This is a genomic window from Bacillus thermotolerans (genome assembly GCF_000812025.2).
In the GTDB taxonomy this organism is placed as follows: domain Bacteria; phylum Bacillota; class Bacilli; order Bacillales; family Domibacillaceae; genus Quasibacillus; species Quasibacillus thermotolerans.
This window is the reverse complement of sequence record NZ_JWJE02000018.1, coordinates 1-57,671: the sequence shown is the minus strand read 5'-3', so window position 1 is coordinate 57,671 and position 57,671 is coordinate 1. Positions and strand designations below refer to the sequence as shown.

Here is a 57,671-nt window from a genome sequence, read left to right as displayed (position 1 = left end):
GGTGACCCTTCCGCCAATTTCTTCAAGCAAGCCTGATAGCATATGAATATCGGAAATATCAGGCAATCCGTCAATCGTCACTGGAGACTCCGCTAAAATTGTAGCCGGAACTAAAGCCACTGCACTGTTTTTTGCTCCGTCTACTTTGATGGTTCCTTTTAATGGCCGGCCTCCTACAATTTTTAGCTTTTCCATTTTTGATCCCTTCTTTCACGCACTGGCTAAGCATTGAAAAGAATGACTCGTCTGCTCACAGTTTTACAATTAATTATAGTTTAACCCAATTCATGAAAAACATGTAAATAAAGTGTTGTTTTCCAGAAATGCTCATTACTTCAAATACCTCTGCCTCGATGCACAGGGTGCTGGTGAGAGCATCAAAACAGAATGTCACGGTTTCGCCTGATCTGCTCCTCGGGTCAAATAACCTCAATCAATGAAGCCAAGGAACGGCTTCTTTGATTGAGAACATTCGCCGGTCGAAGCAGATCAGGCGCCTCCACTTTTCTTTTTTGTCTAGCTTTGCCTCCTTGGGGCTCGAGGTCATATGTCCGTCTGGCTGTGCGGCAAACAGCGCCGCTTCGCCAGCCGGTCATATGCTTGTCGCCCCAGAGCAGTCGGCGCCGCTTTTCTCGTTGTCTAGCTGCTGCGCCTTGCTCCTCGGGTCAAATAACCTCAATCAATGAAGCCAAGGAGCGGCTTCTTTGATTGAGAACATTCGCCGGTCGAAGCAGATCAGGCGCCTCCACTTTTCTTTTTTGTCTAGCTTTGCCTCCTTGGGGCTCGAGGTCATATGTCCGTCTGGCTGTGCGGCAAACAGCGCCGCTTCGCCAGCCGGTCATATGCTTGTCGCCCCAGAGCAGTCGGCGCCGCTTTTCTCGTTGTCTAGCTGCTGCGCCTTGCTCCTCGGGTCAAATAACCTCAATCAATGAAGCCAAGGAGCGGCTTCTTTGATTGAGAACATTCGCCGGTCGGAGCAGATCAGTCGGCTCCACTTTTCTTTTTTGTCTAGCTTTGCCTCCTTGGGGCTCGAGGTCATATGTCCGTCTGGCTGTGCGGCAAACAGCGCCGCTTCGCCAGCCGGTCATATGCTTGTCGCCCCAGAGCAGTCGGCGCCGCTTTTCTCGTTGTCTAGCTGCTGCGCCTTGCTCCTCGGGTCAAATAACCTCAATCAATGAAGCCAAGGAGCGGCTTCTTTGATTGAGAACATTCGCCGGTCGGAGCAGATCAGTCGGCTCCGCTTTTCTTTTTACTTCTGGCGTTTTTCCCAGTCGGCTAGGAAGGCGTCGATGCCTTTATCAGTGAGCGGGTGGTGGAACATTTGCTTCAGTACTTTGAAAGGTACAGTTGAGATATGGGCTCCGCGCAGGGCTGCATCTGTTACGTGCTGCGGGTGGCGGATGGAAGCAGCGATGATTTCTGTTTCGATGCCGTGGATTGCGAAGATAGAGGCAATGTCTTCAATTAGCTCTGCTCCATTATGTCCAAGGTCATCCAAACGGCCGATGAATGGAGACACATAAGAAGCTCCTGCTCTTGCAGCTAATAATGCCTGATTTGCACTGAAAATAAGGGTGACGTTTGTTTTGATTCCTTCGCTGGCAAGTGTAGAAACAGCTTTCATTCCCTCCGGCGTCATTGGTACCTTCACTGTAATGTTTGGCGCAATCTTTGCCAGTTCGCGTCCTTCTTTAATCATCCCTTCTGCTTCTAGGGAAATGACCTCTGCACTGACAGATTCGCTTACTAAATCTGTGATTTCTTTTAATCGGTCATGAAAAGGAACAGACTCTTTCGCTACAAGGGACGGGTTCGTCGTTACCCCAGACAGAATTCCCCAAGAATGTGCTTCTCTAATTTCTTCCATATTTGCTGTATCAATAAATAATTTCATGAAAAATATCCTCCTTATGTATAAACTGCTTGTGTGATCTTTTTAATGTGAGGAAACCGCCCTACTTCGATAAGGCGGTTTTCTTCTTAGCGGCCAGCAAGATTTACGCTTTGCCGGCTGAACCGAATTCACGCATTTTTCCTTTTACGGTTTCTTTAATCGTTTCACGTGCCGGTCCTAAGTATTTGCGCGGGTCATAGAGGTCAGGCTTTTCTGCAAGCACCTCGCGAACCGTCTTAGCTGAAGCGATTTGATTCTCTGTGTTTACATTGATTTTCGCTGTTCCAAGGGAAATGGCACGCTGAATGTCCTTCGTTGGGATACCCGTGCCCCCGTGAAGAACCAGTGGTACACCTGTTAAGTTCATGACTTCTTCCATTCTGTCAAAGCCCAGGTTCGGCTCGCCTTTGTATGGTCCATGTACAGATCCAAGAGCTGGCGCAAAACAATCGACACCTGTCTCACGGACTAACTGGTCACACTCAGAAGGAATTGCATAAGCGGCTTCTGCATCCATCACAACTAAATCATCCTCTTGGCCTCCGATGCGGCCAAGCTCTGCTTCGACAGATACACCATGAATGTGAGCAAGCTCTACCACTTTCTTCGTTAACGCGATATTCTCTTCAAGCGGGTGATGAGAACCGTCAATCATTACAGACGTAAAGCCTGCTTGAATCGCTTTTGCACACATCTCGAAGCTGGAACCGTGATCTAAATGAATCGCAACGGGCACCGTTACGTTGTATTCTTCCATTAATGCTTCAACCATAGCGACAACTGTTTTAAAGCCGCCCATGTAGCGTCCGGCTCCTTCAGATACACCTAGAATAACCGGTGACTTCTCTTCTTCTGCCGCCTGCAAAATGGCTTGCGTGAACTCCAAGTTATTTAAGTTAAATTGACCAACCGCATACTTTTCGTTTTTTGCTTTGTTCAGCATTTCCGTCATGGATACTAAAGGCATAATGATTTCCTCCTCGGTAGACTAATATCAATACCTATTGTACACTTCGAATAAATTTACATTTGTATCATACCAAAATAACCGGCCCTTTACCAATGGGAAAGAGGCCGGCTGCTTTTTCTCTTTATAAGAGGAACATGCAAAGAACCATCCAGGTATCAGGAGATTAAATGCTCCTTCACTGTGGTACGGATGTCATCAATATCGAACGGCTTGGCAAAATGCGTAAGCGCTCCGAGTTCCTTTGCTTTTTGAATCATGTCCAGCTCTCCATAAGCCGTCATGATGATGACGCGAATGCTGCTGTCCTTCTCTTTCATGCGCTTTAATATTTCAATTCCGTCCATTCCTGGAATCTTCATATCCAGAAGCACTAGATCGGGCGAATGATTATCAACAATTTCTAACGCCTGAATGCCATTCGCTGCCTGAAACGTTTCATATCCCTCTTTTTGAAGTACTTCATTTAATAAAATCCGTATACCGAACTGATCGTCTACGATTAATATTTTCTGCAATGGTTTCTCCCCCCTAGAATTCAGCTCATCTCAGACCTATCAATATATATAATGTATATACTTCTTGCTATTATAGACAAATTCCTGCTTTGTCCGATAAATTCCTATTTTTGCTCAATCTCCGAGAGCCTTGTATAATGAAGGCACACGCAAGGAGGGAAAAGTTTAATGTTAAAAATGTTCACTACTCAGCTTCATGGGTTATTTCAGCGGATCGCTGATAAAGAATCCTTTTCTATTGAAGACGGAGCCCGTTTGCTTACCCAGGCCATTGTGGGTGAAGGAACGATTTACATACAGGCCTTTAATGAAATGGATGCTGTAGCAGCTGAAGCCACATCAGGGGCAGAAAAGCTTACCAGCAGCCAAACCTATACAGTCAACACACCTGTGACAGAAAGCGACCGGGTTCTCCTGATCAGCCGCTTTGCGAACGACCCTGAAGCACTTGAAGCTGCGGCTTCATGGCGTGAAGCAGATATTCCATTTGTGGCTATTGCCGGTTCTCTCCCAAAAGAAGAAAACCGTTTGGCTGAGCTTGCAGATGTATTTATTGATACACACCTTGTGAAAGGACTGCTCCCCGATGACACAGGCGGCCGTACCGGCTTTCCTTCCAGCCTGGCTGCGCTTTATATTTATTTTGCCCTTAAGTTGACGATCGATGAAATTCTCGAAGATCAGGAAATATAACCTGACTTTCAGCACAAAAAAAGCCTTTAAGACGTGTGTGTCTTAAAGGCTTTTTATCTCGTCTTACTTCTCTTCTAATGAAGCCCCCACAAAAGCTCTGAAAAGCGGTTGTGGACGAGTCGGACGAGAAGTAAATTCAGGGTGGAATTGAGCAGCAACGAACCAAGGATGGTCCTTCAATTCAACGATCTCTACAAGACGGCCGTCTGGGCTCGTTCCAGAGAAGATGAAGCCTGCTTTTTCCATGACTTCACGGTATTCGTTGTTGAATTCATAACGATGGCGATGACGCTCATAGACAACTTCATCTTGGTAGGCTTCGTAAGCTTTCGTACCTTCCTGCAGCTTACATGGGTACAAGCCAAGACGAAGTGTACCGCCAAGATCTTCTACGTCCTTTTGCTCTGGCAGTAAATCGATGACCGGATATGGTGTTTCCGGGTCAATTTCGGACGAGTTGGCATTCTCTAATCCTGCCACGTTTTTCGCATATTCAATGGAAGCTAATTGCATGCCAAGACAAATACCTAGAAGAGGCACATTGTTCTCGCGTGCATATTTCAGCGCTTCAATTTTGCCAGCAATTCCGCGGTCACCGAAGCCGCCTGGAACTAGAATGCCGTCTGCATCACTTAAGCGCTCCGCTACATTCTCTGCAGTCAATTCAGCGGAATTAACCCAGTCAATGTTGATGTCTGCATCAAACGCATAGCCGGCGTGACGCAGTGCCTCTACGACGGAAATATAGGCATCTTGAAGCTCGACATATTTACCAACGAGAGCGATTTTTACACTCTTCGATAGGTTACGTACTTTTTCTACAAGGGCTTTCCAATCATCCATTTCAGCTTCATGGCACTGCAGTTTTAAATGGCGGCAAACAAGGTCGTCCATTTTTTGCTCCTGCAAGTAAAGAGGCACTTCATAAAGCGTGTCTGCATCCATCGCCTCAATGACAGCTTCTGGAGCAATATCACAGAAAAGAGCAAGCTTGTCTTTCATTTCTTGTGACACCGGCATTTCGGTACGAACAACGATGATGTTTGGCTGAATACCAAGGCTGCGCAGTTCTTTTACGCTGTGCTGCGTTGGTTTAGTTTTCATTTCTCCCGCAGCTTTTAAATAAGGGATTAATGTACAGTGGATGTACATGACATTATCTGCACCAACATCGCTCTTGATTTGGCGAATCGCTTCTAAGAACGGAAGGGATTCAATGTCACCGACTGTTCCGCCGATTTCCGTGATGACCACGTCCGCCTTTGTTTCTTTCCCGGAAAGGAATACACGTTCTTTGATTTCATTCGTAATGTGCGGAATCACCTGCACCGTGCCGCCTAAATATTCACCGCGGCGCTCTTTGCGTAAAACAGAAGAATAAATCTTTCCAGTTGTAACGTTGCTGTACTTATTTAAATTAATATCGATAAAACGCTCATAGTGACCTAGGTCCAAATCCGTTTCTGCCCCATCATCTGTTACGAAAACTTCACCGTGCTGATAAGGACTCATTGTGCCCGGGTCTACGTTAATGTATGGATCAAACTTTTGAATTGTCACCTTCAAGCCTCTGTTCTTTAGCAATCGGCCAAGAGAGGCAGCTGTGATTCCTTTTCCTAAAGAAGAAACAACCCCGCCTGTTACAAAGATATATTTAGTCAACTTTGAAAAGCCCCCTTCAATCTATTGTGTGTCTTAATTATTTATTAGCGAATGAATTCATTTTATCAGGGGAAAAAGTAAAAACGCCCCATTTACTTAAAAGTAAAGGGAGCGTTGTGTACGTCATTTCGTCTCTTTTAAAGAGCCCAAATAAAATACTACAACTTCGATAGGAGAGAGTCAAGAAAAGATTAAAATTCTTTATTTTAAATCTTCTTTCTCATCATCAAGGTTGTAATCATCCTCTGTGGTAAGCTCTTCTTCTTCAAAATCCTCGTCCTCTTCATCCAGATCATCTAAATCCTCGTCCAGGTCCTCGATATCTTCCTCAAGGTCCTCCAAGTCATCTAGATCCTCATCTAGGTCGAGATCCTCTTCATCATGCTCGTCTATTTCTTCAATATCATCTTCCACTTCTTCTTTTACTACCTTCTTCGCCTTCTTCTTCCGCGTCTTTGTACCAGCTGTTGCTTCTTCCTCCAGCTGTTCGACTGGATACCAGGCTCTCAGTCCCCACCGGTTTTCGCCAAGAGAGTAAAAGCGGCCATCAATATTTAAGTCTGTATAAAACTGGCCAACATTTGCTCTTAACTGCTCATCACTCAAGCTCTGGTATTCTTTGATTTTGTCTACCATCTCTTGAAAAGATATAGGCTGCTTGCTTCCTTCCAGGATCGCGTAGGCTATTTCAATCATGGACATTTCCTGTAATTCTTCTTTTGACAATTGGTTTAAATCCACATCCGCACTTCCCTTCTCTATTTACACACTCTCGCAGAGTAAAAAAGGCCATATTCCTCATTATAAATAAACACGTTCTCATTATGCCATAATTATGTAATGATTTCTGCTTTTTTTTCGGGTGGTTCTTCCTCTGTAAGAAATTCTTCCGGTTCGTCAAATCGGGATCGCCGCTTTTTTGCTCTTGGTTTCATCTCCCTGTAGGCCAGGTAGAATAAAAATACTGAAAAAGAGAGAAAAGGAATAGCTCCTAACTGAACTTGATACAACCATGAGGCAGCAATGACACAGACCACTATCCATGCAATTTGTCTTACTCGCTTCATTGCCTCACGCCCTCTCTTTTATCTCTCTCTATTGTATACCGATATGTGAATATTACAAAAGAAAACTTCTTCAATTCCTCTCCAATAATTGTAAATGGCTTTTATTAAGTAAACTACCCTTTTTGTGTAAAATTTAACCGTAAGGGGCGAAAAAAGCCGCAAGAAAAACCTTTTCTTTGCGGCTTCTTCCTTACATATTCCTTCTGTACTGACCACCCACCTCGTACAGTGCATTAGTGATTTGGCCAAGGCTCGCCGACCGAACCGTTTCCATCAATTCGGCAAAAATGTTCCCGCCGCTGACAGCTGTTTCTTTCAATCGTTTCAGCGCTTCCTGTGCTTGCTGTTCGTTCTCTTGCTGGAAGCGGCGAAGCTCACTGATTTGATGCTCCTTCTCTTCCTTTGTTGCCCGAGCCAGCTCCATGCTATCCAGCTCCTCTTCGGAAGGCGGGTTCGGATTTAAATACGTGTTCACTCCGATGATCGGCAGCTCTCCCGTATGCTTCAGCATTTCATAATGCATGGATTCCTCCTGAATTCTTCCTCTTTGATACTGGGTTTCCATAGCACCGAGCACGCCTCCCCGATCATTAATCCGCTCGAACTCCTCCAGCACGGCCTCTTCAACAAGGTCGGTAAGCTCCTCTACTATAAAGGAACCTTGCAGCGGATTTTCATTTTTGGATAGGCCGTGCTCCTTTGTGATAATCAGCTGAATAGCCATAGCTCGCCGTACAGACTCCTCTGTTGGTGTCGTGATAGCTTCATCGTATGCATTCGTGTGAAGTGAGTTGCAATTATCCTGCAGTGCCATCAGCGCTTGAAGCGTGGTGCGGATATCATTAAAGTCAATCTCTTGTGCATGCAGAGAGCGGCCGGATGTTTGAATATGATACTTCAGCTTTTGCGACCGCTCGTTCGCTCCATACTTCTCACGCATGGCAACCGCCCAAATGCGGCGGGCGACACGGCCAATCACTGTATATTCCGGATCAAGTCCGTTAGAGAAAAAGAAAGACAGATTTGGGGCAAATTCGTCAATCGGCATGCCGCGGCTTAAATAATATTCTACGTACGTAAAGCCGTTTGCCAGCGTAAACGCCAGCTGCGAGATTGGGTTCGCACCCGCTTCTGCAATGTGATAGCCTGAAATAGAAACAGAATAATAGTTACGAACCGAATGGTCAATAAAGTATTGCTGAATATCGCCCATCATGCGAAGCGCAAATTCAGTCGAGAAGATACACGTGTTTTGCCCTTGATCCTCCTTCAGAATGTCCGCCTGCACAGTGCCCCGAACAGTTTTCAAGGTTTGTTTCCGCACTTCTGTGAATTCTTCCACAGTTAAGGTGCGGCCGAGCTCTTCTTCTTTCTTCTTCACCTGCTGATCAATAGCCGTATTCATAAACATAGCCAGAATAATAGGCGCAGGCCCGTTAATCGTCATAGATACCGACGTAGAAGGATGACAGAGATCAAAGCCAGCATACAGCTTTTTCATATCCTCAAGCGTACATATACTAACGCCGCTCTCCCCTACCTTGCCATAAATATCAGGACGGTGATCCGGGTCTTCCCCGTACAAAGTAACGGAATCAAAAGCGGTACTCAAGCGCTTGGCCTCATCATCCTTAGATAAATAGTGGAAACGGCGGTTCGTCCGCTCAGGTGTTCCTTCGCCGGCAAATTGACGTTTCGGATCTTCCCCTTTCCGCTTGAACGGGAATACTCCAGCTGTGTAAGGAAAAGAGCCCGGCACATTTTCTTTATATACCCAGCGCAAAATCTCTCCGTAATCCACAAATTTAGGCAGCATAACCTTCGGAATATCTAGACCGGATAAACTTTTGGAAGTCAGCTCGGTCACAATCTCTTTGCCCCGAATCGTTGTGACATACTGAGAACCAGCATACTTTTCTTTGAGCTCTGCCCAGCCAGCCAGCACACGCTTCGATTCTGCTGAAAGCCGCTCCTCCACAGAAGCTTTCAGCTGTTCAAGCGAAGCAACCACTGCTTGCTCTGCTCCGGTCGCTCTTGCTTCTTCAAGCGCTCCCTCTAGCTGAAAGAAGCGGCGGGCAATCTGTACCTGTTCATCCGCTTTCTCGTGATAGCGGCGGACAGTATCAGCGATCTCTCTTAAATAATAGCGGCGGTCGTTCGGAATGATGACATTTTGTTTTTCAACATCTACTTCCTTCGAAAAGGAGACCTTCCAGTTGGTCCCAGCTTTTTCATTGATTTTTTCAATTAAGGCTGCGAACAATGCATTGGTGCCCTGGTCATTAAACTGGCTCGCAATCGTTCCGTATACCGGCATTTGATCAAGTGGAACATCAAACAGCTGACGGCTCCGCTGATATTGCTTTTGCACTTGGCGCTTGGCGTCCTCGGATCCTTTCTTTTCAAATTTATTAATCACAACGAGATCTGCGTAATCCAGCATGTCAATTTTCTCAAGCTGGGATGGTGCCCCGAACTCGCTGGTCATGACATATAGTGACAAGTCTGCAATCTCTATAATTTCAGCGTCCCCTTGGCCAATGCCGCTCGTTTCTACAATAATAAGGTCATAGCCAGCAGCTTGCACGACAGCAATAGCATCCTTCAAAGCAAGAGATACTTCAGATCGGGAATTACGTGTAGCAAAGCTTCTCATAAATACGCGGTCAGGGAAGATGGCGTTCATCCGAATGCGGTCGCCAAGAAGAGCCCCGCCTGTCTTCTGCTTCGTCGGATCCACAGACAGCACAGCTATTTTCTTATCAGGAAGCTCATTAAGAAAACGACGGATCAGCTCATCTGTCAGCGAGCTCTTCCCTGCGCCGCCTGTACCTGTAATACCGACGACTGGCACCTGTCTGCCCAGCGTCCGCACCTGCTCAAAGAGCGAAGCGGCCGCTTCCTTGGCTTTCTCGTCAGCCTCCACCTGGTTTTCTGCTAGAGAGATTAGCTTGGCTACTGTGTTCGCCTTGCCTGAAATTAACGCCTCTTGTTCTTCTTTCCATTGGAAGGCTTCGGAAACCGTCGGGAAATCACATTCCTTGATCATTAAATCAATCATCCCCTGCAGCCCTAGGAGACGGCCATCTTCAGGCGAGAAAATACGAGCAATCCCATAATCATGCAATTCCTTTATTTCCCGAGGAATAATGACGCCTCCTCCGCCTCCGTAAATACGAATGTGGGGAGCGCCTTTTTCCTTCAATAAATCATACATATACTTAAAGTATTCTACGTGACCACCCTGGTAAGACGAGATGGCGATCCCTTGCACATCCTCCTGAATGGCAGCCTGCACTACTTCCTCTACAGAGCGATTGTGACCTAAATGGATCACTTCAGCGCCGCTTGACTGCAAAATGCGGCGCATGATGTTAATGGAAGCATCGTGCCCATCAAAGAGACTAGAAGCTGTTACAAACCGAACATGGTGTACGGGTTTATAAACCTCTACAGTCTGACTCATAGCGAACCTCCTTATTATTCTGCTTTGTAGCCGTTCATTCCTGAAAACAACAGATCCGTCTGCAGATCAATATACTCATCAAGCGTAAAGGTCTTCTGTAATGTCCAGCGCCGGAAGCCCCACATTTGTCCTTGCACAAAAATATTTTGAGCAAGCATGTGAATCGCTCGGCTGCTCATTTGAAGCTCTTTATTCTCAACGCAGCGGCGGATCAGCTTTTCAAACATACTGACCATATCCATCTCTTTTTTCAGCACATATGGCAGCGCATCCTTTGAAAGCGACTTGGCTTCCTGATACATAACAAGCACCTCATCCTGCAGGTCATTCATGACGTTAAAATAATAGGCAATGCCAAGCTTTAAGCTTTCAAGAGTCCCTTCCTCGAGGTCTATCCGCTGCAAGCGGTCCTTTACCTGATCGTAAATGCTGTCACACACCAGATACAGAATATCTTCCTTCGTCCGAATATATTCGTAGAGTGTACCGATGCTAAAACCTGCTTCTTTAGCAATCTCTCTTGTTGTCGTTCGGTGATAGCCCTTCTCTTTAAAGAGAGTGACCGCCGCCTTGATCATTTCAGCCCGCCTTTTTTCAATCAATTGTTCATCCTTCACAGAGGCATGCACTGTTTTCCTTGTACCATTCAATTCGATCACCCGCCTTTTGTAGAAGGACACGTCGGCTCATCTGTTTACTTTGTCAGCATTCTAGAGATGACTAGCCGCTGTATTTCCTGTGTCCCTTCATAGATTTGTGTAATTTTTGCATCCCGCATATAGCGCTCTACCGGATACTCCTTCGTATAACCATAACCGCCAAAGACCTGGACAGCTTCAGTCGTCACCTTCATCGCTGTGTCACCTGCCATCAGCTTTGCCATTGCCGAGGCTTTGCCGTACGGAAGCTGATTGGATTCTAGCCAAGCTGCCTGGTATGTAAGCAGGCGGGATGCTTCTATAGCCGTAGCCATATCGGCCAGCTTGAACGAAATCCCCTGATTGGCAGCAATCGGCTTGCCAAACTGCTTTCTCTCCTTTGCATACTCGACCGACGCATCAAGCGCACCTTGAGCGATGCCTACAGCCTGGGCAGCGATGCCATTACGGCCGCCGTCAAGTGTCTTCATCGCTATTTTAAAGCCTTCTCCTTCTGACCCGAGCACATTTTCCTTCGGTACCCGGCAGTCCTCAAACACAATTTCCGTTGTGGTCGAAGAGCGGATGCCCAGCTTATCTTCCTTCTTGCCGACTGAAAAGCCAGGAAAGTCCTTCTCAATGATAAAAGCTGTTGTGCCATGCTGCTTGGAGGATGGATCCGTTAAGGCAAAGACGATATAGATGTCGGCTACTCCACCGTTTGTGATAAAAATTTTTGACCCGTTTAAAATATACTCATCGCCTTCTAAGCGAGCCGTAGTCTTCATGCTGCCTGCATCCGACCCCGAACCAGGTTCTGTCAGTCCGTACGCTCCGATCTTCTTTCCCTGTGCCATCGGCTTTAAATACTTCTGCTTTTGCTCTTCTGTGCCAAATGTGTAAACCGGCCAGCCAGCGAGTGATGTATGGGCAGATAGCGTGACTCCCGTCGAGGCACAGACACGCGACAGTTCTTCTACCGCAATACAATAGGCTAAGTAATCGCTGCCAATGCCGCCGTATTCTTCGGGCCACGGAATGCCTGTCAGGCCGAGGTCTGCCATCTTGTCAAAAATCCCCCGATCAAACCGGGATTCTTCATCGCGCTCTGCAGCTGTTGGTTCTACCTCGTTTTTTGCAAAGTCGCGCACCATTTTACGGATCATTTCATGTTCTTCTGTTAACTGAAAGTTCATCTTATTCTCCCCTTTATCGCAGTAGATGCTTACTGATTACTATCCTTTGTATCTCGCTTGTTCCCTCATAAATTTCCGTTATTTTGGCATCGCGGAAAAACCGCTCCACCGCGTATTCTTTCGTGTATCCGTAGCCGCCATGAATTTGGACAGCTTCAATGGCTGTATCCACAGCTGTTTTCGATGCATGCAGCTTAGCCATCGATGCTTCCTTTCCGCACGATTTGCCCTGTGTGCGAAGGTCAGCTGCCCGATAGACAAGCAGCCTGGCCGCTTCTATATTTGCCGCCATATCAGCCAGCTTAAAGGCGATCGCCTGCTGGCTGGCAATCGGCTGGCCAAATTGCTTTCGCTCTTTTGCATATTGCACAGACTCCTTAAAAGCAGCCTCTGCAATGCCAAGTGCCTGAGCTGCAATCCCAATGCGTCCCGCGTCCAGATTAGCCATCGCGATCTTGAAGCCTTCTCCCTCCCTGCCAAGCAGCTGGGATGCTGGAATGTTCATATCTTCAAAGGCTAGCTGTACAGTACGCGAACCGTGCAGCCCCATTTTATTTTCATCTTTTCCTATAACTAGCCCTGGGGTCCCTTTTTCCACAATAAAGGCAGAGATTCCCTTGCTTCCTGCCGACGGATCAGTGGAGGCAAACACGATATACGTGTCAGCTGCCCCTCCGTTCGTAATGAATACCTTCGACCCGTTGATCGTATAACTGTCTCCCTGTTTCACGGCCCTTGTCTTTAAGCCAGCCGCATCGGAGCCGGCACCTGGCTCTGTTAAGCAAAATGCTCCTAAGTACTCTCCGCTGGCCAGCTTCGGAATATATTTTTTCTTCTGTTCATCGGTACCGAAATATAGAATTGGATTCGTCCCAACAGATGTGTGTACAGATAAAATGACGCCCAGCACCGCGCTGACCTTTGACAGCTCATGTATAGTCAGAATGTAAGAAGTGAAATCCATATTGCTGCCCCCATACTCCTCGGGGATGGTCATGCCCATCAGGCCGAGTTCTGACATTCTCTTAAGGAGTTCATGCGGAAACTCTCCCTTTTCCATTCGCTCAATAAATGGTGCTGCTTCCTTCTCTGCAAAGTCCCTCACCATTTGCTGTACCATCTGCTGCTCTTGTGAAAATCGCAATTCCATCTCGATCCCTCCTGCTGTTTAATTAAATGCTTTCATCGTATATGTAGAAACCGCGTCCTGATTTCTTGCCGAGCCATCCTGCCTTTACATATTTTCGGAGCAGCGGACATGGCCGGTACTTATCATCTCCAAAGCCATCATGCAATGTTTCCATGATGTACAGGCACGTATCCAAGCCAATAAAGTCAGCAAGAGTGAGCGGTCCCATCGGGTGATTCATCCCAAGCTTCATTACCTCATCAATGGCTTCCTTTGTTGCCACCCCTTCATACAGCGTATATATTGCTTCATTTATCATCGGCATAAGTACCCGGTTAGAGACAAAGCCTGGAGAATCATTGACCTCCACCGGAACTTTAGAGAGCGCATGGGTTAAATCTTCAATGGTTTGGTATACTTCATCAGCAGTTGCTAATCCGCGGATGATCTCTACTAACTTCATAACAGGGACTGGATTCATAAAGTGCATGCCAATCACCTTTTCCGGCCGGTTAGTCGCTGCAGCAATTTCTGTAATTGGCAAGGAGGAGGTATTTGTTGCCAAAATTGCATGCTCTGGAACAATCGCATCCAGGTTAGAGAAGATTTTGCATTTCACGTTGATATTTTCAACAGCTGCCTCAATCACAAGGTCTGCCTCTTTTGCATCCTGCAGATCTGAGGATGGGAGGAGGCGACTGATCACAGCATCCTTCTCCTCGTTTGTCATCCGTTCTTTCTTTACTTGTCGAGAGAGATTTTTATCGATGCCTTCTATGCCCTTTCTTACAATCTCCGGCTTTAAGTCATTGAAAATCACTTCATAGCCCGCTTGTGCACACACCTGAGCAATTCCTGATCCCATTTGTCCAGCACCAATTACCATAATTTTTTTGATTGTCATTTCTTTCCCTCCTTGTGTGTATCCATCCTTAAAAGAATGGGCAGGTATTTCTGCTTCACCATATGCTTGCCGGCACCTGCCTGTGTCTTTCGAGTTTGCTTTATATGTATGGGCTGGAGCACCCGAAACCTCCCCAGCGTCAGAATGCCGGCTTTAGTAAACTACACTTCAATCATGACGGCGTCTCCCTGGCCGCCTCCGCTGCATATCGCGGCGATACCAATACCGCCCCCTCTTCTTCTGAGCTCGTAGGCGAGTGTCAAAATAATTCTTGCGCCGCTGGCTCCGATTGGATGCCCAAGCGCAATGGCTCCTCCGTTGACATTTACTTTCTCCGCATCAACGCCTGCAATCTGGCCGCTGGCAAGCGCAACCGCTGCAAATGCTTCATTAATTTCAAATAGATCGATATCCTGCAGTGATTTACCGGTTTTCTTCAAGAGCTTGTTAATCACAAGACCCGGTGTTTGTGGGAATTTACTTGCTTCTACTGCTACCTCGGCGTGGGCAAGAATCGTTGCCAGCGGCTGCTTCCCTTCCTTCTCCGCCCGCTCTGCGCTCATTAACAGAAGAGCGCCGGCGCCATCGTTAATACCCGGTGCATTGCCGGCCGTAATGGTGCCATTCTTGTCGAAAGCTGGACGAAGTTTTGCCAATGTCTCTCTGCTTGTGTCTTTGCGGGGTGCTTCATCCTTCTCTACTATCACCGGCTCTCCTTTACGCTGAGGCACCTCTACTGCTACAATTTCTTCAGCCATGCGTCCTTCTTCCATAGCGGCGACTGCTTTTTGATGACTTCTCACTGCCCACTCATCCTGCTCTTCTCTGGACAAGTTGAACTCTTCCGCCGTTTCGTTTCCATAGGTCCCCATGTGAACCCCTGTAAAGCTGCATGACAGGCCATCATGGATCATCAAGTCCACAACGGACGCATCGCCCATTCTAAGGCCCCATCTTCCTTTCGGGAGAGCATACGGAACGTTTGACATGGATTCCATCCCGCCAGCTACGATGATCTCCCCGTCACCTGCCCTGATAATCTGGTCTGCGAGCGTGACACTGCGCATCCCTGAAGCGCATACTTTGTTAATTGTTTCTGTCTTTACTTCCCAAGGAATGCCTGCTTCTCTCGCTGCTTGCCGTGAAGGAATTTGCCCCTGTCCGGCTTGAAGAACATTTCCAAAAATCACTTCCTCCACCTGCTCGGGCTGTACTCCTGACCGTCTTAACGCCTCTTTAATGGCTGCTCCGCCAAGCTGTGAGGCCGTTAATGCACTCAGGCTGCCGCCAAACTTTCCGATAGGTGTACGTGCTCCTTCAACAATCACTGTCTTCGTCACACTTTTCTCCTCCTCTTTTTCAAAACTCGTCTTGCTTCCTTCTGACTGAACGTTCGCTCAATGGCTCGCCAAACAATTAGACAGCTTCTTAGCTATATAGAAAACTGCCGGGCAAGCTGAAGAGAAAAAGAGAGGAACTCCTCTCTTTTTCTCTATTCATTTTTTAAAGATTATCAGCTTCTGCAGAAGCCATTTCAGCTACCGCTTCCTTCTCTGGCTCTTTTACGCTGTCTTTTTCTGTCGGCTCCCCTTCCGGTGGACCATCTGCCTTGCGTATACCAATAACGGATTTCTCCAGAAGCTCCGCTACATCATAAGTAGAAATCGTGTCCTCTACTTCCTTCGCTTTCGTTCCGTCCGTGAGCATAGTTAAACAGTACGGACAGCCTGAGCTGATCACAGACGGATTCACGGCTAAAGCCTGCTCGGTCCGTGCCACGTTAATGCGATGCCCTGTGTCCTCTTCCATCCACATCAGACCGCCGCCTGCCCCGCAGCACATACCATCCTGACGGTTCCGCTCCATTTCAGCCAGCTTCACACCTGGAATTGCTTTTAAGATCTCCCTCGGCGGATCATACACATCGTTATAGCGGCCAAGGTAGCATGAGTCATGGAAGGTAATCGTTTCATTCACTGGATATTGCGGCACAAGCCGCCCTTCCTTAACAAGCTGGTCCAGCAGCTCTGTATGGTGATAAACTTCTGCTTTAAAGCCTAAATCCGGGTATTCATTTTTAAAAATGTTATAAGCATGCGGATCAATCGTTACAATTTTCTGAACGTTGTTTTTCTCAAATTCTGCAATGTTGGCAGTCGCCAGCTCCTGGAACAAGAATTCATTGCCGAGACGGCGCGGCGTGTCGCCGGAATTCTTCTCTTTGTTGCCGAGAATAGCAAACTTCACTCCCGCTTCATTCAACAGTCTGGCAAAGGAAAGAGCAATTTTTTGGCTGCGGTTATCAAACGCACCCATAGAGCCGACCCAAAGCAAGTACTCGAATTCTTCTCCTGCTTTCTTCAGTTCTTTTACTGTCGGTACATGAACATCTTCACGAAGGCTGCGCCAGTTTTCTTTTTCCTTTCGATTTAACCCCCATGGATTGCCCTGGCGTTCAATGCTTTGCATCGCACGCTGAGCTTCCGGGTCCATTTTCCCCTCCGTTAAAACAAGATATCGACGAAGGTCAATGATTTTATCGACGTGTTCGTTCATCACTGGACACTGATCCTCACAGTTACGGCAAGTCGTGCAAGCCCAGATTTCCTCTTCCGTAATGACATCACCAATTAGGCTAGGATTATAGAGGTCAGCTGCTGTTTCTTCCTGAGCCAGTGCCAGCTGGTTTCCTTTTGTATCAGAAAAGGCGAAGGCTGGTACCCAAGGCTGCTTAGATGTCACAGCCGCACCTGTGTGCGTAAGATGATCGCGAAGCTTCACAATTAAATCCATCGGCGACAGCATTTTTCCTGTTCCAGTAGCTGGACACATATTCGTACAGCGACCGCATTCTACACAGGCATAAAAGTCGATCATCTGCAGCTGATTAAATTCCCGGATGTTCCCCACCCCAAATGATTCCTTCGTTTCATCTTCAAAATCAATCGGCTTTAACGTGCCTGGACGGTCCAGTCGGTGAAAATACACATTAGCGGGTCCGAAAATCAAATGCGCATGCTTTGACTGCGGCACGTACACAAGGAAGGCCAGCAGCACAAGCAGGTGAACCCACCAGGAAACATAGAAGAAAGCAACCGCTGCATTTGTGCCTATCCATGAAAAGCTCACAGCAACAGCAGAGGCAACCGGTTCAAACCATGTCCAGCTGACATCGCTTCCCTGGTGCCAAACGAGCTCCATCCCGTTTCCGACTAACACAGAAACCATTAATAATCCGATAAAGATAAGAACGAGTCCATTCTTCCAACCGCGCTTCAAGCGGACAAGTTTTTCTACGTAGCGGCGATGGAAGGCCCATACAACAGCCACTAGAATCATCAATGTCACAAGCTCCTGGAAAAATTTAAAGCCCTCATACAGCGGCCCGAGCGGCAAGTGAGCTCCAGGCACAATGCCTTTGATAATGAAATCGATAGCACCAAGCTGTACAAGAATAAAGCCATAGAAGAACATGACATGAATAGCCCCGCTCTTCTTGTCTTTCAGCAGCTTCTTCTGCCCGAATACATACACCCAAATTTTCTCTAGCCGCTTCTTGACATCATTATCGAACTCTTGCTTCTGGCCTAGCTGAATATACTCGTAGCGTGTCTTTAATACGTAAGCGAATAAGTACACTCCGTAAGCGATTACAAGAACAGCGGCAAGCAAGTTAACCCACAACAAAGCGTTCATTCCCCGTTGCACTCCCCTCTTTCATGAATAAAGTTTACACTTTTCAGAATATTTATATTAGTTATATTATATTATGAACGAGCGTTCAGTCAACCATTAGTTTGTAATATAAAAAATATTCTATTTAGTTAGACTCTTTTTCCAAAAGAAAAGTCCTGCGATCCCCTTTGTTCTCGCAGGACTTTTTTCTTTTACATTTTTTCCGGGGCAGATACGCCAATTAACTGCAAAGCATTTTTCAGTGTAACCTGAACCGCTTGAATTAGTGCTAAGCGGGCCTCTGATAGCGGCTTGTTCTCCGCATCTAACACTTTTTCTGCATTATAAAAGCTATGGAAGGCAGCAGACAGCTCCTGAACATAATTCGTCATTCGGTGAGGAATGCGCTTTTCAGCTGCTTCCGCAATCGCTTGCGGGAAGTCACCGATTTTCTTTAACAGCTCAAATTCTTTCTCTGCTTTTAAAGGAGACAGGTCCGCCTGCTCGTTTACCGTTAAGTCTTGCTCTTCACCCTGGCGCAAAATGCTGCAAATGCGAGCATGAGCATATTGAGCATAGTACACCGGGTTTTCATTGGACTCGGACACGGCTAAGTCAAGGTCGAAGTCCATATGCGTATCCGAGCTTCTCATCGCAAAGAAGTAGCGGACAGCATCTAACCCTACTTCTTCCACAAGATCCCGCATCGTTACGGCTTTTCCTGTCCGTTTACTCATCTTCATTTTTTCACCGTTCTTATACAGGTGAACCAGTTGAATAATTTCTACTTCTAGCTGGTCAGGGTTGTAGCCAAGCGCTTCAACTGCCGCTTTCATCCGCGGAATATAGCCGTGATGGTCGGCCCCCCAAACATTGATGACCTTCTCAAATCCACGGTCAAATTTATCCTTATGATAGGCTAAATCTGGTGTTAAGTATGTGTAGCTGCCGTCATTCTTAATCAATACCCGGTCTTTGTCATCACCGAAAGCTGTAGAGCGGAACCAAACGGCCCCGTCCTCTTCATAAATATGACCCTTTTCACGCAGGGCAGCGAGCGCTTCATCGATTTTGCCGTTTTGGTAAAGAGAGGTTTCTGAATACCAAACATCGAACTTCACGCGGAAATCCTCCAAGTCCTTCTTCAGCTTCTCCATTTCATACTTCAAGCCGTACTCTCTAAACGTGTTAAAGCGTTCCTTCTCCTCCATATTCACAAATTTATCGCCGAATTCGTCCGCCAGCTTTTGACCAATCCCAACAATGTCTTGTCCATGATACCCGTCCTCCGGCATCTCCTTGTCATGGCCAAGCGCTTGGAAGTAACGAGCTTCTACCGATAAAGCCAGGTTATTAATTTGATTGCCGGCATCATTAATATAATATTCTCTCGTTACATCATAGCCTGCCTTGTCCAGTATGTTGCATAAGGAGTCACCGACTGAGGCACCGCGGGCATGCCCTAGATGCAGGTCTCCTGTCGGGTTAGCTGATACGAATTCCACTTGGACCTTTTCGTTATTTCCAGCATTTGTCCGGCCATAATCATCTCCTTCTCGGAGAACAACTGGAATCAAATCAGTCAAATAGCTGTTATCCATATAGAAGTTAATAAAGCCGGGACCAGCAATTTCAATCTTTTCAATTGAGGCTTTGGACGAATCAAAATGCGCGATGATATCATCCGCAATCGCACGCGGCGCTTTTTTGGCAATGCGAGCCAGCTGCATCGCCATGTTCGTTGAATAATCACCGTGCGCCTTCTCTTTCGGCACCTCTAATACGACAGCAGGCACCTCGGCCTCCTCTGCCAAGCCCGCCTTTAATACGGCCGCCTTGATCTCCGCCTTTAATGCCTCCTGAACCTTCTCTGCCACATTCATTTATTATTACCTCCTCATGAGTCTTTCGCGCTTTAAAGCAGCGGGGGTCTGTCCCCCACTACACTAAAGCAATAAAGCGTTGTGTTTATTTTTCGTTGAATTGAATTTCTAGGGAGTATTTGCCTACCGTTTGCTCTTGCACATGCAGGCTGTAGTCAATTTGAAACGTTCCCTTTAATGTCGATTCTCCGTATGTATGGCTGTGGGAAAGCTTCTTTGTTTCGGTTGTAATGGGTACGGAGCCTTGAGGAGTCGTGAAGGCACCGCCTAGTGCTTCCTCCCTGTGAAAAGGCAGGTTAATGTTCACTGCTCCGCTGCGTGAAATGGCAGCACGATCTTTAGAGAACTCAATCGTTGTATGGATAGAGCCTTCTTCCTGACGCTCTTCATATTCAAGAACATACAGCTGACCCTGCTCATAGAACTTTCCGGAAAGCATCATCTCATAAATGTCCTTTTGTCCTTCTTGCTCAACGCTCGATACTAAATGAATACTAACAGGAATATGTGCTTGCGTTTGTTTGATCAAGCTATTCACATCCTTTTAAAAATTCTTGTTATAACTTATTAAGTATAAAAATGTTTATATAAAATTGCAATGCGAAGTTCCTTTCATCGCCTGCTCTCTCTAAAAAGGGTAGGCTTCTCTTCTTGAATTCATACTTTCTGTCTTTCTTGAAGATTAAAGTGCCGGCACTTGTGGTACATCAATAAAAAAAGGATTGGAGCTGTTAATTATGGAACAAGAGAAGCATATTTATTATGTGGATCCTGCCAGTAGAGAAATGCTGCCGACATCAGATGCAAAAGGAAACTTCCGAATCGCTGTGACAGAGGAGGAAGCAGACTTTATTAGACAGATTCTTTCAGAAAACTACTCAGCCGAAGTAAGTACATTTGCCCGCGCCCATGTCCCATACCTTGATTATTCCATCGACCCCCAAGACGACCAGTACGACCGCTCACTCATTGCGATCTATGGCTTAATCTATAAATTTGGCGACGAGGAAGCTAGACATCACATTGACCAGATGGGAATTCTTGATAAATACCGCTTAAGTGAGAAAAAAGACTTTTAAATAAAGAACACCTCCAAGAGCAAGCTTGGAGGTGTTTCTTTGTTTACTTCATTTGATTGACGAGTCCCCAGCCAAGCAGTATTTCGCGAATCAGCTTGGAAGCCGTATTGGCTGTCTGTTCAGAGGCGTCATAAACCGGTGCGACTTCGACCAAGTCACCGCCAACCACATTTACATTTGAGTGAGCAATGGCGTGAATGGAGGCTAGAAGCTCTCTAGATGTAATGCCGCCTGCATCTACTGTACCTGTCCCCGGTGCATGTGCTGGGTCAAGCACATCAATATCAATTGTCACATACACAGGGCGTCCCGCAAGCTTCGGCAACACTTCCTTCAATGGTTCCAATACCTCAAATTTTGAAATATGCATGCCATTTTCCTTCGCCCATTCGAATTCTTCCTTCATCCCGGAACGAATACCGAACGAATATACATTTTGAGGGCCGATCAGCTCGGCAATTTTCCGGATAGGCGTCGAATGAGAAAGAGGCTCTCCCTCATACTCTGTGCGCAGGTCCGTATGTGCATCCATATGAATGATCGCCAGGTCTGGATACTTCTTCGCTACCGCCTTCATGACGGGCCAAGAAACAAGGTGCTCACCGCCCATGCCAAGCGGGAATTTGCCATCCTGCAATAAGCCGTCAATATAGTCTTCGATCAAGTTCAGACTTTTAGCGGGGTTTCCGAACGGAAGCGGAATATCGCCTGCATCAAAATAGCTGATTTCCTCTAACTCCCGGTCTAGATAAGGGCTGTATTCTTCCAGGCCGATGGATACCTCACGGATACGTCCCGGGCCGAAGCGTGAACCCGGCCGGTAGCTGACTGTCCAATCCATCGGCATGCCATACAGGACCACCTTGCAGTTTTCGTAGTCCTGCTGGGCGCCGATAAAAATGTTGCCTGAATAAGCTTCATCAAAACGCATAACCTTCCCACCTTTTCCTTACTCTGTTAAGTCTTTTACGAATTTAGGCAGTACGAACGAAGCTTTATGAAGCTCTTTCGTATAGTATTTCGTATCAATGTCATGGAATCGATCCTCTTTCACCTCAAGAGGATCATGTTTCTTTGATCCAATCGTAAACGTCCAGAGCCCGCTCGGATAAGTCGGAATGTTTGCTGTGTATAAGCGTGTAACAGGGAAGATTTCCTTCACGTCGCGCTGCACTTCACGAATTAAATCCGCTTTGAACCAAGGGTTATCCGTCTGTGCCACAAAAATGCCATCCTCTTTCAGTGCTTTGGCGATTCCCGCATAGAAGCCTTTTGTAAACAGGTTTACGGCTGGGCCAACAGGCTCCGTAGAGTCGACCATGATGACATCGTATTCATTCTCGCTGTTTGCAATGTGCATAAATCCATCATCCACTCGTACATCTACACGCTCATCCTCCAGCTTGCCAGCAATTTCCGGCAGGTACTTCTTGGAATATTCAATGACTTTGCCGTCAATATCTACAAGTGTCGCTTTCTTCACTTCAGGGTGCTTCAGTACTTCGCGAATAACCCCTCCATCGCCGCCGCCGACTACAAGGACGGTTTCCGGATTTGGATGAGTAAAGAGAGGAACATGAGCAACCATCTCGTGATAGACGAATTCATCTCTCTGTGACGTCATCACCATGCCATCTAGAAAGAGCATATTGCCCCACTCTTCTGTTTCAGCCATCTCCAAATATTGAAAATCCGTTTGCTCCGTATGAAGCGTCTGTTTAATTTTCATGGTAATGCCAAAGTTCTCTGTTTGTTTTTCTGTATACCATAGTCCGCTCATTTTCTTTCTTCCTTTCTGTAAAGGGTGTTCGGCTTGTGGTCAGCAGCGGCTGCCGTCCATTTGCACTGAGAAAAGTATAGACAAATTCCGCAAAAATTCAAGCGGTTTTTTTCCTTATTTGTCTAATCCATAGAAATATTCTCTCCTATGTTTAAAATGCCGGAAACTTTTTCATACTATTCATAATTATTCTTTACAAGGCAGGTAACCTCTATATGACAGTCATTACCCTGTCAGGCTATCGTAAAACAGTGAAATGGATACGTGCTTTTTTCTTTTTCGGTCTGTTTGCAGCGGCAGGGCTGCTCCTGCTACTTGGCATTGGCCTATTATCCATGAAGCTGTTAGGTAAGCCTGAAGTAGCCGTTCCGCAATCCACTCTATATTTCGCTAGTGACGGACAGGTCATCGGAGAAAACCATGCTGGCGAGAAAAGATACTGGGTCTCTCTTGACGAAGTATCTCCTCATTTAGTAGAAGCTACCCTGGCCGTCGAAGATAAAAAATTCTTTGAGCATCACGGTTTTGATATTAAACGGATCGCCGGCGCAGCATTAGCCGATATAAAGGCGATGGCAATGGTGCAAGGAGCCAGCACCATCACCCAGCAATACGCCCGCAACCTTTACCTTACCCATGACAAAACATGGAAACGGAAAATTCTTGAGGCAGTGTACACGCTTCGCATTGAAATGAGCTATTCAAAAGAGGAAATTTTAGAAGGGTATTTAAATACGATTTATTACGGTCATGGTGCCTATGGCATTGAAGCCGCCAGCCAATTCTATTTTGGGAAAAAAGCCAGCGAGCTGACACTTGCAGAGGCTAGTATGCTTGCAGGCATTCCAAAAGGCCCTTCCATTTACTCACCGCTTGCTTCTTTATCGAAAGCGAAAGAGCGTCAAGGTGTTATTTTGCGTGAAATGGAAAAAGGCGGCGCAATCACATCAGCCCAGCGTCAATCAGCCTACGCCACGGCGCTCCATGTGGTTGGAGAACACCCGCATGAGGATGCAGAAACGGCACCTTACTTTCGAAATGCCGTTCAACGGATACTCGCTGACAAGCTCGGCATGGACGAACAAACCATCGCACTCGGCGGCTTACGTATTTACACAACATTGAACACAGAGCATCAAAAGGCAGCTGAAGAGGCGGTTAAACAGGTCATTAGTGAAGAGTCAGACATACAGCCTGCTTTCGTGGCGATCTCACCAAACACGCATTATGTTACAGCGCTCGTCGGAGGAAAAGATTTTACAGAAAGCTCCTATAACCGGGCCGTTCAAGCGGTGCGCCAGCCTGGCTCTACATTTAAGCCGCTTCTCTATTATGCGGCTCTGGAAAATGGCTTCACTCCGGCAACCCGCCTAAAAAGCGAGAAAACAACCTTTGAATATGACAATGGCCACGGAATTTATAAACCAAGCAACTTTAACCATCGCTATGCAGATGAAGACATTACAATGGAACAGGCACTTGCTGTCTCAGACAATATTTACGCTGTGAAAACGAACTTGTTTTTAAAGCCCGAGACGCTTGTAGATACCGCCAAGGAGTTTGGCATTTCGACTCCGTTAAAGCCTGTTCCCTCGCTGGCACTCGGCACATCTGGTGTCCGCGTGCTGGATATGGTTAACGCCTACGCCACCATCGCGAACGGCGGACAATATACGGAGCCCGTTTTCATTACCCGGGTAGAAGATGTGGACGGCAATGTGATTTACGAACATGCAGCTGATGAGGAGCCTCGCTTCGACAAGAAACAGACAGCTGTTCTCACTCACATGATGACAGGCATGTTTGATGAAACGCTCAGCAGCTATGCCAGTGTGACAGGGGCCTCCATTGCCAAGAATATGACACGCCCTTATGCGGGGAAATCTGGATCCACAGCCTATGATTACTGGATGATCGGCTTTACCCCGCAGCTGGCTGCCGGTATCTGGACTGGATACGACAATGGGCAGGAGATCACAAAAGCTGAAGAAAAAGGGTACGCCAAAAAGGTATGGGTACAGTTTATGGAGAAAGCCCATACCGGTCAGCCCGTGAAATACTTTCCGAAACCAAAGGGCGTTCTTGCCCTGGATGTCAATCCAGAAAACGGAAAGCTTGCGACCGAACACTGTCCAGTCTCCAGAAAAATGTACTTCGTTGAAGGAACGGAGCCTGAGGAATATTGCACTGATCACTTGCCGGAAGAAAAGGAAATGAAAAAGCAAAAGAACGAAGACAGCTGGCTCAAGCGGCTTCTCCCTTTCTATTAAAAGGAATAAACAACAAAGAGAAACGCCCCGGGTGTGCGGCCCGGGGCGTCTTTCTGTCCTAGTTTATGCAGTTCATGCATTACTTCAAGTGTACTTTTTTTCTAGTTATTGGGCAAGATGTGAACAACTTTTTCGAAAATTGTTCACTTTTTGTTCACCAAACAGGAAATTAACGGATAATTATTCCGCTAGTCCTTCTTTGAGTTCCTCAGAGGAGCGATTCCACACCTCCTCATTATGGCCCCGCAAGAAATCCTTCAATATCTTCTTAGAAGGGGCATCCATGTGATCCACAATAATATGTCCCTTTAGTGACTTGTCCATGCGGTTGACGTGCTCAGGAAGCGACTTGTAGCCTCTGCGCTTTTCGCGGTTAACTGTCATTTCACAAGCAGTCACACCTGTATAGAAAGGGCCTTCCGCTCCTTGGTCAATGGTGACCCAGACAAGCCAGAACGGCTTAGCTCCCTCCGGCACTTCCTCTTTGTTCGGAAGAAATTTAATTCCCTTCTCAACGGCGCTGCGGGCATGCATGGCACCAATATCAATAAAGGCTTCTCCCTCTTCTACATCTATAAAGACCGGGGATACATTCTCTAGAGACAGTGCCCCCTTTCCAAAGCCTTTGTGGCCATCTGTTGGATCATTTTTAATAATATTGAATTGGACTTTTTTCTTCTTCTCCATACAAACTCCTCCTTTCTCCAGCTATGCTTAGCCGAACAACGTAGCAAATATCATATTAAAGCCTTGAATAATAGAAGGTAAAGCTACGCTGAAAATAGGTTGTATCGTGTATTGGTATAAGGGGGTAATAGCAATGATGAGAAAAATCAAGGTGCCGTACTGTTCATACTGCGTCATTTTTATCCTCGTTCGAGCAGGTACCAAATCTTCTACAATCCGGTAGCCGTCGAGCGGCGGGAGAGGCAGCAGATTAAACACAAACAGCACAATATTCAACCACACCATCATGTTAAGCAAATCAATAAGAAATGGCGGGAGGCCGGAACCAACAGCAAAAAATAAAACACCGTAAGCAATAGCTGCAACCAGGAAGTTGCTTAAAGGACCAGCCAATGAAACTAATACACCAGCAAGCCTGGGGTTTTGAAAATTTCTGCGGTTCACCGGCACAGGGCGTGCCCAGCCAAACCCGGCAATCAAAATCAAAATTGTACCGATCGGATCAAGGTGCTGAACGGGATTAAGCGTCAGCCTGCCTTGGTCTTTTGCCGTATTGTCCCCGAATTTGTAAGCCACATAGGCATGCGCAAACTCATGCAGGGTGAACGCCACGATCAGCGTAATTACAACAAAAGGCAATTCCTTCAATGAAAAAGCTAAAAAACTCTCCAAATAATAAACCCCTTTTTCTAGAATTGTACCTCATTTTCTCTCTATTTAAAAAAATGCTGATTTTCCTCGTCGTTATGTTGCCTGTCCTTCTGGAAAAGCATACAATTACCTTGCAGCTATATGAACATTGTATGGAAAGGAGCAGTCAATCATGCCTTACGTCACAGTGAAAATGCTAGAAGGACGCACAGAGGAGCAAAAGAAAGCTCTTGTTGAAAAAGTAACCGACGCGGTCACCGAAACAACAGGTGCTTCTAAAGAAGCAGTCGTTGTATTCATTGAAGAGATGTCTAAAAATCACTATGCAGTTGCCGGCAAACGCCTAAGCGACAACTAAGCAGGACGCTGCCGTCTTTTACAGCCAAGCAGCCTTACTGGCTCCATCCGGTATTAGAAGACGGCACGTACTGCTTTTTTAATTGTTCAATATACTCATATGCTTCAGCAATCTCCTCTTTTGTGTACCGCTGTTTTCTTTTCAAGGTAAAGATCTTATCCTCTACTTCTTCATACGGAAGCGTATCAAAATATAGCACGGTTGAAACAAGTTCTAGAAAACGGGCACTTTGACCGTTCATATCTATCACCGCTCCCTCCAACTGCGGCATGACAACCTCTGAGTGGGTAAGGAAGGCTTTCCCTTCTTCCGTCAGTGTATAGCGATACTGATAATATCCACCCTTCTTCTCACGGATTTCATGAAGAAACCCCATGTTGCACAGCTCTTCTACCCGTAAGGTAAGCTCCTCCGAGTAAGGTCCGTAAAAATGAAACTCAAACTTCTCCTGGAAAGGAAAAGAAAGCTTCTTTGCAATATAAATCATTTTTTGCAATTTCTTTCGTCCGATAATTTCTTCGCAAGCAGAAAACGCCCCCACTAGTTTTGCATGCTCTTTTAATAACATTATTCAACCCCACTTTATTGTCCCAATGTTTATCTTTGCACTAAATATCTAAGAGACTGCGAATCTGACGCTTGATGTTACGTTTGGTGGATCCGTCCTTTAAAAAGTCAGCCGGGAAATACAGCTTATGATCCGTCCGTCTCTTCCCTGAAATTGCATCTACAATACTCGATTCCCTTGATAATTCGCGAAGTTCGTCCTGGTTCGTCATCAAGTAAATCGGCAATCGCTCCTCTTCTTCTCCTGGACGGTAAAAGTCATACGGCAAATCAGAGGAGGAATCAAATACAAGGTAATACTCCGGATCAATATCCGCTTTCTTAAACAGCGCCTCAAGCTCGCTATGCTTGCGGTACTCTTTCGCTGGATCAAACTCTACATACTTAAACAAATTACGATTCACAAAACGACGGCATAAGTCGCTCAAGATCGGGTCCTTCTCCTCCTGCCAAACCTGGAAGTAAAACAGCATAACGGATTCATCCAGCTTTAAGTAATCCTGCAAGGTAAACTGGCCTTTGAAAATTGACTCGAAATGAAGCGGCTTATATGTAAAGGAATACCCTTGGGCCCCCAGTTCTTTGGCCCGGTGCAAAATCTTAGACAACAGCACCTCAGCGCTTCGGGTAACCGGATGGAAATACACCTGCCAATACATTTGGTAGCGGCTCATAATATAGTCCTCTACCGCATGCATGCCGCTCTGTTTGAATACGACCTGATCCTCACGGGGGCGCATAACCCGCAAAATCCGCTCCATGTCAAAGTGGCCATAGCTGACACCGGTGAAATACGCATCTCGCTGCAGATAATCCATACGGTCCGCATCAATCTGGCTTGAAATCAGGCTGACGACCAGCTTATTATCATGTGTTTTGCCAATCACTTCTGCTACTTGCTTCGGAAAATCGGGATCTACCTTTGATAGTACTTCATTCACTTCTGTATCTCCCAGGATGATTTGCTTCGTAAATTCCTCGTGGTCTACGTGGAAGACCTTCTCAAAGGAATGTGAAAAAGGCCCATGCCCCACATCATGCAGCAAAGCTGCGCATAAGGATAAAAGCCGGTCCTCCTTGTTCCATTGCGAACGCTCCCTGAATACATCATCCACGATGCGCCGGACAATCTCATAGACACCAAGCGAATGATTAAACCGGCTGTGCTCAGCCCCATGAAAGGTTAAGTAGGTCGTACCGAGCTGACGAACCCTTCTTAAGCGCTGAAACTCCTTCGTTCCAATCAAATCCCATATGACCAGGTCGCGGACGTGAATATAGCGATGAACAGGGTCTTTAAACACCTTCTCTTCTTTCAGCTTTCTTCTTGAATATTCCATTCTGTACCCCCATTCGAACTCCATCATGCTCTTATTATAACCAAAATTGTGAGGATAGCAGGAAGAAATCCATTACTTTTTGCATATAGTAGAAGAAAGAGATAAAAGTCATCTGTCTATTCATCAGTTGCGAAATAAAAAATCACCTTATCCAAAAGGCGGCAGGTGATTAATATTATTTCTTCAGCTTTTTCATAATCTTTTCCATTAGTTCGTCTTCCGTCAATGCGGCAACAGGACGGTTATTCACAAATGTAAATGTTTTCTTGCGGCCTGGTCCACAATAAGACTGGCAAGCAATATCAATTTTTGCCTCAGGATCGATCCCTTTCAGCTTTGGCACAAGAGTTTTCAAGTTAACTGCCTGACAGTCATCACAAACTCGAAATTCATTTGCCATCTATCATACAATCCTTTCTTTAAGAAGGTAAGACTACACGGTATTTTACCTTGAAATATTTCTGTTGGCAAGATACCATCCTGCGAACAGAGAGCAGTCTAACCGTTAAACAGGGAAACTAGCAGAAAAAAATTATTTTTTCATATTGGTATAAATCTATCGTATTTAGAACATGCTGTCAGTAAGGAATCTTTAATAAACTAAGGAGTGAGATCCATTGAAAAACAGACAGGATGCTTGGTCAGAAGAAAATGATTTATTGCTAGCGGAAACCGTTCTTCGTCACGTGCGTGAAGGAAGTACACAGTTAAATGCGTTTGAGGAAGTCGGGGATAAATTAAACCGCACCTCTGCTGCCTGCGGCTTTCGCTGGAATGCAGTGGTTCGTCATCAATATGAGAAGGCTTTAGCTCTTGCGAAAAAACAGCGAAAGCAGCGTAACCGCCTGCTCGGCAAGGAGCAGGGCGGGAAGAAGAAGCTGCTGTACCAGCCGCCTATGCCTTCTGTGGAGGAAGTAGAAGCCATGTCCCTGCCGCTCGCTAATGAGGTAAACCTGCCAGTTGAAGATGTTGAATCTGAAGTCTCTGTTCAAAGCGGCGAAATCTCAATGGAGAAGGTCATTGCCTTTCTGCAGAACTTCACGGGTACTGCCTATCAGACTGACCGGCTAAAACAAGAGAATGCCAGATTAAAGCAAGAGATCGAACAGCTCACAAAGGAAAAAGAAGAGCTGCAAGGCACCATCAAAGAGCTTGAACAGAATTCTGTCACCATGCAAGAAGATTATGAAACACTCATGAAAATTATGAATCGTGCTAGAAAACTCGTTTTGTTTGATGAGGACGACGCAAGCTCATCCACCTTCAAAATGGACCAAAATGGCAATCTTGAAAAAATGGCTGAATAGACCAGCAGCCGGGATCATTCCCGGCTGCTGGCTGTTGTTTTATAGATGGGCCAGCGCTTTGTCATTACGCTCCCGTACGCGCTGCAAATACCCTTGGTAAAGATCCAGCTCTTCCCCCTGCAGGGAGCTTGCCTGCAAACGCTCCGCATGCTGATTAAGCGCTGTTAAGAAGCGCGTCATGACTTCCTGTATAGTTATCTCCTGCCCTAACAGCTCGCTTAAAGAAGCCATTACCTCCGGTTGAATATCCGGATAGACCCATTTTGTGTTCTCCTGCTTCCTTGCCGCTTCATAAAAGCGGCGGATCGTTTCTGCCCGCTCAGAGCCGCTTCCTGTCACACATAAATAAATTTGCACAGCCACACCATGTCGAAGGCGCCGTTGCGAAATTCCTGCAAACTTCTGTCCGCCGATACTTAAATCGTAGCTTCCCGGACAATAGGAGCCGACAATTTCACGCGCTTCAATCGTTACGGGGAAGTCGGCAAACATTTGTCGGATCAATAAAAACATGGCTTCATAGCCTCTGTCAATATCAATCCCTTTTTCTGTGTCAGGAAGGATTAGCGATATGTTCAGCACACCGGCATCAAGGACAACAGCCAGTCCCCCTGAGTTCCGCACAATGACTTTGTAGCCCTCTTCCCGCAAGGTCTTCACACCCTCCTCAAGATAAGGAAGCTTCGTATCCTGTATGCCTAATACAATGGTTTCATGATGCACCCAGGCACGAGCCGTTGGCGGACTTGCTCCGGCTCCGACAGAGGTGCATAGTGTATCGTCAAAGGCAAATGACTGCAGCGCATCGAACATCGGGCCTAAGCTCGATTGGTCAATGAGTCGCCACTCCTCTTGTTTCAGCAATTCCATCGTTTCATTCATCACACGTTCTCCCTCTCGGTCTATAACATTTCCTTTATCATAATTATACATCAATACGCGCTTCTTTATAGGACAAAAGAGCCCTATGTCCGTCTTTCATATAATTTCCTTTCCTTGGACAATATATCCCTAATCCATGTTCCCATCGCTCGTTCACAGCCTCGTCAAACCACTTTTCTGGATTGCCCGGTCATTTATGTTATATTAATAAGTAGAAGCAGGACTTTCAGTTAGGAGTGAATAATCAATGAGTGAAGCAGCAAAAACAATCGAAGGCTGGTATTGTCTTCATGATTTCCGTGTCATTGACTGGACTACTTGGAAGATGCTTTCAAGTGATGAACGCCAAACAGCCATTTATGAGTTCCAACAGTTTTTAAATAATTTAAATGACGTTCATGAAGCAAAAGAAGGAAGCCATGCTTTTTACAGCGTTGTTGGCCAGAAAGCGGATTTCATGCTGATGATTCTCCGCCCGACCATGGAAGAATTGAATGCGGTGGAAACTGAGTTTAATAAGCTCAAGATTGCCGAGTATACTGTACCTGGCTATTCTTACGTATCCGTCGTTGAACTCAGCAACTACTTATCCTCTGATGAGGATCCATATCAAAACCCGCAAATCCGTGCGCGCTTGTACCCTGAACTGCCAAAAGCAAACTACATTTGCTTCTATCCAATGGATAAACGCCGCCAAGGTGAAGACAATTGGTACATGCTTCCAATGGAAGAGCGCGGCCAGCTGATGCGCAGCCACGGCATGATTGGCCGTCAATACGCAGGCAAAGTGAAACAGGTGATTACTGGTTCCGTCGGCTTTGATGACTATGAGTGGGGCGTAACTCTATTCGCTGATGACGTTCTTCAATTTAAGAAGCTCGTTTATGAAATGCGCTTTGATGAAGTGAGCGCCCGCTATGGTGAATTCGGCTCCTTCTTCGTCGGCAATTTGCTTGATGCAGAGAAGTTCGAGCAAATGCTGCACGTGAATTAACTTCTTGTAAGCTAGAAAGCGATTCAAGCATCCCACTTGAATCGCTTTCTTTTTTGTCATGAAGCGAACGACCCTCACATACACATAAATTGACAATCGATTTTGAAACTGATCTTTCAAGGAGGGTTTTCGTGAATATACCATCTGCTTATCCTTATAGGTACACAGGATCACCTTATTATCAGCCAAGCTATATGTCTTATCCGTATCCTGCCGGCCAGCCGACCATGCCTCCAGCCTCTGCTCAAACCTCTCCTCCCCCAGGCATGGGAGGTGCAGGTCAAATGGGAGGCACGGGCCAAACAGGAGGCATCGACGTACCGGGCGTGCTGCCTATGGAGGAGTCTTATATTGAGAACATTCTGCGCCTGAACCGCGGGAAATTAGCCACCGTCTATGCTACATTTGAGAACAATCAAGAATGGAATGCCAGGACATTTACAGGCCTCATTGAAGCTGCCGGCCGCGATCATTTAATCTTAAGCGATCCACAAACAGGAAGACGTGTCCTCCTGCCAATGGTGTACTTCGATTACGCCACATTTGATGAAGAACTTGAGTATCAATACCCATTCGACGGAGGTCCGCTCGCTTCCTATCCGCCACGTTAAAAAAAGCTGCTCTCCGCATCTAACGGAGAGCAGCTTTTTCCTCCTCTATCTAGCCTCTCGGGGGCAAATAACCTTCCCAACAAAGCATAGAACGCTTCTTGTGGGAAAGAACATTTGCCCGTCGAGGCTAAGCAAGGTGTGAAAGCTTTTGTTTCGGCTAGCTTTCACACCCAGCCTCTCGGGGGCAAATAACCTTCCCCAACAAAGCATAGAACGCTTCTTTTGGGAAAGAACATTTGCCCGTCGAGGCTAAGCAAGGTGTGAAAGCTTTTGTGATTAAAATTTGAGGGCTGCTAAAACAAGCAGAACCCAGCCTGCTAAGAAGGCAACGCCGCCAATAGGCGTGATGGCCCCGAGCACTTTCACTCCTGATAGCGTCAGAGCGTACAGACTTCCTGAGAAAATCACCGTTCCAATCAGCATCAGCCAGCCTGACCAGTTCAAGAGAGAGCTTGCCTGCACTTGACCGATTAACAAACCAACTAAAATCAATCCAGCTGCGTGAAACATTTGATATTGCACACCCGTTTGCCACGTTTCCAAATACTTCGGCTCTACTTTCCCCTCTAAGCCATGAGCACCAAACGCACCCAGCGCTACTGAAAAGAAAGCACTAATTGCACCAATGATAATAAATAACTTCATCTTTCCGCTCCTTAAAAATCAAAGATAGAATCCCCATTTGCCCCATCATCTGTGCTGATTTTATTCGGCTGATGAACCGCCGGCTGTACAGTCTGCGGGACCTCTGGGCGAAGCAGAACAGGTTTCGAAACATCCTCTGCTTCTATTTGTATACTTCCGTCACCTTGAGCATCTAAAAGCATGTCACAAAGTGTGCGGATGGTATAAACATGCTGCTTCATCGCACTATTTCCTTCTGCTTTTCCTGCCCGCTGGAGCTCTTCCTCCATTTTTTTCAGAACGGACTTATGTGAAATATCCACGTAATGCACCCCCTGCTACTGCTTTTTAAGCTTAGGTGAAAACTGATAACATGGGTGTCCGGAAGCCTGAAGAACAACTGCTGCTGGCAGCTGCTTTGACTTAAAGCCATAAGCCCGGCAGCCACGAGGGCTTCTTTGATCCCACGTCACGTAGAATTGCCGGCATTTAAAGCAATCGACCTTCTCCATACACCCGCTCCTTTCCTTCATGGTTCTCATTTTAACAAATTTCACCTAAAAGGGATAAGGATACTTTTTGACAATTGCTATTCTTGTCTGTTTGTGTCGTTGTTTCACGTGAAACAGCGAAGTTTGGAAGATTTTGAAGTTTGGAAGATTTTATCGATTAGGAAGCTGCCAGTTGATTGGTTCTTCGCCAAGCTGCTTTAAACAATCATTCGCCTTCGAGAATGGCCTGCTTCCGAAAAAACCTTTAGAAGCCGAAAGCGGACTTGGATGAGGCGATTGAATAATACAATGTTTGTCCTGATCGATCAGCGCTAGCTTTTTCTGAGCTGGGCGCCCCCAAAGAATAAACACAACCGGCTGCTTACGCTCATTAATTAATGAAATAATCCGGTCCGTCAACTTCTCCCAGCCTTTATTGCGATGAGAATGGGCTTTTCCCTTTCGCACCGTCAGTACCGTATTCAAAAGAAGCACCCCTTGCTCGGCCCAAGGAACAAGATAACCATTGTTCGGAATTTGGCAGCCAAGATCGCTTTGCAGCTCTTTAAAAATATTCTTTAAAGAAGGCGGCGGTGTCACATCTGGTTGAACAGAAAAGCTTAGACCATGAGCCTGACCAGGTCCATGATAAGGGTCCTGACCAAGAATCACGACTTTTATATCCTTATAAGCAGTATAGTGAAGAGCGTTATAGATATCGTTCATTTCAGGATAAACTGTCTCTGTTTGATACTCTTTCTTTAGAAATTCTCGAAGCTCTTTATAATACGGCTGTTCGAACTCCGGCTCCAGCAACTCAGCCCAATCATTTTTTAATATGCTTTTACTCATCTAATCACCCTTTCTATTATACACCTAGCTTGAAGCCTATCTGGTTGGTTTATACCCAAAATCCTTAATTATGAGACAAATTCTGCTCTTTTACAAAGGAATGGACTCTTTTTGACCTTTCAGGAGGACGCCCTCAGTTGCTATCTCCGGAATATCAACGGCTGCTAGATGTTGATTTCACAAGGTTTTATAACTCTATCACCCGCTCTAAGCTGCTTCATCACTCCAACGACCTTACCGCTCTCAAAGCCTTTTGCACTGACACTCTCTCGTTGGAAAGAGGGGCTTTTTTTAAAGGAAAGGTTGTAGAAATGGTTGGATTTTTTTAAAATGTTACTATATACTTGAGCAAATGTATATTAACCTATACTTATCGCCATACTGAAAGGGGCTTTTCACATCATGGAAATGAAAAAGGTATTAACAATCGCAGGTTCAGATACAAGCGGGGGCGCAGGTATCCAAGCTGACTTAAAAACATTCCAGGAGCACGGCGTATATGGAATGACTGCCCTGACAACAATCGTTACAATGGATCCTGATAACCATTGGAGCCACGGGGTTCATCCGGTTCCGATTGACACAATCGAAGCTCAATTAAAAACAGCGATGTCTGTAGGCATTGACGCAATGAAAACAGGCATGCTGGCAACTGCCGAAATCATTGAAGTGGCAGCTAAGCACATGAAGGCAAGCGGTTCAGATAAAATTGTTATCGATCCGGTTATGGTGTGCAAAGGAGAAGATGAAGTATTAAACCCTGAAGCACCTGTTGCCATGCGTGAGTTCTTGCTCCCAATTGCAGCGGTCGTGACACCAAACTTATTTGAAGCTGGACAGCTTTCCCAACTTGGCCCTATCCGCACAGTTGATCAGATGAAAGAAGCAGCTCAAAAAATCGTTGACTTAGGTGCGAAATCGGTCGTTATCAAAGGCGGAAAACAGCTTGAGCACGAAAAAGCTTTAGACCTTTTCTATGACGGCAGCGATTTCACTGTGCTCGAAGCAGAAAAAGTAGCCACAACGTATAACCACGGAGCCGGCTGCACATTTGCAGCAGCAGTTACAGCTAACCTGGCAAATGGAAAAGACATGAAGACAGCTGTATCCAATGCTAAAGACTTTGTCAGCGCAGCCATTCGTCATGGCTTTAAGCTGAACGAATATGTAGGCCCTGTTATGCATGGTGCCTTTAACCGCATCCAAAAATAATGGAGTGAATAGCAGGCGCTGTTCCGCGAGAAGACACTCTGTCGCTTGCGGAACAGCTTTTTTTGGATGCATCTTTCGCAATTAATCGGATTTTTTAGTAGAATATTGAATAGAAGGCGCTTACGGAGGTGGACGAAAATGGAGCCGATTATCCCTGCAAAAGTTCAAGAGTCCATAGATCATTTTGCAAAGAAAGACGTATACATTCATTTAGAAACAACCAATGGGGCTTATGCCTCTCACTTTGACGAGAAGTTTTTCTCAGCCGGAGCTTATATCCGAAATGCCAATATTCAATATGAGCATGGAAAGATTGTCGGAGAAGGTCCTTATCGAGTAGGCTTAAAGCTTCCGATTGGCTGGGTATATGCAGAAGGTTTAACTCATTATGGCTTTGATGAAAGAGGAAGATTGCTTTTAGCTGGCCACGACTACGATGGAAAGCTGGCTGTCGCTTTAGAAATCGGAGAAGTACCGTTTAAATAAGCAAGAAAGAAGGTTGTTCACATGGAGATTGAAAAAGAGAGACAGGTGCTTGTCGTTTTCCCGCATCCTGACGATGAAGCATTCGGTGTGTCTGGCACACTGGCTGTCCATATCAAAAGGGGCACTCCCGTTACATATGCTTGCTTAACGCTCGGTGAAATGGGGCGGAACCTTGGGAACCCTCCTTTTGCCACGAGAGAATCTCTGCCTGATATACGCAAAGCTGAGCTGAAGGAAGCAGCTAAAGCCATCGGCATTAAGGATTTGCGCATGATGGGCCTGCGGGATAAAACCGTAGAATTTGAAGATGACCAAAAGATGGTAAAGCTTGTTGCAGATTTAATTGAAGAGCTCAAGCCTTCCTTAATTATCAGCTTCTACCCGGGATTCTCCGTGCATCCTGACCATGAGGCCACTGCACGTGCGGTTGTCCGTGCGGTTCGCCAGCTTCCCGACGAGGAACGCCCGAAGCTTCACTTAGTTGCTTTTGCGAATAATACGGAGACCGACCTTGGGCCTGCGGATATCATCCATGATGTATCGGATGTATTCGAACACAAGATGAATGCTATGCGCGCGCATATATCCCAAACCGCTTGGATGTTAAAGGAAATGGAGAAGCTCCTCGCTGTTAATGATGAGGAAACTGTTCAACGCGTAAAATTTGAACGTTTTTGGCTCTATGACTGGGCAAAAGACAATGTGAGTGACATAGAAGATTAACCGTCAACCCCTCTGCTGTTGTAAGAAGGGGATTCTTTTCACTTCATATAAAAACACGCTGCTCTAAGTGAGGCAGCGTGTTTTTATATGATTAAATAAGTAGATTAAATAACAGCGGGTCGTTATTAAGCTCGGTGTACGGGAAGCCCTTTTGCTTCATTCTTGAAATAAGAGGCAAGTAATCGTCTGTTGACTTTAATTCAATCCCAACAAGCACGGGACCCTGATCGCGATTCGTGCGCTTTGTATATTCAAAGCGTGTAATGTCATCTGTCTCTCCCAGTACGTCCTGCATAAACTCACGAAGTGCTCCGGCACGTTGCGGAAAGCTGACGATGAAATAATGCTTCAAGCCTTCATAAATTAATGAGCGCTCTTTAATCTCTTGCATGCGGTCGATATCATTATTTCCGCCGCTCACTATGCACACTATATTCTTGCCCTTAATTTCATCTTTATAAAAATCAAGCGCAGAAATTGGCAGAGCTCCAGCCGGTTCAGCAATGATGGCATTCTCATTATATAGATTTAAAATGGTTGTACATACCTTTCCTTCCGGCACAGCTATGATATCATCAAGCACTTCTTTACATACATCCATTGTCAGTCCGCCAACCTTCTTCACTGCCGCTCCGTCTACAAATGGATCAATTGTTTCAAGCGGAGTTACCTCTCCATTGGCGATCGAAGCCTTCATGCTTGCTGCCCCTTCTGGTTCTACACCAACGACTTTTGTCAGTGGGCTGATACTCTTCAAGTAAGAGCCGACTCCTGCTGCAAGGCCGCCGCCGCCAATCGAGCAAAAGACATAGTCAATCGGCTGTGGTGCTTCGTTCATAATTTCAATTCCGACTGTCCCTTGTCCCGCTGCTGTCATGTAAGCATCAAACGGATGAACAAATACCATGCCTTCCTTTGTTCCATACTCTTTCGCAGCTACGTACGAATCATCGAAGGTATCGCCGGTTAAAATGACTTCTACATTCTCACCGCCAAATAGCTTCACCTGTGAGATCTTTTGCTTTGGCGTCGTAGAAGGCATAAAGATAGCCCCTTTAATATTAAGTGCCTTGCAGGAATACGCTACGCCTTGTGCATGGTTACCTGCACTTGCACAGACAACTCCCTTTTCCCGCTCTTCTGTCGACAGATTGAAAATGAAATTATACGCACCACGCAATTTAAATGAACGCACAACCTGTAAATCCTCTCGCTTTAAAAAGATATTACAGCCGTAGCGTGCGGAAAGCAGCTCGTTTTTCTGAAGCGGTGTCTTGATTGCCACGCCTTTCAGCGTTTGACTTGCCATGACGATGTCTTCTACCTTTATTTTTGTTAAAGCCTTATTCACAGTTTTCCCCTTCTTTTAATTGAATTTTATGAATCATTTTAACATACCTATCCAAGCATGGATAGGGCTATTTCTGAAACGGCGGGAAGTGCCGTTTACTGATTTTCCTTATTTCTGTTTCAAAGATGGGGAATGGAATGATGACACCTGCTCGCCTAGGATAAAGCGGTTGATCGCTGAGGCGACCCCACTTTCGTCATTTAAATCAGTCACATAGCTGCAAACTTGCTTCACTTGCGGATTTGCGTTTTCCATAGCAACAGGAACACCAGCCTTTTGAAGCATGGATAAATCATTTAAGTTGTCACCGATGGCCATTGTCTCTTCTAAGCGAATACCTTTTGATTCGATAAACCGCTCAAGTGCCGTTCCTTTTTGGGCATCGGTATGCGTAATTTCAATGTTCTCGCTTCCTGAAGAGCTGATTGCGAGCTCAGGTATGCGCTCGAGCAGGCCTGACGCCTTCTCCAGCTTCTCCTCATCAAAGGAATAAGCGAGAAACTTGTAAATGGAGTGTTTGCCTTCACGAATGACTGGCTCATAACTATCTACAAGATACAAAAGCCCGATATCAAAACGCTTTTTAGCTTCCTCTCGAAGCTGTTCAGGAGAAAGATCCGTATAGCCTGATAAATAGATATCAACCATAATGTCAAGAGCCTTCTCATAATCGTCTGTGTATGTTCCTTGATCTGTGTATATTTCAAAATAAAGGCCAGCCTTTTTCAACATTGAATATACTTCAAGTGCCTGATCCACTGGCAGAAAGGCCTGCTCTACAATATTCCCTTCTGGATCCCGTGTCTCCGCACCATTAATACAAATAACCGGGCAGTGAATATCTGCTTCATCCAGCGCAAAGCGTGCCTCAAAATAAGAGCGCCCTGTCGCCACCACTACTTCAACACCTTGAGCTTGGGCTGCTTCAATTGCTTTCTTATTCTCCTGGCTGACTTGCATTTTTGCATCCAGCAATGTTCCATCCATATCTGTTGCAACACATTTAATCATGAACACACCTGCATTTCTTTTAATGTACTCTTTTGGAATTGTAACATGAACAATGGACAGAAACCTTAAAAAAGGCCTGCTGCCGCTGCCTATTTCTTCTTATTTATTTGTATATTAAATTATATACAAAAAATAATGGGGTGTTCTCCGTTGAAAATGTAAATTTTTTATAAATTTAAACATTAACAAAAGGGTAGATTTTTTTTCGGATATGAATTAAAATTTAAATCTATTAATAATTATACACTCTTACTTATAGGGAGAATATAAAATGGAAAACACAAACAAAACATCATTATCCAACGTACTAAAGTTCGTCATTCCTTCCTTAATAGGTATTTTCTTCTTTATCATGCCTATTTCACAGAATGGCGAGTTAACTATACCTATCGCCATTTTATCAAACTTTTTGCTGGAATCGCTCGGCGATGCCACACCAGTTATTATGGCGTACTTGATTGTCCTTTCCGCTTTAGGATCTTTACTCGTTAAGATAGCGAAACCGGCCTTCATTATGCGCTCGCCGTTCTTGCACTCATTATTTAATGTTTCTCCATTATGGACATTTATACGAGTGCTTGGAGCCATATTAGCACTTATGACGTTATATCAGCTTGGACCGGAATGGATTTACAGCGATGCCATTGGCGGCACACTGCTTTACTCTCTGCTTCCTACTTTATTCGCTACCTTCTTGTTTGCCGGCCTGCTGCTGCCTCTTCTATTAAATTTTGGGCTGCTCGAATTTGTCGGCTACTCGCTAACAAAAGTCATGCGTCCGCTCTTTAAACTGCCTGGCCGGTCATCCGTTGATACACTGGCCTCCTGGCTAGGAGACGGCACAATCGGTGTGCTTCTGACAAGCAAGCAGTATGAAGAGGGCTTCTATACGAAGAAGGAAGCGGCCATTATCGGCACAACCTTTTCCGTTGTTTCTATTACATTTTGCTTGGTGATCATCTCAGAAGTAGACCTAACAAGCTACTTCCTGCCTTTCTACGGCACCATTATTTTAGCGGGAGTTGCCTGTGCCCTCATCATGCCGCGGATCCCTCCCCTTTCCAGGAAGGAAGATACATTTATTAACGGGAAGCCTAGAAGCGAAGAGGATGAGAATGTACCTGCAGGCTATACACCTGTGAGCTACGGCTTTGAACAGGCTGTCTCCCATGCAGAAAAGAATCGATTTTCTTCTGTCTTTAAGGAAGGTATTCAAAACGTAATCGATATGTGGCTCGGCGTAGCACCGATTGTTATGGCTGTCGGTACGATCGGTTTGATCATTGCTGAAACTACTCCATTCTTCCAATGGCTCGGTCTGCCGTTCATTCCTATTCTTGAACTTCTGCAGATCCCTTATGCGGCCGAAGCATCGGAAACTATGCTCGTCGGATTTGCCGATATGTTCCTGCCTGCGATTATCGGCTCAGGCATTGAAAGCGAGCTGACCCGCTTTGTGATCGCTGCTCTATCAGTTTCACAATTGATTTACTTATCAGAGGTCGGCGGATTGCTGCTGGGGACAAAAATTCCAGTTTCTTTAAAAGACCTGATCATTATTTTCTTATTAAGAACGATTATTTCCTTGCCGATTATTGCTGTTATCGCTCATTTGATCTTTTAACAAGCTTTGGACCGCTGAACAAAAACAGCGGTCCAAAGCTTTTATAGTTTTTCAAGCAGAATGGAGGGAATTATTTATTTATTGCTTCAATTATCTGTATAATGAAGCTAGTACGTGGAAGGATGTGACAGTCACTTGGTAAATAAAAGCTGGTTTCAGGCAGGAGTGGCGATTCTGCTTGCGCTTCTGATCATTATGCTGTTCAGAGAAATAAATGATGTCTTTCAGCCTCTCGTTATTATTGCCAGCACGGTATTCTTGCCGCTTCTGTTAGCGGGCGTTCTCTTTTATCTGACACAGCCTGTTTCTAACTGGTTAGAAAATAAAGGAATGCCTAGATGGGGATCGATTTTAAGTGTATTCCTTTTGCTCATTCTCTTTTTCTGGATTTTGTATGCGATGATTGGACCGATTGTAATTCAGCAAAGCTCCAAGTTCGCTGAAAACACACCAGAGATGGTGGACGCAGTGGAAGATGGGATTAATTACTTCATGAACCAAAGAGACCGGTTGCCTCAATTTGCTATTGACTCTCTAAAGGAAGCGGAAGGTAATATAGAGGATTGGGCAATGTCGTTTGGCTCCTGGCTGTTTAATTTTCTGCAGGGCTTCCTTCAAACGATTGCTCTAGTCGTACTTACGCCTTTTTTCCTGTTCTATATGCTAAAGGACAGAGAGAGGTTTCTGCCTTTCTTTACACAGTTCTTCTCGGGACGCCGCAAAAGATGGGTAACCGATACGCTATTGGATCTAGACCATACGCTGCGTTCCTACATTCAAGGACAGCTGCTTGTCAGCTTCCTCGTCGGTGTCATGCTATATATCGGTTATTTAATCATTGGACTTGATTACTCCTTGGTTCTCGCACTGATTGGCATGGCAACCAATGTCATTCCATTTCTGGGCCCTTACCTCGCTGTTATGCCGGCTTTGTTTGTCGCTTGGATTCAGGAACCGCAAATGGTTATTTGGGTGGCCCTTGTGATGCTGATTGCCCAGCAGATTGAGTCGAATCTCATTTCACCGAATGTCATGGGAAAAGCGCTGCATATTCACCCATTAACCGTCATCACCCTGATTCTTGCTGCAGGGAATATTGCCGGACTTTGGGGAATTATCCTGGCTATCCCGACGTATGCTGCTTTAAAAACAATCGTGATGAACTTATACGAAGAACGCCGCAGAATTACAGAAGCAGCTACGAAGGAAGTAGAGTAACAGCTTGAAGCTGTTACTCTTTTTCTTTTTCTTCCGCACATTCAAAACAGTAAGTCGCTCCATCCTCCTTCACGCCATTGAAGAAGCCATCCATACAATAAAGTGTCCTCCCGCAATTCTTGCACGTACCTACTTTCTCTTGCATGCTCTCCCCCCTTTTCCTCTTATATTCCCTTTTGCCAATTGGTTTTCCTCTTCTCTTCCGCATAGGAATGGCTTACATACTTCTGTATAATAAAAGCATATTACCTTTCCACACAGAAGAAACTAATTATGGCAGTATCCTTCACCATTCCATGAAAAAGGAGAGAACACCTTTTGTCTAACATAAATAAGCGGCTGCTCGCTGTATTTTTGCTTTTTTCCCTTATCTATATCAGCATCAACCTGTTTTCTCACATACAGCCCGCCGAATCAGAGGCAAGCAGCGAGGAAGCAGTGGAAGCGACAGTGTTTATCCATGGCTATAAAGGTACCGCTCGATCCTTCGACACGCTGCTAGAGCGGTTTGAAGAGCAATATGACTGGGGCAAAAGAGCTCTTGTTTGTCGAGTCACGGCAGATGGAAAAGTTCTCGTCGATCAATTAGCCGACCGTCATAGCAGGGAGCGCCTGCTTGTACAGGTTATTTTCGAAAATAACCGGGCCAGCTTCGAAGATACAGCCTACTGGCTCTCTAAAGTGCTGAGCACCTTGCACGATCAGTACAAAATCGAACAAGCAAACCTCGTCGGCCACTCAATGGGCGGTATTGTATCTGTTCAGTTTTTGGAAGACTATTCGAAAAAGCCCGGCTACCCTCTGATCAACCACCTGATCGTTCTTGGCAGCCCCTTTGCCGGCGTCATCGATAAAGAGTACCTATTAAAGAACACCGGGGAGGGAGCGGCAGACTTAATGCCCAATTCGGATGCCTTAAAAAGACTGTTCAGGCACAAAGCCTCCTTTCCTTCAGATGTCAAAGTGCTGGCCATCGCTACAACAGGTGACAGTCTCGTATCAACCCGTAGCGTCCTTCTATTAGATAGAATCGTGCCTAAAAGCCAGTTTCACGGACAGATCATAGCAAGCCCTGCTATTACCCACGTTGGTCTTCATGAAAGCCCTGAAGTCGATCGCCTGATTGGAGAATTCTTATGGGGAGAGAATGACTAAAGCAACCTGAAAAAGAACCGGCCCCTGTAACAGGGTGCCGGCTCTTTTTAGGATTGCTATATACTTTTAAGCACTTTTTCACACGCATCCTTTATGGCTTTCTCGTCTCTTGCCTGTGCACTGCAGGCCTCTATTTGCTGATAGCAGCGGTTGCTCTCGTTTAAGTGGGCCGTTGCTTGGTTCATCCAGCTGCGATAGCGCCCGGCAATTTCCTTAATGCTGGCTTCGTTTTTCTCATCTGTACCTGCTGCTACAATTTCCCTATATAGATCCAGCACTTGATCTGTCGGTTTTTCCGGGAAATACTCATGAGGCGCGGTGCTGTCAAAGATGGCAAATCCAAGCTCGCGGACAATGACCATATCTAAGCTTCCAGGGTCAAATCCGCAGTGATATACTTCTGTGTCATATCCTCTTTCTTCAGAAGCAGCAACAATTTTTTTCAGCATTGTGGACTTTCCTGTGCCTGGACGCCCTTTTATAAAGTATCTATTAGCCAGCCCTTCCGTTAAATTCTGCACAAAGTCTACCGCGCCTCTTGAAGTAGCTGCGCCAAGAAAACGATGCTTTATAACCGCCTTTCTATCTCTTGTCACTGTCGGCAGCAGACGGTTGATCCACTCATTTGATAGCTCATTCGCCCTTTTACGGTCAAGCTGCTGAATATAGATGGCCTCCCACTCATCATGCACAGCCAGGGCATGTTGAAAACAGGTGTAAGCATTTTGCCGAGCTGCTTCTGCCTGCTCTTTTAGCTTCTTGACATGCTCCCGCTGATTGGCTGGCACAACTGGTGAATAGGAAAGCCGGAGGACTTGCACATTCGGCCCTGAGAGGCTGGGAGCCGCACCTTTTGCAAGCACAGCTGTTTCTTCCTTAACAGCAATTAACCCTTCGATCACATGTGAATCAAGCGGACAGTGAAGCAGCTCCACGTCTTTTCCCTGGTCAACAAGCTGATTGCTCAGCTCATTAAAAAAATTTGTCCTCTCTGATGCTGTTCCTCCGTCCAAAAGAAAAATCTTTTTTATTCCATAAAGGTTGGATTCAAGTAAATGATACAACCCTTTAGCCGTATTTCCCCTTGCAAAGTAGTGGATGATGTTTCCGCTCATAATCACACCTCTTCACGTGCATTTTAAAAGTGAATCTCTTCCACTGTATGCAAGGGGCCAAGCAGTCTATACAATGAATTTGTATTTAGATCAATTCGTGGGCCGTTATAGCCTTTGTGACAGCAACTAAATCACTTGGATTTAGCTCGATCTGGCGGCCGATTTTCCCTGCGCTGACAATCATGTTTTCCCGGGAAATCGTTCGGGAATCTAAATAAGTAGGGTAAAGTTTTTTCATGCCAATCGGTGAACACCCTCCCCTTATGTAGCCTGTATGCTTCTGGATATCCTTGACAGGAATCATCTCTATTTTCTTCTCTCCCGTTGCTTTAGCCGCTTTTTTTAAATCTAAATCTGCGGTCACAGGTATTACAAAGACATAGAGCTGCTTGCTTGTCCCAGCCGCTACAAGAGTTTTAAATACCGCTTCAGGCTCTTTTCCGATTTTTTCAGCAACTGATAGGCCATCGATTTTCCCGTCCTTTGGGTTATATGCATAGTCGGTATATGATAACCCTTCCGCATCCAATATGCGCATAGCATTTGTTTTACCTTTCATTTGTTTCAGCTTCCTTTCGACGTTATGATAGTAATTATAAATGATGAATTATATGAGGTGTAGTGAATGAATAAAGTAACAATCGCATCAGTGATGAACCTTCTGAAAGAGCAATTACCGCCTTATACGTCCATTGCTATAGCTGATAAAGAAGAATTTATTTATTATCACCCAGGCAAACTAGTCGACCTGCGTATCCAATCAGGTGATCCTATCCGTGAAGGCAGTGTGACGCAGAAAGCGATAAGAGAGAAGCAGGAGGTGTCCCAATATATTGACAGTGAGGTTTATGGCCTTCCTTATTACGCGGTATCCAAGCCGCTATTCGAAGATGGCGAAGTTGTCGGAACTGTAACGACCATTTTCCCAGCAAAGCCCTCCCCTATCGGAAGGAACTTCTTTACGATTAAGTCAGAAGATCGCTGGTATACTATTCCTTATGAAGACATTGTTTATTTGGAATCGGAAAACAGAAAGACAAAAGTACAGGCTATGAGCGGAAACGGCTACCACAAAATGAATTTAACAGAACTGGAATTTATGCTTCCTGACGATTTATTCATCCGTGTTCACCGGTCCTATATCGTCAATGTTAGTCACATACAGGAAATTCAGCCTGATTCTCACTCTACCTTTCTATTGATTATGAAAGACCGGACAAAGATTCCAGTTAGCCAAACATATTCAAGTTCCTTCCGGAAAGCACTAAATTATTAATTTAGTGCTTAGTGTTGTTTTTTCGCTGTTTTATTTCTTTTTAAAGGCTTTTCATGCGGATTCAAGTGAAGAAATGCAAAACGATTGTTAGAATATTTATAACAAATAATATGTGATAGGGGGACGTATCATTGAATTCACGTGTTACTGATCGATTACGCTCAAAAGAGCTTCAGGATAGAGTTGTTTCCGCCCATGAAGCTGCTTCTTGGATTGAAGACGGGATGACCTTAGGATTAAGCGGTTTCACACGTGCAGGTGATGCTAAAGCTGTGCCTATGGCGCTGGTAGACCGTGCAAAAGATGAGCAATTTAAGGTAAACGTTTACACAGGAGCCTCCCTCGGCTTTGATATCGATAAATTAATGGCTGAGGCTGGTATTATTAATAAGCGGCTTCCTTTCCAAGCAGATCCTGCTATGCGTAAGAAAATCAACCAGGGAGAAATGCTGTTCACAGACCACCATCTATCTCATGTAGCAGAAATGGTTCGTGCCAACTCACTTTGCCCGATTGATTTTGCCATCGTTGAAGCTGTAGCTATTACCGAGGATGGTGCAATCATTCCATCTGCTTCTGTCGGTAACTCAGTTACTTTTCTTCAACAAGCTAAGAACGTCATTATTGAATTAAACCTTGCACAGCCATCTGCGCTTGAAGGCGTGCATGATATTTATGAACCCGCAGAACAAGGAAAGCGCTTACCTATCCCGCTTACATCAGCGAGCGATCGTATTGGTACACCTGGTATTCACATTGATACCGATAAGATTAAAGGAATCGTGTTGACGGATGACCTTGACTCTCCTTCAACGATTGTTCCTCCGGATGAAGATACGGCTACTATGGCCGCACACCTGATCGAGTTCTTGCGTGAGGAAGTAAGAGCTGGCCGCTTAACAAATGAACTGGCTCCTATTCAATCAGGCATTGGTTCTGTAGCAAATGCAGTGCTGCACGGTTTCCTTGATTCTGAATTTGAAAACCTTGAAGTGTATTCCGAAGTGCTACAGGATGCCATGTTTGATTTATTAGACAGCGGAAAACTCCGCTTTGCTTCCGGCTGCTCATTTACTCTGTCAGAAGAGAAGCTGAAAGCTGTTCTTCCTAAATTAGATGAGTATAGAGACCGCATGGTTCTTCGTCCGCAGGAGATCTCTAACCACCCTGAGATCATTCGCCGCCTCGGCTTGATTGCTATCAACACAGCACTCGAGGTAGATATTTACGGAAACGTAAACTCTACACATGTCTGCGGCACGAAGATGATGAATGGCATTGGTGGTTCTGGTGATTTTGCCCGCAATTCTAGATTAGCAATTTTCGTGACAAAATCTATCGCGAAAAATGGTGATATCTCCAGTATCGTTCCATTTGTTTCTCATGTGGATCACACAGAACATGATGTGGACGTTATTGTTACAGAACAAGGTTATGCAGACCTGCGTGGCCTCGCTCCTGTAGAACGAGCACGAGTGATGATTGAAAACTGTGTACATCCACTGTATAAAGAGCAAATAAAAGCTTATTTTGAAGAAGCTCTTGCACGTGGTGGACAAACACCGCATGTATTAGAGAAGGCTTTTTCTTGGCACACTAACTTTGCAGAGAATGGCACTATGTTAATGCCGATCAATTCTTCCGTAAGCAACAATTAAAATGCCCTGTTTACTTTCGTAACGTCCGCAAGGCGGTGCTTGCTGTGAGATGAGAGACCACCCCATTCCTGTCATCTTTAAGACTGCGCTTTTCAAGTGCCGCCCGGCGTTAAAAATATAACACTTACACCTTTTATAACTGTCTAAAAAAAGCAGTCCGGAATGAGATCGGACTGCTTTTTTTAGTGATTTATTTATTTTTATTCAGCTTTTGTGGTGCCAGGCTAACAACCGTATCCCCTGCTTCTCCCGTTGGATCATTCCCCTTTGAGTAAAAGGCAATTTTTCCGTTTTTCTTAATTAAAGCTAGTGGAATAGTTCGTTGATCACGTTCTGCTTCGTATTGCTCATATCCATATTGCTCTGTCAGCTGAGTCCGCCTGAATCCGTATTGATTGCTCATTTTTTCATGAAGGGACTCCCACGTCACATCTTCTGAAAATAAACTGTTCCCTCCGAGTGACTTGGCATAGTCATTCGAATCGACCTGCCGGTGCGTTTCAGTACGCAGCTGATAGACGTTTGCCCGGCCAATTTCCGGGATAAAGGTATTACTGACTAAGGTATTGTAAGCATCATCATCTGTCGCTGTCATCATATATTGGTACGGGGTAATCTCCAGCTCATGCTCGGCTCCTTCTGATAATAGATCACCGTAATAGACTGCGATATCTGCCTCTCTTGCTTTTCGTAATCGGCGCCACGACTCTTCTACAATCATCACAGGAACGTCCTCTTCCTGCAGAACCTTAGCAAAACCAATTGTAAAGGAACTGCTGCCTACAATTAAGATGCCCGGCTTATCCTCAACAGCCAGCCCCCATCTCTTCGCCAGCCAGCTAATAGAAAATCCATGGGCACAAACTGTTGCAAAGACCAAGGCAAATGTTAAGGATGTGAGCATTTCTGCGTCCTCATACCCTGCTGCAAGGAGCCGCTCTGCAAAATAGCCAGAAACAGTCAAAGCCACGATTCCCCGAGGAGCAATCCATCCAACGAGCGCCCGCTCTTTCGTTGTTAAATCTGTTCCTATGGTGGAGAGCCAAATCGACAAAGGCCTTACAATAAACATCATCAGTATGACAAATAAAATAATGTGCCAGTTAAATACTTGCATCAGTACATCCATTGTCAACGATGCAGTCAGCATGACAAAAATAGAAGAAATCAGCAAAAGCGACATGTTCTCTTTAAAGTGGCGCATATCCCTTAACGAGGAAATCGGCATATTTGCCATTGTAATCCCCATGGCTGTGACAGCCAGCAAGCCAGTCTCATGCATAATTTCGTCTGTGATTGTAAAACAGGCGATCACCATCACAAACACACCCGGCGCCTTTAAGAACTCTGGAATTTGCCCTCTTTCCATCATGTGGCCAATTCCTTTTCCAAGTGCCCAGCCAAGAAAAACAGCAAAGATAGAGGCAGCAAAGAAAGGAAGAAAAGCCGTTAAACCTTCATTATCTGAATTTGCCACTTGTACAATTTCGAAGGCCAATACAGCCAGCAAAGCGCCAAAAGGGTCGACAATGATCCCTTCCCATTTCAAAATGGCAGCTGTTCTCTGCTTAAGCTTTGCCTGCCTGAGCAACGGCAGAATAACAGTTGGTCCTGTAACGATGAACAAGCCGCCGATCACAAGAGAGACCGACCAGGACAACCCTGCTACATAGTGAGCAGCAGCAGAGCCTAATAGCCAGGCTATGAAGGCACCAAGTGTGGTAATGCGAATAATAGGCCTTTTTAAATCTTTAATTTCCTTGAAATTTAAGCTCAAGCTTCCTTCAAATAAGATAATAGCGACCGCAATGGAAATAATAGGCTGAAACAAGTTACCGAAATCGTTCTGAGGATCAACAATACCGAATACAGGACCAAGGGCTAGTCCTGCGACAGACATAATGACAATCGCAGGAAGGCTATAACGCCAGGACAGCCATTGAGATACAATACCTAACAGGATAATGAGCATAAGATAAAATAAAATGGAATCGAACATAACAACCTCTTTTCTTTCTCTCACGATTTCATAAATTTAGTCATGTATTCCCTTCCCATCTTTACAGTAAACACAGCAGATAAGAGGAGCCAGGCTCCCGCATAAGCAGGAGTCTGGCGTTTTCCTTTATACTTTTCGATCCCGTGTGCTCCTCTTAGCAGGGCTTCTCTCTTTTAACGGTTTGAGCTGATTAGGGTCCAACCCATGGCCAAGTGTACCATATCGATGCCGTGCTTCAAGGTCCACCAGCTCTTCTCGGTTGTTGTATAGGCGCGGCGTTTTATATAGGGCGGCCAGTGCCTTAAACAGCGGCATTTCATGATAGCGCTCAGGCCAGCGCTTTTTAAGCTCAGCCTTCACAAGCGGATAATACTTCGAACTCATCCCTGGAAACAGATGATGCTCTGTATGATAAGAAAAATGGAAATGAAGCACATCCACCCATTTCGGCACCGTAACCGTTAAGCTGTTAGCAAGCGGATCATTTACAGGCACAAGCGGATTTAACCGGTGATTTGTTGCAATGTACGCCATCACAATAAAATTAGCAATCAACAGGGGAATCAAAAAAGCAAACAGCCATTTTAACGGGCCAATCAAGAATAATAACCCGATCCAGCAGGCCCATGGAAGAAGCAGCTGAAGCCAAACCGCTGGTCGCTTCTCTTTGCTGAACTCCTTAATAAAGCGCTTAAACATGCGAAGTGAATGGAGAGAGAAGGTAATAGCCAGAAAAGCCATCTCCAGCATTCCCCGTACAGAGATCGGCAGCCTGTAAAAGTATTTAACGAGAATAGACCGGGAAAATTGGTCAACTGTCGGCCATGCGTCCGGATCCTTCTCTTCGTCCTGCGTATGCCGGTGGTGCGTTAAGTTGTGCCACTTTGTCCATAGCTTCGGTCCGGTGCTCAGCGGAAAGAACGCAATTCCCCCCGTTAATTCACGGAGCCAGGCTTTTCTGACAACCGTTCCATGCAAAATCTCGTGACCTAGAAAGCCCATTGCCGCGAATGAGCTGCCCAATATAAAAGCTATGAATGTATAGAGCCAAAAATGAAAGTCTGTAAAGCTAATGGTCAGTATGCCAGCAATGACAACGACCAGGTAAGCCAGCCCGCCCCAAAGCCGCGCCGGTACAGGCTGAAACGCTTTCTCCGGCAAGTAAGGACGCACACGGGCAGCATACCAAGCAAATGAATGTAGTTCCTTCAATTCATTCCCTCTTTTCATCCTAAATTTCTTCTTTTTATCACAAGCTGCTTTTATCCCCTCATACTTGTTGTCTGCTCCGCTGTTACGAGAGCAAATTAGAACCGCCATCCACGTAAGTACTCAAATGGCTATCAGTGTACAGCGGCAAGGTGCTTGCTTTACAATAGAGGTACCAGTGACCTGTGGAAAGGAAGAAGCAAAGTGAAAAACTTTTCTCTGTACCGCATTGTTGTGATCGTCTCTATGGCTGTGAAGTTTCTTCTGCAAATCGCCCTTTTCCGCAGAAAACACCGCAGAAACTGGACAAACCAGACAAATGAACAATGGGAATCGCTCTTGAAAGAGCAGGCAATCGAATATAGGCAGACAGCCTTGCGCCTAGAAGGCCTCCTGATTAAGCTAGGACAATTTTTAAGCACTAGAGCGGACATTATGCCTAGAGTGTTTATTGAACAGCTAGAGGACCTAAATGACCGTGTACCGAGTGTGCCTTGGAAATCCGCTAAGGAAGTGCTTGAAAAGGAATGGAATAAGCCTTATGACACAGTGATTCAGAAAATTAGCAAAGAGCCTGTTGCCTCCGCTTCTATCGGACAAGTGTACAAAGTGATTCTTCCGAATGGTGACACAGCCGCCTTGAAAATCCAGCGTCCGGGCATTGAGCGGATTATCAATACGGACTTTAAAGCACTTCGAATCGTGATGTGGATCTTGAAGACCTTCACACCAATAGGTGAACAGGCAGATCTGTGGGCCCTGTACCGGGAGCTGGATATAACGATTGGGCAGGAATTAGATTTCTTAAAAGAGCTGCAAAACGGCATTTACTTTAAGAACCGCTATCAATCGTTCGATTATGTAGACGCTCCCTTCTATTACGACAAGCTGTCAACAAGAAAAGTTCTCGTTATGGAATGGGTGGAAGGGGCCCGTATCACCAACCTCGACCACCTGCAAGCGAATGACATCGACCGGCGCGAGCTGGCTGTTCGGCTTGTCGAAGTGTTTCTAGAGCAGCTGCTTCGGGAAGGCAAGTTTCATGCTGATCCACATCCAGGAAACATTTTAGTAAAACGCGATGGTACTATTATGCTGATTGACTTCGGCATGATCGGAGAAATCAGCCGCAGCGATGCAATTTTCATTCGGCAGCTGGTAGAAGGCATTATCCTGGAAGACTATGATCAAGTGATTCACGCGCTCGAGAACCTTAGGTTCCTATTGCCCGGTGCAAACAGAGAGCTGCTGAAAAAAATGATCCGCACTCTTGTTAATACATACACGAGCCGTGATTTTTCACTGAGCGATGAATATTTGGTGAAGCAGCTGTTTGCCGATATCGAGAAAATTGTTCGGGAACAGCCGATTCAGCTGCCAAGTGAGTTCGCTATTTTTGGAAAAGCAGCTTCCACTTTCGTCGGCACGCTTTATATTCTCGATCCTGATATTGATTTGCTTCAAGTCAGCAAGCCGCTTTTATTCCAATGGCTGAAGGAAAATTACGAGCCAAAGGACTTTCTTTCTCCAAGAACTGCATTCAATTGGCTTATCCAGTCAGTCCGTCCTTTATCTGCTGTTCCCCGCCGGGTGCAGCAAGCATTGGATGAACCACGTAAGTACAGAGAATGGAAACAGCACCATGAGAACCTTCAGCTTGAACAAGCTCTTTTGCTCTCCAAAAAGCGGGATGCTTTAGTCTTCATAGTCATCAGCTTTATTTTCACTGTCCTAGGCATCCTGTTTCATCACGAATGGCTTCTGTACAGCAGCGGGACAGTGCTGCTTTTCAGTTTTTTTTATTACCTTTTCAGCTTGCGGGCAAACCGGAAATTACTGAAAAAGCGAAGATAATAATCATTATTTTCATTATTTGCATACCCTTCCTATTTATGCATAATCCAACCAAGAAGAAGCTGCCAGGCATCTCGCCCGGCAGCTTCTTCTCTTGCTGTCTTATGATTGCTTTAATTGTTCAAAAACCTTCTCAACATCTTTGTCACCGCGCCCTGAAATATTGACGATGATGATTTGTTCTTTATCCATAGTCGGTGCCAGTTTCATAGCATACGCTACCGCATGAGAGCTTTCAAGAGCCGGAATAATCCCTTCCGTACGGGAAAGCTCCTGGAAGGCCTCTAGCACTTCCTCATTTGTGACTGTGTAGTATTCAGCCCGGCCTGTTTCCTTCAGGTAGCTGTGCTCAGGTCCGGCTCCTGGATAGTCCAACCCAGCAGCGATGGAATAAGTCGGCAGCGGATTCCCTTCTTCATCTGCTAATACGAGGCACTTAAATCCATGCAAAACACCAGGCTTTCCTTGTGTAAGAGAAGGTGCTTTTTCCGGCTCTGCACCGATTAATCGAACAGATGGCTCATCAATATAATGAGCAAAGGCACCAATCGCATTGCTTCCTCCCCCGACGCAAGCAAGAACCGCATCCGGCAGACGTCCTTCTTTCTCAAGAATTTGCCTCTTCGATTCCTCACTGATCACAGAATGAAAATGCTTAACCATAGTCGGGTACGGATGCGGGCCAACAGCCGATCCAAGCAAATAGAAAGTGTTCTTATAGTTTTCTACATAATCATCCAGTGCCGCATCAACAGCATCCTTTAAACGGCCTTGTCCCTTCTCGACAGCAACTACTTCTGCACCTAAGAGCTCCATGCGGAATACGTTTAGAGCCTGGCGGCGAGTATCCTCAACCCCCATATACACGACGCACTCCATGCCGAACATGGCACAAACGGTTGCCGTAGCCACTCCATGCTGACCAGCTCCTGTTTCAGCAATGATTCGTTTAGCTCCCATTTTCTTCGCCAGTAAAATTTGGCCCATTACGTTGTTAATCTTATGTGAACCAGTATGGTTTAGGTCCTCTCGCTTTAAGTAAATCTTGGCACCGCCCAGCTTCTCCGTTAAATGGCTTGCGTAGGTCAGCGGATTTTCTCGTCCTACATAATCCTTTAGATAATCTTTGTATTCCTTTATAAATTCAGGATCGTCCTTGTAGGTATTAAATTGATCCGCCAGATAATCCAGCGCTTCCTGCAGCCCTGGCGGCACGAAGCTTCCGCCGAATTCCCCAAAATATCCTTGCTTTGTCTCTACTTGACTCATCTCTCTCGTCTCCTCACTTCTAAGCTATTTAGATTGAAATCTAAATTTTCTACTAATATATCAAGTTTACTATTGATAAGTCAAATTCCCCAAAACCAACACTCGTTCTCATAAAAAAACTGCCTTTCAGAAAGGAAAAGATCCTTTCCAAAAGACAGCCTGCTTCACTCTTTATTCAAACACGATAGTTTTATTCTCATGAACGATGACACGGTCTTCCAAATGCCATTTCACCGCTCGGGCAAGAACACGGCGCTCGATGGAACGGCCGATCTTCTTCAAATCTGCTACATGATCACGGTGGTTGACCCGTTCGATATCCTGTTCAATGATTGGCCCTTCATCTAAATCATTCGTTACATAGTGCGATGTTGCCCCAATCAGCTTCACTCCGCGTGCATAAGCCCGCTCGTAAGGCCGGGCGCCGATGAACGCCGGCAAAAAGGAATGATGGATATTGATAATCTTGTCTGGAAATTCGCTTACAAAATCTGAAGTTAAAATTTGCATATAGCGTGCCAAAATGATGACATCAATTTGTTTCTCTTTCAGCAAAGCGATTTGCTTTTCTTCTACCTGCTTGCGGATGTCCTTATTAGCCGGAATGTAATAGAAAGGAATGCCAAGCGCCTCTACCATCCCTCTCGCCTCTTCATGGTTGCTGATGACCATGACGATATCAGTCGGCAGGTCCCCGCTTTGCCATTCCCAAAGCAATTCAAGCAAGCAATGTGTTTCCTTGGAAACAAAAATGGCTGTGCGCTTTCGGTCCGCTCTATAAGTAAATCGGTAATCCATGGAGAAGGATTCTGCCAGCGATTCAAACTCTGCTTCCATGGCTGCTCTCTTCTCATTTAATTGAGGACATTCAAACTCTACACGTATAAAGAACGTTCCGCCCTGCGGGTCGCTCGAATGCTGGTTGGATTCAACGATGTTTGCCTTGCGGTCAGCCAAGAATTTAGAGATCGCCGCAACAATCCCTGGACGGTCCGGACACTTTACAAGCAATGCGCCTCGGTCACGCGCGTTCTCTTCATATATTATAGGATTGCTGTTTGCGTTTGTATTCATTATTAAAAACCCTGCCTTTACTTGATCAAATAATTATCCATTATACTGTAAATATAACGTATTGAAAATCTTTTTGCCATGCTATCTCCTCCTTCCATTCTTCTCCTTATTGAACTAGGCGCTACATTAAGGGTATGATGGAAAAGACCAATTAATAGTTAGACAGAGAAGGTGAGTTTTAGTGGAGAAGAGAGAACAATGGTCGTCACGCCTTGGCTTTATTTTGTCTTCAGCTGGCGCGGCCATCGGATTAGGAGCTATTTGGAAGTTCCCTTACGTAACTGGACAGAGCGGAGGAGGAGCTTTTCTTTTATTATTTGTATTATTTACTTTATTAATCGGTCTTCCTATGTTGATTTCTGAATTTATTATTGGACGCAGTACCGGCAAGGAAGCAGTGAGTGCTTATCAAAAGCTTGCACCTCGAAGCTTTTGGACCATCATTGGCAAGCTCGGGGTTGTCGGCTGCTTTCTGCTGCTTTCCTTTTATAGTGTAGTCGGCGGCTGGGTGCTTATTTATACGTTGATGGCAACCAGCGGACAAATCATCACCCATGGACAGGATTACGGCGCTCTATTCGGCCAAATAACCGGATCGCCGCTGATCACACTGGGCGGCTTGGCTGTTTTCCTCTTTATTAATATTATAATCATTGCTGCAGGGGTGCAAAATGGGATTGAAAAAGTCAGCAAGTATATGATGCCCCTTCTATTCATATTCTTTATTCTCATTGTTATCCGCTCACTAACGCTTGACGGTGCAGCGGAGGGTGTACGCTTTTTCCTGAAGCCCGATTTTACTAACATAACAGGAGAAGCTGTTCTCTATGCGTTAGGGCATTCGTTCTTTTCACTTGCTGTCGGGTTTTCATGCATGGTTACTTACAGCTCTTATTTAAATAAAGACGTCAGTATCCCCTCTTCCGCGGGAACAGTCGCTTTAATGAATGTTTTTGTTTCTATTCTGGCAGGGCTGGCCATTTTCCCTGCTGTATTCGCCTTTGGGGTAGAACCGGCGGAAGGACCGGGCCTGCTATTTGTTGTGCTGCCTTCCGTGTTTGGGCAAATGCCTTTTGGTGAACTTTTCTTATTTATGTTTCTGGCTTTGTTTTTGTTCGCCACATTAACTTCCTCTATCAGTTTAGTGGAGGTCATCGTCGCAGCTTTCTTGAAGAATCATTCTTCAAGAAGAAAGCTGGCAATTATTACAGGAGTCGTCGTGTTTTTCGCCGGTATTCCAGCGGCCCTTTCATCCAGTCTTCTAGCGGATGTACAGTTATTCGGCAAAACGGTATTTGATGCAACAGATTTTCTCGTCAGCAATATCCTTCTGCCTGCAGGCAACCTGCTCATCGCCCTGTTTATTGCCTGGGAAATGGATAAATATTTAGTTAAGAATGAATTTATGCTCAGCCACTCTATGCCTAACAGCTTGTATTCCGTCTGGCGTTTCCTAATGAAGTGGATCGTTCCCATCACGATCGCCGTTGTCTTTATTAATACGCTTGGCCTTCTTTAAAAGTCCCTTCCCGGGGCTTTTTTTATTAGACAGAGATGAAAAGTACGGCTACTATTCGATCTGGCTCTTATCTCAAACTGATGTTGGTTAAATACTCCTTTTTCATTAATCACTTTTCGGCATTGGTTTTTTAACATAATGATATTGATACGATCAATGAATGAAGGTAAGATGTAAGTAAGAAACTTTAATGAATTTAATTTATTTCAAAAATTCAAACTATGGGCAGGGGGAAGCTCTAATGGAACTAACAACAAATGCACCATCAAATAATGAAGCGTTACAAGCTGCACAAGAATATGTTGATCAAGTATATAAAATCGTTCAAAGACGTAATCCCGGAGAAAGTGAATTTCATCAAGCCGTTAAAGAAATTTTCCAATCTCTTGTTCCAGTATTCGCTAAATATCCGAAATACATAGAACAGAACATTTTGGAAAGAATGGCAGAGCCTGAGCGTATGATTACTTTCCGCGTGCCTTGGACAGATGATAATGGGAATGTTCAAGTAAACCGCGGCTATCGTGTAGAGTATAACAGCGCTCTAGGACCATATAAAGGCGGTCTGCGTTTTCACCCTTCAGTAAGCGCAAGTATTATTAAGTTCTTAGGATTTGAGCAGATCTTCAAAAACTCTCTAACAGGCCAGCCAATCGGCGGCGGAAAAGGTGGATCTGACTTTGATCCGAAAGGTAAATCAGATGCTGAGGTTATGCGTTTTACACAAAGCTTCATGACGGAACTGTCACGCCATATCGGCCCAGACACAGACGTTCCTGCGGGTGACATCGGTGTAGGCGCTCGTGAAATCGGCTATATGTTCGGCCAGTACAAGCGATTGAAGAACGCTTATCATGCGGGTGTGCTTACAGGCAAAGGAGTTAACTACGGCGGAAGCTTAGCCCGGACAGAAGCAACAGGCTACGGTACTGTATACTTCGTCGAGGAGATGCTTAAAGATAACGGTCTCCAATTCAATGGCAGCACAGTGGTGGTTTCTGGTTCTGGTAATGTTTCCATTTATGCAATGGAGAAAGCGACAGAGCTAGGCGCACGAGTAGTAGCCTGCAGTGATTCGAACGGCTATATTTATGATAAGAATGGTATCGATGTTGAAACAGTTAAACGCTTAAAAGAGCAAGAAAGAAAGCGTATCAGTGAGTATGTAAAAGATCATCCAGAGGCAGAGTATGTAGAGGGCTGCACAAATATTTGGACGATCCCTTGTGATATTGCTCTTCCATGCGCTACTCAGAATGAAATCGATGAAGCATCTGCACGCACACTTATTGAGAACGGTGTAAAAGCAGTTGGCGAAGGAGCAAATATGCCATCTACATTAGAAGCGATTGACGTCTTCCTGGATGCAGGTGTACTGTTCGCTCCAGCAAAAGCAGCAAATGCCGGGGGAGTAGCTGTATCTGCTCTAGAGATGGCTCAAAATAGCGCGCGGATGCCTTGGACATTTGAAGAAGTAGACCAAAAGCTGCACACGATTATGAAAAATATCTACACTGCCAGCGTTCGAGCTGCAGCAGAAGTAGGCTATGAAAACAACCTTGTCGTTGGTGCCAACGTAGCTGGCTTTATGAAAGTGGCCGATGCTATGCTAGACCAAGGCCTTGTATAAATCTAAAAAAAGGGTTCTAAATCAAATGTTGGGGTTTTAGGCTACCGCGCTACGCTTGGTGGCCTCTATAAAAAATGATGGATGGTACCATTCATCATTTTTT

General features: G+C 45.4%; 58 protein-coding genes (1 of these 58 running past the window's edge). 18 read left to right on the top strand and 40 right to left on the bottom strand.

Annotated elements, in window-relative coordinates:
• From QY97_RS09080 to QY97_RS09065, 7 genes are all read right to left on the bottom strand, one after another.
• A protein-coding gene (locus QY97_RS09080) for a UDP-N-acetylglucosamine 1-carboxyvinyltransferase (protein ID WP_039232946.1) crosses the window boundary here: on the bottom strand, positions 1–195 show its 5' portion. Its footprint begins 1,092 nt before the window's first position; 195 of the gene's 1,287 nt are visible here — the first part of the coding sequence; it begins with the start codon at positions 193–195; its stop codon lies off the left edge, out of view.
• Between the two features lie 224 nt (positions 196–419).
• The gene (locus QY97_RS20420) at positions 420–596 is read right to left on the bottom strand and encodes a hypothetical protein (protein ID WP_156994483.1); all 177 of its coding nucleotides are present in this window, start codon (positions 594–596) and stop codon (positions 420–422) included.
• Between the two features lie 69 nt (positions 597–665).
• On the bottom strand, positions 666–842 hold the full coding sequence (locus tag QY97_RS20415) for a hypothetical protein (RefSeq protein ID WP_156994483.1): 177 nt from the start codon (positions 840–842) through the stop codon (positions 666–668).
• Positions 843–911: 69 nt separating this feature from the next.
• On the bottom strand, positions 912–1,088 hold the full coding sequence (locus QY97_RS20410) for a hypothetical protein (RefSeq protein WP_157761890.1): 177 nt from the start codon (positions 1,086–1,088) through the stop codon (positions 912–914).
• 161 nt (positions 1,089–1,249) lie between these two features.
• The gene (gene fsa / locus QY97_RS09075; protein ID WP_039231182.1) at positions 1,250–1,894 is read right to left on the bottom strand and encodes a fructose-6-phosphate aldolase; all 645 of its coding nucleotides are present in this window, start codon (positions 1,892–1,894) and stop codon (positions 1,250–1,252) included.
• A 103-nt stretch (positions 1,895–1,997) separates the two neighbouring features.
• The gene (locus tag QY97_RS09070; RefSeq protein WP_039231181.1) at positions 1,998–2,861 is read right to left on the bottom strand and encodes a class II fructose-bisphosphate aldolase; all 864 of its coding nucleotides are present in this window, start codon (positions 2,859–2,861) and stop codon (positions 1,998–2,000) included.
• A gap of 158 nt (positions 2,862–3,019) precedes the next feature.
• On the bottom strand, positions 3,020–3,379 hold the full coding sequence (locus tag QY97_RS09065; protein WP_039231180.1) for a response regulator: 360 nt from the start codon (positions 3,377–3,379) through the stop codon (positions 3,020–3,022).
• 168 nt (positions 3,380–3,547) lie between these two features.
• Between QY97_RS09065 and QY97_RS09060 the strand changes: the two genes are divergently transcribed.
• Entirely contained in the window at positions 3,548–4,072 is a 525-nt protein-coding gene (locus QY97_RS09060; protein WP_039231179.1) for a DUF2529 domain-containing protein, read from the top strand.
• A gap of 63 nt (positions 4,073–4,135) precedes the next feature.
• Here the strand turns inward: QY97_RS09060 and QY97_RS09055 are convergent, their stop codons facing one another.
• The 12 genes from QY97_RS09055 to QY97_RS09000 all read right to left on the bottom strand — a co-directional run bounded on the left by QY97_RS09055 (position 4,136) and on the right by QY97_RS09000 (position 20,221).
• Entirely contained in the window at positions 4,136–5,734 is a 1,599-nt protein-coding gene (locus QY97_RS09055) for a CTP synthase (protein WP_039231178.1), read from the bottom strand.
• Between the two features lie 201 nt (positions 5,735–5,935).
• Entirely contained in the window at positions 5,936–6,475 is a 540-nt protein-coding gene (rpoE, locus tag QY97_RS09050; protein WP_039231176.1) for a DNA-directed RNA polymerase subunit delta, read from the bottom strand.
• A 92-nt stretch (positions 6,476–6,567) separates the two neighbouring features.
• Positions 6,568–6,801: a hypothetical protein gene (locus tag QY97_RS09045; protein ID WP_039231173.1), complete on the bottom strand. Its 234-nt coding sequence runs from the start codon at positions 6,799–6,801 to the stop codon at positions 6,568–6,570.
• 190 nt (positions 6,802–6,991) lie between these two features.
• Entirely contained in the window at positions 6,992–10,267 is a 3,276-nt protein-coding gene (icmF, locus tag QY97_RS09040; RefSeq protein WP_039231172.1) for a fused isobutyryl-CoA mutase/GTPase IcmF, read from the bottom strand.
• 14 nt (positions 10,268–10,281) lie between these two features.
• Positions 10,282–10,917 carry a TetR/AcrR family transcriptional regulator gene (locus QY97_RS09035; RefSeq protein WP_039231170.1) on the bottom strand — a complete coding sequence of 212 codons (636 nt, stop codon included), beginning with the start codon at positions 10,915–10,917 and terminating at the stop codon, positions 10,282–10,284.
• A 44-nt stretch (positions 10,918–10,961) separates the two neighbouring features.
• The gene (locus QY97_RS09030) at positions 10,962–12,101 is read right to left on the bottom strand and encodes an acyl-CoA dehydrogenase (protein ID WP_039231168.1); all 1,140 of its coding nucleotides are present in this window, start codon (positions 12,099–12,101) and stop codon (positions 10,962–10,964) included.
• A gap of 13 nt (positions 12,102–12,114) precedes the next feature.
• On the bottom strand, positions 12,115–13,251 hold the full coding sequence (locus QY97_RS09025) for an acyl-CoA dehydrogenase (protein ID WP_039231166.1): 1,137 nt from the start codon (positions 13,249–13,251) through the stop codon (positions 12,115–12,117).
• A gap of 22 nt (positions 13,252–13,273) precedes the next feature.
• A complete protein-coding gene (locus QY97_RS09020) occupies positions 13,274–14,134 on the bottom strand; it encodes a 3-hydroxybutyryl-CoA dehydrogenase (RefSeq protein WP_039231164.1) in 861 nt (286 codons plus the stop codon).
• Between the two features lie 161 nt (positions 14,135–14,295).
• Positions 14,296–15,474, bottom strand: coding sequence for an acetyl-CoA C-acetyltransferase (locus tag QY97_RS09015; RefSeq protein ID WP_039231163.1), 1,179 nt, complete (start codon positions 15,472–15,474; stop codon positions 14,296–14,298).
• Between the two features lie 163 nt (positions 15,475–15,637).
• Positions 15,638–17,830: a heterodisulfide reductase-related iron-sulfur binding cluster gene (locus QY97_RS09010; protein ID WP_082090116.1), complete on the bottom strand. Its 2,193-nt coding sequence runs from the start codon at positions 17,828–17,830 to the stop codon at positions 15,638–15,640.
• Positions 17,831–18,021: 191 nt separating this feature from the next.
• The gene (gene argS, locus QY97_RS09005) at positions 18,022–19,692 is read right to left on the bottom strand and encodes an arginine--tRNA ligase (protein ID WP_039231161.1); all 1,671 of its coding nucleotides are present in this window, start codon (positions 19,690–19,692) and stop codon (positions 18,022–18,024) included.
• 85 nt (positions 19,693–19,777) lie between these two features.
• Positions 19,778–20,221, bottom strand: a complete 444-nt coding sequence (locus QY97_RS09000) for a DUF1934 domain-containing protein (protein ID WP_039231159.1) — start codon at positions 20,219–20,221, stop codon at positions 19,778–19,780.
• A 208-nt stretch (positions 20,222–20,429) separates the two neighbouring features.
• Here QY97_RS09000 and QY97_RS08995 point away from each other — a divergent pair, with 208 nt between their 5' ends.
• Positions 20,430–20,771, top strand: a complete 342-nt coding sequence (locus QY97_RS08995; protein WP_039231157.1) for a hypothetical protein — start codon at positions 20,430–20,432, stop codon at positions 20,769–20,771.
• A gap of 43 nt (positions 20,772–20,814) precedes the next feature.
• Here QY97_RS08995 and speB read toward each other — a convergent pair whose 3' ends face one another.
• Complete coding sequence (speB, locus tag QY97_RS08990; protein WP_039231155.1) at positions 20,815–21,702, bottom strand: agmatinase; 888 nt, start codon at positions 21,700–21,702, stop codon at positions 20,815–20,817.
• 18 nt (positions 21,703–21,720) lie between these two features.
• Positions 21,721–22,551 carry a spermidine synthase gene (gene speE / locus QY97_RS08985; protein WP_039231153.1) on the bottom strand — a complete coding sequence of 277 codons (831 nt, stop codon included), beginning with the start codon at positions 22,549–22,551 and terminating at the stop codon, positions 21,721–21,723.
• A gap of 215 nt (positions 22,552–22,766) precedes the next feature.
• On the opposite strand from speE, the gene QY97_RS08980 reads away from it, so the two are divergent.
• Positions 22,767–24,821: a transglycosylase domain-containing protein gene (locus QY97_RS08980; protein ID WP_039231151.1), complete on the top strand. Its 2,055-nt coding sequence runs from the start codon at positions 22,767–22,769 to the stop codon at positions 24,819–24,821.
• A gap of 180 nt (positions 24,822–25,001) precedes the next feature.
• On the opposite strand, the gene QY97_RS08975 is transcribed toward QY97_RS08980, so the two are convergent.
• Both QY97_RS08975 and QY97_RS08970 read right to left on the bottom strand, forming a co-directional pair.
• Positions 25,002–25,508, bottom strand: a complete 507-nt coding sequence (locus QY97_RS08975; RefSeq protein WP_039231149.1) for a YwhD family protein — start codon at positions 25,506–25,508, stop codon at positions 25,002–25,004.
• Positions 25,509–25,535: 27 nt separating this feature from the next.
• Complete coding sequence (locus tag QY97_RS08970) at positions 25,536–26,180, bottom strand: site-2 protease family protein (protein ID WP_039231147.1); 645 nt, start codon at positions 26,178–26,180, stop codon at positions 25,536–25,538.
• A gap of 151 nt (positions 26,181–26,331) precedes the next feature.
• Here QY97_RS08970 and QY97_RS08965 point away from each other — a divergent pair, with 151 nt between their 5' ends.
• Complete coding sequence (locus QY97_RS08965) at positions 26,332–26,517, top strand: 2-hydroxymuconate tautomerase (protein WP_039231145.1); 186 nt, start codon at positions 26,332–26,334, stop codon at positions 26,515–26,517.
• A 34-nt stretch (positions 26,518–26,551) separates the two neighbouring features.
• Here QY97_RS08965 and QY97_RS08960 read toward each other — a convergent pair whose 3' ends face one another.
• The 3 genes from QY97_RS08960 to QY97_RS08950 all read right to left on the bottom strand — a co-directional run bounded on the left by QY97_RS08960 (position 26,552) and on the right by QY97_RS08950 (position 28,824).
• Positions 26,552–27,085 (bottom strand): YwgA family protein, encoded by a 534-nt coding sequence (locus QY97_RS08960; RefSeq protein WP_039231143.1) that lies wholly within the window; start codon positions 27,083–27,085, stop codon positions 26,552–26,554.
• Between the two features lie 40 nt (positions 27,086–27,125).
• Positions 27,126–28,424, bottom strand: coding sequence for an HD domain-containing protein (locus QY97_RS08955; protein ID WP_039231141.1), 1,299 nt, complete (start codon positions 28,422–28,424; stop codon positions 27,126–27,128).
• Between the two features lie 175 nt (positions 28,425–28,599).
• Positions 28,600–28,824, bottom strand: a complete 225-nt coding sequence (locus QY97_RS08950) for a DUF1450 domain-containing protein (protein WP_039231139.1) — start codon at positions 28,822–28,824, stop codon at positions 28,600–28,602.
• Positions 28,825–29,041: 217 nt separating this feature from the next.
• Between QY97_RS08950 and QY97_RS08945 the strand changes: the two genes are divergently transcribed.
• Positions 29,042–29,731: an RsfA family transcriptional regulator gene (locus tag QY97_RS08945; protein ID WP_039231137.1), complete on the top strand. Its 690-nt coding sequence runs from the start codon at positions 29,042–29,044 to the stop codon at positions 29,729–29,731.
• A 39-nt stretch (positions 29,732–29,770) separates the two neighbouring features.
• Here QY97_RS08945 and QY97_RS08940 read toward each other — a convergent pair whose 3' ends face one another.
• Positions 29,771–30,613, bottom strand: coding sequence for a lipoate--protein ligase family protein (locus tag QY97_RS08940; RefSeq protein WP_039231186.1), 843 nt, complete (start codon positions 30,611–30,613; stop codon positions 29,771–29,773).
• A gap of 247 nt (positions 30,614–30,860) precedes the next feature.
• Between QY97_RS08940 and hemQ the strand changes: the two genes are divergently transcribed.
• Positions 30,861–31,607 (top strand): hydrogen peroxide-dependent heme synthase, encoded by a 747-nt coding sequence (gene hemQ / locus QY97_RS08935; RefSeq protein WP_039231135.1) that lies wholly within the window; start codon positions 30,861–30,863, stop codon positions 31,605–31,607.
• A 194-nt stretch (positions 31,608–31,801) separates the two neighbouring features.
• Complete coding sequence (gene gerQ, locus QY97_RS08930) at positions 31,802–32,218, top strand: spore coat protein GerQ (protein ID WP_082090121.1); 417 nt, start codon at positions 31,802–31,804, stop codon at positions 32,216–32,218.
• Positions 32,219–32,494: 276 nt separating this feature from the next.
• On the opposite strand, the gene QY97_RS08925 is transcribed toward gerQ, so the two are convergent.
• The 4 genes from QY97_RS08925 to QY97_RS08910 form a co-directional block, all read right to left on the bottom strand.
• Entirely contained in the window at positions 32,495–32,863 is a 369-nt protein-coding gene (locus QY97_RS08925) for a DUF423 domain-containing protein (protein ID WP_039231132.1), read from the bottom strand.
• A gap of 11 nt (positions 32,864–32,874) precedes the next feature.
• Positions 32,875–33,165, bottom strand: a complete 291-nt coding sequence (locus QY97_RS08920) for a YwdI family protein (protein WP_039231130.1) — start codon at positions 33,163–33,165, stop codon at positions 32,875–32,877.
• Positions 33,166–33,180: 15 nt separating this feature from the next.
• Positions 33,181–33,354 (bottom strand): hypothetical protein, encoded by a 174-nt coding sequence (locus QY97_RS08915; RefSeq protein ID WP_039231128.1) that lies wholly within the window; start codon positions 33,352–33,354, stop codon positions 33,181–33,183.
• Between the two features lie 150 nt (positions 33,355–33,504).
• Positions 33,505–34,185: a uracil-DNA glycosylase gene (locus tag QY97_RS08910; protein WP_039231125.1), complete on the bottom strand. Its 681-nt coding sequence runs from the start codon at positions 34,183–34,185 to the stop codon at positions 33,505–33,507.
• Between the two features lie 402 nt (positions 34,186–34,587).
• Between QY97_RS08910 and pdxK the strand changes: the two genes are divergently transcribed.
• From pdxK to bshB2, 3 genes are all read left to right on the top strand, one after another.
• A complete protein-coding gene (gene pdxK, locus QY97_RS08900) occupies positions 34,588–35,397 on the top strand; it encodes a pyridoxine/pyridoxal/pyridoxamine kinase (protein ID WP_039231122.1) in 810 nt (269 codons plus the stop codon).
• A 138-nt stretch (positions 35,398–35,535) separates the two neighbouring features.
• Positions 35,536–35,883 carry a YojF family protein gene (locus tag QY97_RS08895; protein ID WP_039231119.1) on the top strand — a complete coding sequence of 116 codons (348 nt, stop codon included), beginning with the start codon at positions 35,536–35,538 and terminating at the stop codon, positions 35,881–35,883.
• A gap of 27 nt (positions 35,884–35,910) precedes the next feature.
• Positions 35,911–36,606, top strand: coding sequence for a bacillithiol biosynthesis deacetylase BshB2 (gene bshB2 / locus QY97_RS08890; protein WP_039231184.1), 696 nt, complete (start codon positions 35,911–35,913; stop codon positions 36,604–36,606).
• Positions 36,607–36,697: 91 nt separating this feature from the next.
• Here the strand turns inward: bshB2 and ilvA are convergent, their stop codons facing one another.
• Together ilvA and QY97_RS08880 are read right to left on the bottom strand one after the other, a co-directional pair.
• Positions 36,698–37,957 carry a threonine ammonia-lyase IlvA gene (ilvA, locus tag QY97_RS08885; RefSeq protein ID WP_039231118.1) on the bottom strand — a complete coding sequence of 420 codons (1,260 nt, stop codon included), beginning with the start codon at positions 37,955–37,957 and terminating at the stop codon, positions 36,698–36,700.
• Between the two features lie 108 nt (positions 37,958–38,065).
• Positions 38,066–38,968, bottom strand: a complete 903-nt coding sequence (locus tag QY97_RS08880) for a Cof-type HAD-IIB family hydrolase (RefSeq protein ID WP_039231116.1) — start codon at positions 38,966–38,968, stop codon at positions 38,066–38,068.
• Between the two features lie 271 nt (positions 38,969–39,239).
• On the opposite strand from QY97_RS08880, the gene QY97_RS08875 reads away from it, so the two are divergent.
• A complete protein-coding gene (locus tag QY97_RS08875) occupies positions 39,240–40,592 on the top strand; it encodes a YjiH family protein (RefSeq protein WP_039231114.1) in 1,353 nt (450 codons plus the stop codon).
• Between the two features lie 135 nt (positions 40,593–40,727).
• On the top strand, positions 40,728–41,810 hold the full coding sequence (locus tag QY97_RS08870; RefSeq protein ID WP_039231111.1) for an AI-2E family transporter: 1,083 nt from the start codon (positions 40,728–40,730) through the stop codon (positions 41,808–41,810).
• Positions 41,811–41,823: 13 nt separating this feature from the next.
• On the opposite strand, the gene QY97_RS20975 is transcribed toward QY97_RS08870, so the two are convergent.
• Entirely contained in the window at positions 41,824–41,955 is a 132-nt protein-coding gene (locus tag QY97_RS20975) for a hypothetical protein (protein ID WP_261337324.1), read from the bottom strand.
• Between the two features lie 173 nt (positions 41,956–42,128).
• On the opposite strand from QY97_RS20975, the gene QY97_RS08865 reads away from it, so the two are divergent.
• Entirely contained in the window at positions 42,129–42,965 is an 837-nt protein-coding gene (locus QY97_RS08865; RefSeq protein WP_039231109.1) for an alpha/beta fold hydrolase, read from the top strand.
• A gap of 56 nt (positions 42,966–43,021) precedes the next feature.
• Here the strand turns inward: QY97_RS08865 and QY97_RS08860 are convergent, their stop codons facing one another.
• Entirely contained in the window at positions 43,022–44,080 is a 1,059-nt protein-coding gene (locus QY97_RS08860; protein WP_039231107.1) for a hypothetical protein, read from the bottom strand.
• Between the two features lie 85 nt (positions 44,081–44,165).
• Positions 44,166–44,639: a Cys-tRNA(Pro) deacylase gene (ybaK, locus tag QY97_RS08855; protein ID WP_039231105.1), complete on the bottom strand. Its 474-nt coding sequence runs from the start codon at positions 44,637–44,639 to the stop codon at positions 44,166–44,168.
• A 66-nt stretch (positions 44,640–44,705) separates the two neighbouring features.
• Here ybaK and QY97_RS08850 point away from each other — a divergent pair, with 66 nt between their 5' ends.
• Positions 44,706–45,356 (top strand): LytTR family DNA-binding domain-containing protein, encoded by a 651-nt coding sequence (locus QY97_RS08850; RefSeq protein ID WP_039231102.1) that lies wholly within the window; start codon positions 44,706–44,708, stop codon positions 45,354–45,356.
• A 131-nt stretch (positions 45,357–45,487) separates the two neighbouring features.
• A complete protein-coding gene (locus QY97_RS08845) occupies positions 45,488–47,014 on the top strand; it encodes an acetyl-CoA hydrolase/transferase family protein (protein ID WP_039231101.1) in 1,527 nt (508 codons plus the stop codon).
• A gap of 190 nt (positions 47,015–47,204) precedes the next feature.
• On the opposite strand, the gene QY97_RS08840 is transcribed toward QY97_RS08845, so the two are convergent.
• Positions 47,205–49,013: a cation:proton antiporter gene (locus QY97_RS08840; RefSeq protein ID WP_039231099.1), complete on the bottom strand. Its 1,809-nt coding sequence runs from the start codon at positions 49,011–49,013 to the stop codon at positions 47,205–47,207.
• Positions 49,014–49,139: 126 nt separating this feature from the next.
• On the bottom strand, positions 49,140–50,225 hold the full coding sequence (locus QY97_RS08835; RefSeq protein ID WP_039231183.1) for a fatty acid desaturase family protein: 1,086 nt from the start codon (positions 50,223–50,225) through the stop codon (positions 49,140–49,142).
• Positions 50,226–50,426: 201 nt separating this feature from the next.
• Here QY97_RS08835 and QY97_RS08830 point away from each other — a divergent pair, with 201 nt between their 5' ends.
• Positions 50,427–52,076 carry an ABC1 kinase family protein gene (locus tag QY97_RS08830; RefSeq protein WP_039231098.1) on the top strand — a complete coding sequence of 550 codons (1,650 nt, stop codon included), beginning with the start codon at positions 50,427–50,429 and terminating at the stop codon, positions 52,074–52,076.
• Between the two features lie 102 nt (positions 52,077–52,178).
• Here the strand turns inward: QY97_RS08830 and trpB are convergent, their stop codons facing one another.
• Positions 52,179–53,345 carry a tryptophan synthase subunit beta gene (trpB, locus tag QY97_RS08825; protein WP_039231097.1) on the bottom strand — a complete coding sequence of 389 codons (1,167 nt, stop codon included), beginning with the start codon at positions 53,343–53,345 and terminating at the stop codon, positions 52,179–52,181.
• A 171-nt stretch (positions 53,346–53,516) separates the two neighbouring features.
• Positions 53,517–54,419 carry a formyltetrahydrofolate deformylase gene (purU, locus tag QY97_RS08820; RefSeq protein ID WP_039231095.1) on the bottom strand — a complete coding sequence of 301 codons (903 nt, stop codon included), beginning with the start codon at positions 54,417–54,419 and terminating at the stop codon, positions 53,517–53,519.
• Between the two features lie 181 nt (positions 54,420–54,600).
• On the opposite strand from purU, the gene QY97_RS08815 reads away from it, so the two are divergent.
• Together QY97_RS08815 and gdhA are read left to right on the top strand one after the other, a co-directional pair.
• On the top strand, positions 54,601–55,938 hold the full coding sequence (locus tag QY97_RS08815; RefSeq protein ID WP_039231093.1) for a sodium-dependent transporter: 1,338 nt from the start codon (positions 54,601–54,603) through the stop codon (positions 55,936–55,938).
• Positions 55,939–56,179: 241 nt separating this feature from the next.
• Positions 56,180–57,568 (top strand): NADP-specific glutamate dehydrogenase, encoded by a 1,389-nt coding sequence (gene gdhA, locus QY97_RS08810; protein WP_039231091.1) that lies wholly within the window; start codon positions 56,180–56,182, stop codon positions 57,566–57,568.
• Positions 57,569–57,671 lie beyond the last annotated feature (103 nt).

Bases quoted from the DNA above. Each gene is read 5' to 3' on its own strand.
- QY97_RS09020 (WP_039231164.1), bottom strand. From the start codon at position 14,134: ATGACAATCAAAAAAATTATGGTAATTGGTGCTGGACAAATGGGATCA.
- speB (WP_039231155.1), bottom strand. From the start codon at position 21,702: ATGCGTTTTGATGAAGCTTATTCAGGCAACATTTTTATCGGCGCCCAG.
- gdhA (WP_039231091.1), top strand. From the start codon at position 56,180: ATGGAACTAACAACAAATGCACCATCAAATAATGAAGCGTTACAAGCT.
- QY97_RS08955 (WP_039231141.1), bottom strand. From the start codon at position 28,424: ATGGAATATTCAAGAAGAAAGCTGAAAGAAGAGAAGGTGTTTAAAGAC.
- QY97_RS09025 (WP_039231166.1), bottom strand. From the start codon at position 13,251: ATGGAATTGCGATTTTCACAAGAGCAGCAGATGGTACAGCAAATGGTG.
- QY97_RS08925 (WP_039231132.1), bottom strand. From the start codon at position 32,863: ATGAAGTTATTTATTATCATTGGTGCAATTAGTGCTTTCTTTTCAGTA.
- QY97_RS08915 (WP_039231128.1), bottom strand. From the start codon at position 33,354: ATGGAGAAGGTCGATTGCTTTAAATGCCGGCAATTCTACGTGACGTGG.
- QY97_RS08940 (WP_039231186.1), bottom strand. From the start codon at position 30,613: ATGAATGAAACGATGGAATTGCTGAAACAAGAGGAGTGGCGACTCATT.
- QY97_RS08875 (WP_039231114.1), top strand. From the start codon at position 39,240: ATGGAAAACACAAACAAAACATCATTATCCAACGTACTAAAGTTCGTC.
- QY97_RS09030 (WP_039231168.1), bottom strand. From the start codon at position 12,101: ATGAACTTTCAGTTAACAGAAGAACATGAAATGATCCGTAAAATGGTG.
- argS (WP_039231161.1), bottom strand. From the start codon at position 19,692: ATGAATGTGGCAGAGAAGGTTCAGGAGGCATTAAAGGCGGAGATCAAG.
- QY97_RS09070 (WP_039231181.1), bottom strand. From the start codon at position 2,861: ATGCCTTTAGTATCCATGACGGAAATGCTGAACAAAGCAAAAAACGAA.
- QY97_RS20410 (WP_157761890.1), bottom strand. From the start codon at position 1,088: ATGACCGGCTGGCGAAGCGGCGCTGTTTGCCGCACAGCCAGACGGACA.
- QY97_RS08860 (WP_039231107.1), bottom strand. From the start codon at position 44,080: ATGAGCGGAAACATCATCCACTACTTTGCAAGGGGAAATACGGCTAAA.
- QY97_RS08975 (WP_039231149.1), bottom strand. From the start codon at position 25,508: ATGGAGAAGAAGAAAAAAGTCCAATTCAATATTATTAAAAATGATCCA.
- QY97_RS09010 (WP_082090116.1), bottom strand. From the start codon at position 17,830: ATGAACGCTTTGTTGTGGGTTAACTTGCTTGCCGCTGTTCTTGTAATC.
- trpB (WP_039231097.1), bottom strand. From the start codon at position 53,345: ATGAGTCAAGTAGAGACAAAGCAAGGATATTTTGGGGAATTCGGCGGA.
- ybaK (WP_039231105.1), bottom strand. From the start codon at position 44,639: ATGAAAGGTAAAACAAATGCTATGCGCATATTGGATGCGGAAGGGTTA.
- QY97_RS20420 (WP_156994483.1), bottom strand. From the start codon at position 596: ATGACCGGCTGGCGAAGCGGCGCTGTTTGCCGCACAGCCAGACGGACA.
- QY97_RS08850 (WP_039231102.1), top strand. From the start codon at position 44,706: ATGAATAAAGTAACAATCGCATCAGTGATGAACCTTCTGAAAGAGCAA.
- gerQ (WP_082090121.1), top strand. From the start codon at position 31,802: ATGTCTTATCCGTATCCTGCCGGCCAGCCGACCATGCCTCCAGCCTCT.
- QY97_RS09060 (WP_039231179.1), top strand. From the start codon at position 3,548: ATGTTAAAAATGTTCACTACTCAGCTTCATGGGTTATTTCAGCGGATC.
- purU (WP_039231095.1), bottom strand. From the start codon at position 54,419: ATGAATACAAACGCAAACAGCAATCCTATAATATATGAAGAGAACGCG.
- QY97_RS20975 (WP_261337324.1), bottom strand. From the start codon at position 41,955: ATGCAAGAGAAAGTAGGTACGTGCAAGAATTGCGGGAGGACACTTTAT.
- hemQ (WP_039231135.1), top strand. From the start codon at position 30,861: ATGAGTGAAGCAGCAAAAACAATCGAAGGCTGGTATTGTCTTCATGAT.
- QY97_RS08950 (WP_039231139.1), bottom strand. From the start codon at position 28,824: ATGGCAAATGAATTTCGAGTTTGTGATGACTGTCAGGCAGTTAACTTG.
- QY97_RS08840 (WP_039231099.1), bottom strand. From the start codon at position 49,013: ATGTTCGATTCCATTTTATTTTATCTTATGCTCATTATCCTGTTAGGT.
- pdxK (WP_039231122.1), top strand. From the start codon at position 34,588: ATGGAAATGAAAAAGGTATTAACAATCGCAGGTTCAGATACAAGCGGG.
- speE (WP_039231153.1), bottom strand. From the start codon at position 22,551: ATGAGCGGACTATGGTATACAGAAAAACAAACAGAGAACTTTGGCATT.
- QY97_RS08910 (WP_039231125.1), bottom strand. From the start codon at position 34,185: ATGAGTAAAAGCATATTAAAAAATGATTGGGCTGAGTTGCTGGAGCCG.
- QY97_RS08980 (WP_039231151.1), top strand. From the start codon at position 22,767: ATGACAGTCATTACCCTGTCAGGCTATCGTAAAACAGTGAAATGGATA.
- fsa (WP_039231182.1), bottom strand. From the start codon at position 1,894: ATGAAATTATTTATTGATACAGCAAATATGGAAGAAATTAGAGAAGCA.
- QY97_RS08880 (WP_039231116.1), bottom strand. From the start codon at position 38,968: ATGATTAAATGTGTTGCAACAGATATGGATGGAACATTGCTGGATGCA.
- icmF (WP_039231172.1), bottom strand. From the start codon at position 10,267: ATGAGTCAGACTGTAGAGGTTTATAAACCCGTACACCATGTTCGGTTT.
- QY97_RS20415 (WP_156994483.1), bottom strand. From the start codon at position 842: ATGACCGGCTGGCGAAGCGGCGCTGTTTGCCGCACAGCCAGACGGACA.
- QY97_RS08895 (WP_039231119.1), top strand. From the start codon at position 35,536: ATGGAGCCGATTATCCCTGCAAAAGTTCAAGAGTCCATAGATCATTTT.
- QY97_RS09045 (WP_039231173.1), bottom strand. From the start codon at position 6,801: ATGAAGCGAGTAAGACAAATTGCATGGATAGTGGTCTGTGTCATTGCT.
- QY97_RS08995 (WP_039231157.1), top strand. From the start codon at position 20,430: ATGGAACAAGAGAAGCATATTTATTATGTGGATCCTGCCAGTAGAGAA.
- QY97_RS08965 (WP_039231145.1), top strand. From the start codon at position 26,332: ATGCCTTACGTCACAGTGAAAATGCTAGAAGGACGCACAGAGGAGCAA.
- QY97_RS08960 (WP_039231143.1), bottom strand. From the start codon at position 27,085: ATGTTATTAAAAGAGCATGCAAAACTAGTGGGGGCGTTTTCTGCTTGC.